The organism is Blautia sp. HCN-1074 (assembly GCF_037890165.1).
Classification (GTDB): Bacteria; Bacillota; Clostridia; order Lachnospirales; family Lachnospiraceae; genus Blautia_A.
In genome coordinates this window covers 1-57,671 of the sequence record NZ_JBBKBP010000024.1, presented here as the reverse complement: position 1 = coordinate 57,671, position 57,671 = coordinate 1, and the positions used below count along the sequence as shown (strand labels likewise).

At 42.0% G+C, this 57,671-nt stretch carries 54 protein-coding genes (1 of these 54 running past the window's edge); 43 read left to right on the top strand and 11 right to left on the bottom strand.

Annotated features, from left to right (window positions below; all coding sequences use genetic code 11):
- From pstA to WKT11_RS16350, 18 genes are all read left to right on the top strand, one after another.
- A protein-coding gene (gene pstA / locus WKT11_RS16435; protein WP_117674898.1) for a phosphate ABC transporter permease PstA crosses the window boundary here: on the top strand, nucleotides 1–121 show its end. The gene continues 785 nt to the left of window position 1, outside the view; the window shows 121 of its 906 coding nt (coding positions 786–906); its start codon lies beyond the left edge, outside the window; the stop codon is at nucleotides 119–121.
- A gap of 5 nt (nucleotides 122–126) precedes the next feature.
- The gene (gene pstB / locus WKT11_RS16430; RefSeq protein ID WP_118247916.1) at nucleotides 127–885 is read left to right on the top strand and encodes a phosphate ABC transporter ATP-binding protein PstB; all 759 of its coding nucleotides are present in this window, start codon (nucleotides 127–129) and stop codon (nucleotides 883–885) included.
- 2 nt (nucleotides 886–887) lie between these two features.
- Nucleotides 888–1,559 carry a phosphate signaling complex protein PhoU gene (phoU, locus tag WKT11_RS16425; RefSeq protein WP_118247915.1) on the top strand — a complete coding sequence of 224 codons (672 nt, stop codon included), beginning with the start codon at nucleotides 888–890 and terminating at the stop codon, nucleotides 1,557–1,559.
- A 342-nt stretch (nucleotides 1,560–1,901) separates the two neighbouring features.
- Nucleotides 1,902–3,581 (top strand): sensor histidine kinase, encoded by a 1,680-nt coding sequence (locus WKT11_RS16420; RefSeq protein WP_340285212.1) that lies wholly within the window; start codon nucleotides 1,902–1,904, stop codon nucleotides 3,579–3,581.
- 244 nt (nucleotides 3,582–3,825) lie between these two features.
- The gene (locus WKT11_RS16415) at nucleotides 3,826–6,591 is read left to right on the top strand and encodes a glycoside hydrolase family 3 protein (protein WP_118247914.1); all 2,766 of its coding nucleotides are present in this window, start codon (nucleotides 3,826–3,828) and stop codon (nucleotides 6,589–6,591) included.
- Between the two features lie 197 nt (nucleotides 6,592–6,788).
- Complete coding sequence (locus WKT11_RS16410) at nucleotides 6,789–7,346, top strand: TetR/AcrR family transcriptional regulator C-terminal domain-containing protein (RefSeq protein ID WP_118247913.1); 558 nt, start codon at nucleotides 6,789–6,791, stop codon at nucleotides 7,344–7,346.
- A gap of 255 nt (nucleotides 7,347–7,601) precedes the next feature.
- The gene (locus WKT11_RS16405; protein ID WP_008705039.1) at nucleotides 7,602–8,183 is read left to right on the top strand and encodes an HdeD family acid-resistance protein; all 582 of its coding nucleotides are present in this window, start codon (nucleotides 7,602–7,604) and stop codon (nucleotides 8,181–8,183) included.
- Between the two features lie 71 nt (nucleotides 8,184–8,254).
- Nucleotides 8,255–9,598 carry a radical SAM protein gene (locus tag WKT11_RS16400; protein WP_118247912.1) on the top strand — a complete coding sequence of 448 codons (1,344 nt, stop codon included), beginning with the start codon at nucleotides 8,255–8,257 and terminating at the stop codon, nucleotides 9,596–9,598.
- A gap of 285 nt (nucleotides 9,599–9,883) precedes the next feature.
- Nucleotides 9,884–11,530, top strand: coding sequence for a response regulator (locus WKT11_RS16395; RefSeq protein WP_118247911.1), 1,647 nt, complete (start codon nucleotides 9,884–9,886; stop codon nucleotides 11,528–11,530).
- A 3-nt stretch (nucleotides 11,531–11,533) separates the two neighbouring features.
- Entirely contained in the window at nucleotides 11,534–12,979 is a 1,446-nt protein-coding gene (locus WKT11_RS16390; RefSeq protein ID WP_118247910.1) for a sensor histidine kinase, read from the top strand.
- A gap of 227 nt (nucleotides 12,980–13,206) precedes the next feature.
- Nucleotides 13,207–14,250, top strand: a complete 1,044-nt coding sequence (locus WKT11_RS16385) for an ABC transporter substrate-binding protein (protein ID WP_118247909.1) — start codon at nucleotides 13,207–13,209, stop codon at nucleotides 14,248–14,250.
- Nucleotides 14,251–14,399: 149 nt separating this feature from the next.
- Nucleotides 14,400–15,920 (top strand): sugar ABC transporter ATP-binding protein, encoded by a 1,521-nt coding sequence (locus WKT11_RS16380; RefSeq protein ID WP_118247908.1) that lies wholly within the window; start codon nucleotides 14,400–14,402, stop codon nucleotides 15,918–15,920.
- A complete protein-coding gene (locus tag WKT11_RS16375; protein WP_118247907.1) occupies nucleotides 15,920–16,975 on the top strand; it encodes an ABC transporter permease in 1,056 nt (351 codons plus the stop codon). The genes WKT11_RS16380 and WKT11_RS16375 overlap by 1 nt, the downstream gene beginning before the upstream one ends.
- Nucleotides 16,975–18,000: an ABC transporter permease subunit gene (locus WKT11_RS16370; protein WP_117674885.1), complete on the top strand. Its 1,026-nt coding sequence runs from the start codon at nucleotides 16,975–16,977 to the stop codon at nucleotides 17,998–18,000. Before WKT11_RS16375 ends, WKT11_RS16370 begins: the two co-directional genes overlap by 1 nt.
- A 546-nt stretch (nucleotides 18,001–18,546) precedes the next feature.
- Nucleotides 18,547–19,407, top strand: a complete 861-nt coding sequence (locus WKT11_RS16365) for a class I SAM-dependent methyltransferase (protein WP_117674884.1) — start codon at nucleotides 18,547–18,549, stop codon at nucleotides 19,405–19,407.
- A 30-nt stretch (nucleotides 19,408–19,437) separates the two neighbouring features.
- The gene (locus WKT11_RS16360; protein ID WP_117674883.1) at nucleotides 19,438–20,301 is read left to right on the top strand and encodes a YitT family protein; all 864 of its coding nucleotides are present in this window, start codon (nucleotides 19,438–19,440) and stop codon (nucleotides 20,299–20,301) included.
- 180 nt (nucleotides 20,302–20,481) lie between these two features.
- Nucleotides 20,482–20,667, top strand: coding sequence for a hypothetical protein (locus tag WKT11_RS16355; protein WP_118247906.1), 186 nt, complete (start codon nucleotides 20,482–20,484; stop codon nucleotides 20,665–20,667).
- Between the two features lie 222 nt (nucleotides 20,668–20,889).
- Nucleotides 20,890–22,203: a phosphodiester glycosidase family protein gene (locus tag WKT11_RS16350; RefSeq protein WP_340285211.1), complete on the top strand. Its 1,314-nt coding sequence runs from the start codon at nucleotides 20,890–20,892 to the stop codon at nucleotides 22,201–22,203.
- On the opposite strand, the gene WKT11_RS16345 is transcribed toward WKT11_RS16350, so the two are convergent.
- Complete coding sequence (locus tag WKT11_RS16345) at nucleotides 22,188–22,349, bottom strand: hypothetical protein (RefSeq protein WP_178761628.1); 162 nt, start codon at nucleotides 22,347–22,349, stop codon at nucleotides 22,188–22,190. The genes WKT11_RS16350 and WKT11_RS16345 overlap by 16 nt on opposite strands.
- Before the next feature lie 934 nt (nucleotides 22,350–23,283).
- On the opposite strand from WKT11_RS16345, the gene WKT11_RS16340 reads away from it, so the two are divergent.
- The 5 genes from WKT11_RS16340 (at nucleotide 23,284) to WKT11_RS16320 (ending at nucleotide 29,520) form a co-directional block, all read left to right on the top strand.
- The gene (locus tag WKT11_RS16340) at nucleotides 23,284–24,570 is read left to right on the top strand and encodes an aminotransferase (protein ID WP_117844368.1); all 1,287 of its coding nucleotides are present in this window, start codon (nucleotides 23,284–23,286) and stop codon (nucleotides 24,568–24,570) included.
- Nucleotides 24,571–24,682: 112 nt separating this feature from the next.
- Complete coding sequence (locus WKT11_RS16335) at nucleotides 24,683–26,062, top strand: L,D-transpeptidase family protein (RefSeq protein WP_118137932.1); 1,380 nt, start codon at nucleotides 24,683–24,685, stop codon at nucleotides 26,060–26,062.
- Between the two features lie 12 nt (nucleotides 26,063–26,074).
- On the top strand, nucleotides 26,075–27,109 hold the full coding sequence (locus tag WKT11_RS16330) for a D-alanine--D-alanine ligase family protein (RefSeq protein WP_340285210.1): 1,035 nt from the start codon (nucleotides 26,075–26,077) through the stop codon (nucleotides 27,107–27,109).
- A gap of 136 nt (nucleotides 27,110–27,245) precedes the next feature.
- Nucleotides 27,246–28,616 (top strand): UDP-N-acetylmuramoyl-tripeptide--D-alanyl-D-alanine ligase, encoded by a 1,371-nt coding sequence (locus tag WKT11_RS16325; RefSeq protein WP_340285213.1) that lies wholly within the window; start codon nucleotides 27,246–27,248, stop codon nucleotides 28,614–28,616.
- A 307-nt stretch (nucleotides 28,617–28,923) separates the two neighbouring features.
- Nucleotides 28,924–29,520: a hypothetical protein gene (locus tag WKT11_RS16320; RefSeq protein WP_117844371.1), complete on the top strand. Its 597-nt coding sequence runs from the start codon at nucleotides 28,924–28,926 to the stop codon at nucleotides 29,518–29,520.
- 134 nt (nucleotides 29,521–29,654) lie between these two features.
- Here the strand turns inward: WKT11_RS16320 and WKT11_RS16315 are convergent, their stop codons facing one another.
- Nucleotides 29,655–29,930, bottom strand: a complete 276-nt coding sequence (locus WKT11_RS16315; RefSeq protein ID WP_117674877.1) for a hypothetical protein — start codon at nucleotides 29,928–29,930, stop codon at nucleotides 29,655–29,657.
- A 624-nt stretch (nucleotides 29,931–30,554) separates the two neighbouring features.
- Here WKT11_RS16315 and WKT11_RS16310 point away from each other — a divergent pair.
- The 20 genes from WKT11_RS16310 (at nucleotide 30,555) to WKT11_RS16215 (ending at nucleotide 50,996) form a co-directional block, all read left to right on the top strand.
- On the top strand, nucleotides 30,555–31,910 hold the full coding sequence (locus WKT11_RS16310) for an ABC transporter substrate-binding protein (RefSeq protein WP_117674876.1): 1,356 nt from the start codon (nucleotides 30,555–30,557) through the stop codon (nucleotides 31,908–31,910).
- Nucleotides 31,911–32,109: 199 nt separating this feature from the next.
- Entirely contained in the window at nucleotides 32,110–33,003 is an 894-nt protein-coding gene (locus tag WKT11_RS16305; protein ID WP_178414014.1) for an ABC transporter permease subunit, read from the top strand.
- A gap of 4 nt (nucleotides 33,004–33,007) precedes the next feature.
- The gene (locus tag WKT11_RS16300; RefSeq protein ID WP_118516921.1) at nucleotides 33,008–33,868 is read left to right on the top strand and encodes a carbohydrate ABC transporter permease; all 861 of its coding nucleotides are present in this window, start codon (nucleotides 33,008–33,010) and stop codon (nucleotides 33,866–33,868) included.
- A gap of 310 nt (nucleotides 33,869–34,178) precedes the next feature.
- The gene (locus tag WKT11_RS16295) at nucleotides 34,179–36,437 is read left to right on the top strand and encodes a hydratase (RefSeq protein ID WP_118516922.1); all 2,259 of its coding nucleotides are present in this window, start codon (nucleotides 34,179–34,181) and stop codon (nucleotides 36,435–36,437) included.
- 273 nt (nucleotides 36,438–36,710) lie between these two features.
- Nucleotides 36,711–36,938 carry a hypothetical protein gene (locus WKT11_RS16290; protein ID WP_117674872.1) on the top strand — a complete coding sequence of 76 codons (228 nt, stop codon included), beginning with the start codon at nucleotides 36,711–36,713 and terminating at the stop codon, nucleotides 36,936–36,938.
- Nucleotides 36,939–38,158: 1,220 nt separating this feature from the next.
- Nucleotides 38,159–38,893: an RluA family pseudouridine synthase gene (locus WKT11_RS16285; protein WP_340285209.1), complete on the top strand. Its 735-nt coding sequence runs from the start codon at nucleotides 38,159–38,161 to the stop codon at nucleotides 38,891–38,893.
- Between the two features lie 187 nt (nucleotides 38,894–39,080).
- On the top strand, nucleotides 39,081–40,190 hold the full coding sequence (locus WKT11_RS16280) for a substrate-binding domain-containing protein (protein ID WP_118137926.1): 1,110 nt from the start codon (nucleotides 39,081–39,083) through the stop codon (nucleotides 40,188–40,190).
- A gap of 527 nt (nucleotides 40,191–40,717) precedes the next feature.
- Nucleotides 40,718–40,987 carry an AtpZ/AtpI family protein gene (locus WKT11_RS16275; protein ID WP_118137922.1) on the top strand — a complete coding sequence of 90 codons (270 nt, stop codon included), beginning with the start codon at nucleotides 40,718–40,720 and terminating at the stop codon, nucleotides 40,985–40,987.
- Between the two features lie 20 nt (nucleotides 40,988–41,007).
- Nucleotides 41,008–41,427 carry a hypothetical protein gene (locus WKT11_RS16270; protein ID WP_118137920.1) on the top strand — a complete coding sequence of 140 codons (420 nt, stop codon included), beginning with the start codon at nucleotides 41,008–41,010 and terminating at the stop codon, nucleotides 41,425–41,427.
- 198 nt (nucleotides 41,428–41,625) lie between these two features.
- Nucleotides 41,626–42,384, top strand: coding sequence for a F0F1 ATP synthase subunit A (locus WKT11_RS16265; protein ID WP_117674866.1), 759 nt, complete (start codon nucleotides 41,626–41,628; stop codon nucleotides 42,382–42,384).
- 148 nt (nucleotides 42,385–42,532) lie between these two features.
- Nucleotides 42,533–42,811 (top strand): ATP synthase F0 subunit C, encoded by a 279-nt coding sequence (gene atpE / locus WKT11_RS16260; protein ID WP_117674865.1) that lies wholly within the window; start codon nucleotides 42,533–42,535, stop codon nucleotides 42,809–42,811.
- 113 nt (nucleotides 42,812–42,924) lie between these two features.
- Nucleotides 42,925–43,428 carry a F0F1 ATP synthase subunit B gene (gene atpF / locus WKT11_RS16255; protein WP_117675022.1) on the top strand — a complete coding sequence of 168 codons (504 nt, stop codon included), beginning with the start codon at nucleotides 42,925–42,927 and terminating at the stop codon, nucleotides 43,426–43,428.
- Complete coding sequence (gene atpH / locus WKT11_RS16250; RefSeq protein ID WP_117844375.1) at nucleotides 43,425–43,964, top strand: ATP synthase F1 subunit delta; 540 nt, start codon at nucleotides 43,425–43,427, stop codon at nucleotides 43,962–43,964. The genes atpF and atpH overlap by 4 nt, the downstream gene beginning before the upstream one ends.
- A gap of 110 nt (nucleotides 43,965–44,074) precedes the next feature.
- Nucleotides 44,075–45,604, top strand: coding sequence for a F0F1 ATP synthase subunit alpha (gene atpA / locus WKT11_RS16245; protein WP_117674863.1), 1,530 nt, complete (start codon nucleotides 44,075–44,077; stop codon nucleotides 45,602–45,604).
- Nucleotides 45,605–45,624: 20 nt separating this feature from the next.
- The gene (gene atpG, locus WKT11_RS16240; protein WP_118137918.1) at nucleotides 45,625–46,482 is read left to right on the top strand and encodes an ATP synthase F1 subunit gamma; all 858 of its coding nucleotides are present in this window, start codon (nucleotides 45,625–45,627) and stop codon (nucleotides 46,480–46,482) included.
- An 86-nt stretch (nucleotides 46,483–46,568) separates the two neighbouring features.
- Nucleotides 46,569–47,963, top strand: coding sequence for a F0F1 ATP synthase subunit beta (gene atpD / locus WKT11_RS16235; protein WP_008704959.1), 1,395 nt, complete (start codon nucleotides 46,569–46,571; stop codon nucleotides 47,961–47,963).
- 15 nt (nucleotides 47,964–47,978) lie between these two features.
- Complete coding sequence (gene atpC, locus WKT11_RS16230) at nucleotides 47,979–48,380, top strand: ATP synthase F1 subunit epsilon (RefSeq protein ID WP_117674861.1); 402 nt, start codon at nucleotides 47,979–47,981, stop codon at nucleotides 48,378–48,380.
- Between the two features lie 602 nt (nucleotides 48,381–48,982).
- Entirely contained in the window at nucleotides 48,983–49,798 is an 816-nt protein-coding gene (locus tag WKT11_RS16225) for an alpha/beta fold hydrolase (protein ID WP_118137917.1), read from the top strand.
- Between the two features lie 56 nt (nucleotides 49,799–49,854).
- Nucleotides 49,855–50,457 (top strand): Type 1 glutamine amidotransferase-like domain-containing protein, encoded by a 603-nt coding sequence (locus WKT11_RS16220; protein ID WP_055271744.1) that lies wholly within the window; start codon nucleotides 49,855–49,857, stop codon nucleotides 50,455–50,457.
- Between the two features lie 302 nt (nucleotides 50,458–50,759).
- Complete coding sequence (locus tag WKT11_RS16215; protein ID WP_012744332.1) at nucleotides 50,760–50,996, top strand: DUF6061 family protein; 237 nt, start codon at nucleotides 50,760–50,762, stop codon at nucleotides 50,994–50,996.
- Between the two features lie 118 nt (nucleotides 50,997–51,114).
- Here WKT11_RS16215 and WKT11_RS16210 read toward each other — a convergent pair whose 3' ends face one another.
- From WKT11_RS16210 to WKT11_RS16170, 9 genes are all read right to left on the bottom strand, one after another.
- Nucleotides 51,115–51,750, bottom strand: a complete 636-nt coding sequence (locus WKT11_RS16210) for an HAD family hydrolase (RefSeq protein WP_016304801.1) — start codon at nucleotides 51,748–51,750, stop codon at nucleotides 51,115–51,117.
- Nucleotides 51,740–52,342, bottom strand: coding sequence for a sugar O-acetyltransferase (locus WKT11_RS16205; protein ID WP_118591864.1), 603 nt, complete (start codon nucleotides 52,340–52,342; stop codon nucleotides 51,740–51,742). The genes WKT11_RS16210 and WKT11_RS16205 overlap by 11 nt, the downstream gene beginning before the upstream one ends.
- An 11-nt stretch (nucleotides 52,343–52,353) precedes the next feature.
- Entirely contained in the window at nucleotides 52,354–52,953 is a 600-nt protein-coding gene (locus WKT11_RS16200; RefSeq protein ID WP_019162948.1) for an HDOD domain-containing protein, read from the bottom strand.
- A gap of 76 nt (nucleotides 52,954–53,029) precedes the next feature.
- Nucleotides 53,030–53,269 (bottom strand): hypothetical protein, encoded by a 240-nt coding sequence (locus tag WKT11_RS16195; RefSeq protein ID WP_242986725.1) that lies wholly within the window; start codon nucleotides 53,267–53,269, stop codon nucleotides 53,030–53,032.
- Between the two features lie 88 nt (nucleotides 53,270–53,357).
- The gene (locus WKT11_RS16190) at nucleotides 53,358–54,269 is read right to left on the bottom strand and encodes an AraC family transcriptional regulator (protein ID WP_016304806.1); all 912 of its coding nucleotides are present in this window, start codon (nucleotides 54,267–54,269) and stop codon (nucleotides 53,358–53,360) included.
- Between the two features lie 223 nt (nucleotides 54,270–54,492).
- Nucleotides 54,493–55,197 (bottom strand): DUF6040 family protein, encoded by a 705-nt coding sequence (locus WKT11_RS16185; RefSeq protein WP_118138153.1) that lies wholly within the window; start codon nucleotides 55,195–55,197, stop codon nucleotides 54,493–54,495.
- Complete coding sequence (locus tag WKT11_RS16180; RefSeq protein WP_279217403.1) at nucleotides 55,181–56,902, bottom strand: MobA/MobL family protein; 1,722 nt, start codon at nucleotides 56,900–56,902, stop codon at nucleotides 55,181–55,183. Before WKT11_RS16180 ends, WKT11_RS16185 begins: the two co-directional genes overlap by 17 nt.
- The gene (locus WKT11_RS16175; protein WP_117674855.1) at nucleotides 56,859–57,230 is read right to left on the bottom strand and encodes a hypothetical protein; all 372 of its coding nucleotides are present in this window, start codon (nucleotides 57,228–57,230) and stop codon (nucleotides 56,859–56,861) included. The genes WKT11_RS16180 and WKT11_RS16175 overlap by 44 nt, the downstream gene beginning before the upstream one ends.
- Nucleotides 57,230–57,544: a hypothetical protein gene (locus tag WKT11_RS16170; protein ID WP_008394181.1), complete on the bottom strand. Its 315-nt coding sequence runs from the start codon at nucleotides 57,542–57,544 to the stop codon at nucleotides 57,230–57,232. The genes WKT11_RS16175 and WKT11_RS16170 overlap by 1 nt, the downstream gene beginning before the upstream one ends.
- Nucleotides 57,545–57,671: the final 127 nt, after the last annotated feature.

Below are 57,671 nucleotides of genomic sequence, written 5' to 3'. Positions count from 1 at the left end.
GCTGTCCGGTGAGGGCCTTCATATGAATCAGGCATCTGCGACAGCAGTTGTTATTCTGGCATTTGTTCTTGTGATTAATTTCCTGTCCGGAGCGGTTGCCAAACGAATTGCGAAAGGATAAAAGGCATGAGTGAGAATGCAAAAATAACAGTTGAGAATATGAATTTATATTACGGGAAGTTCCATGCATTAAAGAACATTAATATGGAGATTCCTGAGAAAGAAATCACAGCTTTTATCGGTCCGAGCGGTTGTGGTAAATCCACTCTTCTGAAGTCTTTAAACCGAATGAATGATCTGGTAGAGGGCTGTGTGATCACCGGTAAAGTACAGCTTGACGGTGAGGATATTTACGGAGATATGGATGTCAATCTGTTACGAAAAAGAGTGGGAATGGTATTCCAGAAGCCGAATCCATTTCCGATGAGTATCTATGATAACATTGCATATGGACCAAGAACACATGGAATCCGTTCTAAAGCAAAACTGGATGATATCGTAGAGAAATCCCTTCGCGATGCGGCTATCTGGGAAGAGGTGAAAGACCGTCTGAAAAAAAGTGCACTGGGAATGTCCGGTGGACAGCAGCAGAGGCTTTGCATTGCCAGAGCACTTGCGGTTCAGCCGGAAGTGCTCCTGATGGATGAGCCAACATCCGCACTTGACCCTATTTCAACTTCCAAGATCGAGGAGCTGGCAATGGAGTTAAAGAAGGATTATACGATTGTTATGGTAACTCATAATATGCAGCAGGCAACCCGAATTTCTGACAAAACAGCGTTCTTTTTGCTGGGAGAAGTCATTGAATTTGCAGATACGGATAAGCTGTTTTCCATGCCTGCGGATAAACGTACAGAGGACTATATTACAGGAAGGTTTGGTTGATTATGTCAAAGTATTTTGAGAGACAGCTGGAGGAACTGCATGTCCAGCTTATTACTCTGGGAAGCTACTGCGAGAAGGCTATTTCTTTTTCTGCAAAAGCGATCCAGAAGGTGCAGAATGAGGAAATTGCCCGTCGGGTTTTTGAGACGGACAGAGACATTGATGCGAAGGAAAGAGAGATTGAGAACCTCTGTCTGAGTCTTCTGCTTCATCAGCATCCGGTGGCAAGAGATTTAAGAGAAATCTCCGCCGCATTGAAGATGGTTTCTGATATGGAACGTATCGGGGATCAGGCCGCAGACATTGCAGATCTTTCCTTATATATTGCAAAGGATACCAGTGCGATACCGGATACGATCACAAAGATGGCAGAGGACACAGTGAGTATGGTGACAGAGAGTGTGGATGCATTTGTAAAGAGTGATCTGGAGCTGTGCCGAAATGTCATTGACAGAGATGATGTGGTGGATGATGCGTTTAATGAGATCAAAGAGAAACTTGCAGATATGATCTATGGCGGAAAACTGGATGCTAAGACAGGGATTGATCTTCTGATGACTGCCAAGTATTTCGAGCGTATCGGAGATCACGCTGTGAATATTGCAGAGTGGGTGGAATATTCTATCACAGGCCAGCACAGGAATAATGAACATCAGGATTATCTGAATAATTAACTGAATGATGGAGGTCTCGTGTTATAAGCGGCGAAAGTTTGCAGACAGAGACGATATATATCCGCAGGCGGGAACCGTTTGCGGATATTTGAGTATATTTAAGGCTGTAAATACACTGTTGACTTATAGCAATTTTCAAAAATAATGCAATTAATCCAGACCATCAGAGCGTGAAGTCCCGCGTCAGATATCTTTGTCGTGCGCCAGCACGCCGGCAGATATCTTTCTTGCCCTTCGCACTCTTCTGAACTGTTTTATTTGCATTATTTTGTAGAATTGCTATAGGTTATTATATAGAAAGAATGATATATGGTAATATAACTGAAATCATATAATGAAGGGATGGGAAGAGAAGTGACAAAGAAAATTTTTAAATCTATGATGCTGGTGTGCGCAGTGGTTCTGGCAGCAGGACTGGCACTGGTTCTGGGGATTCTTTACAGAAATTTTGACAGACAGATGAGAGATGAACTGGTAAAAGAAGCTGCTTATCTGGAATATGGAGTGGAACAGCAGGGCGCAGATTATCTAAAAAATATCAAGGATAAGAGTGCCAGAATTACATATATTGCTCAGGATGGAACGGTGCTTTTTGACAATGAGGCAGATGTTTCTGAGATGGAAAACCATAGGGACAGAGATGAATTTCAGAAGGCTGAGAAGTATGGTGCGGGAGAATCTTCGAGGTATTCAGATACTCTTTCCGAAAAAACGACCTACTACGCTCTGCGCCTGAAAGACGGTACGGTTCTCAGGGTTTCGGGAACGCAGGATTCGGTGTTTGCTCTGGTGGAGAACCTGGTGCTGCCGTTGTGCTGGATTCTGCTTATTATGCTTGTTCTTTCAGGAATTATTGCGTCTGTGATATCAAAGAAGATCGTGAAACCGGTGAATGAACTGGATCTGGAGCATCCGGAAGAGAATCAGATTTATGAGGAACTTTCACCCTTATTGAGTAAGATACACAGGCAGAACAGGGAGATTCAGAATCAGCTGGAACTGGCAAAACAGCAGCAGCAGGAATTTTCACTGATTACAGAAAATATGCAGGAAGGTCTGATCGTGATCGATAAATATACGATGATTCTTTCGGCTAATTCCAGTGCATGGAATCTGTTCCGGATGGACAAGGTGCGTCAGGGAGAAAGTGTTTACTGTCTGGATCGCGCGGAGGATTTCCGCCATGCAATTGAACATGTTCTGGAAGGGGAACATGAGGAGCTTGTCCTGAAATTAAATGGAAGTGATATTCAGCTGATCGCCAATCCTGTGATACGGGGACAGAAGACGGAGGGTGCGGTGATCCTGCTTGTGGATGTGACAGAGAAGCTTGAGAGGGAGAATCTGCGCAGGGAGTTTTCTGCAAATGTTTCCCATGAATTAAAGACGCCTCTGACTTCTATTTCCGGATTTGCGGAGATTATTCAGGGTGGTTTTGTGAAGGAGGAGGATATTCCTAAGTTTGCAGGACGTATCTATAAGGAGTCACAGAGGCTGCTTCAGCTTGTGGAGGATGTGATCCAGATTTCACAGCTTGATGAGGAGAAGATGCCTTATGTATGGGAGCCGGTGGATGTTTATCAGGTTTGTAAGAGTGCGTTTGACAGTCTGAAGGAGAAAGCATATAAGATGAATGTGCATCTTTATATCTGTGGAGAGTCGATGAAGATGGAGGTGATCAGGACTCTTCTGGAGGAGGCTGTTTATAATGTTTGTGATAATGCGATTAAGTATAACAGGAATGATGGTAGTGTGAGTATCTTTCTGGAGCAGACGGCACAGGAGGTGCAGATTGTGGTTAAGGATACGGGGATTGGAATTCCGAGGGAAGATCAGGATCGGGTGTTTGAGAGATTCTACAGAGTGGATAAAAGTCATTCTAAGGAGATTGGGGGCACTGGATTGGGGCTTTCGATTGTGAAGCATGCGGTTAGTACTTTGGATGGTAGTGTTGGACTTAGAAGTGAGGTGGGAAGTGGAACTGAAATCTGTATGAAGTTTCCGAAGGTGCATAAAGAATAATTGGGAACTGGTTGTGGTAGTTTTTTTGAATAGAGGATGTTACTTGCTTTAAGGGTGGTAGGTAACATTCTTTTTTGGTTGGTGGGTTATTTTTCTGTAAATATTTGGTGTTTCCAATGGGAGGGTTTTCTGATAAGATGGGAAATGGTAAATATTTTGAAAGGTCATTGGGAATGCCATTGCAGTGGTTGAGGTTGTACAAGGGTGTGTGTGATGGCTTTTGTGGAGAAAGGAAATAGATATTATGAATAGTTATAAGCTGGATTTGGAGAAGTATGCTGCATTGGCGAGACAGGCTGTGGCTGAGGGGTGTGTGTTGCTGGAGAATGAGGGGCAGGCGCTTCCGTTGAGAGATGGGGAGAGGGTTGCTGTTTTTGGGCGTATGGCGTTTCATTATTATAAGAGTGGGCTTGGCTCTGGTGGTTTGGTGAATACGAGGTATGTCGTGGGGATTCTGGATGCTTTGAAGGAGTGTGAAGGGGTTCATCTGGATGAGAAGCTGATGGAGATTTATGAGGATTGGATTATGGAGAATCCTTATGATGAAGGTCAGGGCTGGGGACATGTGCCTTGGTGTCAGAAGGAGATGGATGTGACAGAGGAGATGCTTGACTGTGCGCGCAGGAATGATGTTTCTCTGGTTGTTATTGGCAGAACTGCGGGTGAGGATCAGGATAACAATGCGAAGGCTGGCAGTTATTGTCTGACGGAGACGGAGGAGGATATGATCCGCCGTGTCTGTGAGGTGAGTGAGCGTACAGTTGTTGTGCTTAATGTTGGTAATATTATTGATATGAGCTGGGTGGAGAAGTATCGTCCGCAGGCTGTTCTGTATGTATGGCAGGGTGGCCAGGAAGGTGGAAATGGTGTGGCTGATGTGCTGACTGGTAAGGTTTGTGCGTGTGGTAAGCTGACGGATACGATTGCTGCTGATATTAAGGATTATCCGTCTACTGAGAATTTCGGGGATCCGTTTAAGAATTATTATAAGGAAGATATTTATGTCGGATATCGTTATTTTGAGACGTTTGCGAGGGATAAGGTGCTTTATCCGTTTGGATATGGGTTGTCTTATACAACTTTTGAGATGAAGGCGGAGGTTCTTAAGAATACCGGGGATGAGATTACGGTGTCTGCAATGGTTGCCAATACCGGTGAGTTAAAGGGGAAAGAGGTTGTTCAGGTTTATGTGAGGGTTCCGCAGGGGAAACTTGGAAATCCGGCGAGAAAGCTGATTGGTTTTGCAAAGACGAAGGAGCTGGAGCCTGGAGAGCAGGAAGAGGTTTGTATTGTTATTCCGAAGTATGATATGGCTTCTTATGATGACAGTGGTGTGACCGGGCATAAGTCTTGTTATGTTCTGGAAGAGGGAACTTATGAGATTTTTGTCGGCAGTGATGTGAGAAGTGCGGTATCTGTTGGATGTTATGAGGAAGAGTTCCGGGTGATTGAGGAGCTTGAGGAGGCTTATGCGCCGGTTGAGAAGTTTCAGAGAATGAAGGCTGTTTTGTTGCCGGATGGGACTTATCAGGCAGTGACTGAGGATGTGCCGGTCCGTACGATTGATCCTCAGGAGCGTAGGGCGAATGAGATGCCGGAAACTTATGTCTATACAGGCGATAAGGGATATAAGCTGGTGGATGTGCTGGATAAGAAGGTTTCCATGGAGGAGTTTGTTGCACAGATTAGTGAGGAGGGTCTGATTGCGATGTTCCGGGGTGAGGGTATGTGTAGCCCGAAGGTTACTGCGGGAACGGCGGCTGCTTTTGGCGGAGTGACAGATGGCCTGACTGCGCTTGGAATTCCGGTTGGATGTTGTTCGGATGGTCCGTCCGGTATTCGTATGGATTGTGGTACGAAGGCGTTTTCACTGCCGAATGGAACTTCTCTTGGCTGTACTTTTAATGTGGAGCTTGTGGGTGCATTGTATGAGATGACTGGTAAGGAGCTTCGTCTGAATAAGATTGATTCTCTTCTTGGACCGGGTATGAATATTCACAGAAATCCATTGAACGGACGTAATTTTGAGTATATTTCTGAGGATCCGATTCTTACAGGCAGGATTTGTGCAGCTCAGGTGAAGGCTATGGCGAAGTCTGGAATCGGAAGTACGATCAAGCATTTCTGTGGTAATAATCAGGAGGTTGGAAGAAGTACTTCGGACTCTGTGATCTCTGAGAGAGCTTTGCGTGAGATTTATCTGAAAGGTTTTGAGATTGCGGTAAAAGAGGGCGGTGCGCGTTCTGTGATGACGACTTATGGAAGCGTGAACGGGCTCTGGACGGCTGGAAGTTATGATTTGTGTACGACTATTCTTCGTAAGGAATGGGGCTTTGATGGTATTGTGATGACTGACTGGTGGGCGAAGTCCAACTACGAAGGACATCAGGCTGAAGTGCCGGTGAAAGCACCGATGGTAGCGGCTCAGAATGATATTTATATGGTAGTAAGTGATGCGAAGGCAAATCCTGAGAATGATGATGTAGAGGAGATGCTTCATGCAGGAAAGATTACTCTGGGTGAATTGCAGAGAAATGCGGCAAATATTCTGGGATTTTTGTTAAAGAGTCCGTCTATTCTGCTTCTGGCAGACAGAATCTGTGAAGAGGAGCTGGAGGCTATGAATACGAAAGAAGAGGATGACGTGGATGCCGGAAGTCTGGTGAATATTGAGAGTGATCCACAGACACAGGAGATTGTAATTGATGGTGCGTTATTGCATCCTGCGAAGGGGAATGCAGATGTACTGGCAGTTACCAATGATTTTATGGGTGATTTCACAATGAAGTTTACGTTGAAGTCTGATCTTGGTGAGCTGGCTCAGCTTCCAGTTTCTGTATTTTTGGATAATATTCATAAGATGACTGTTTCAGTACAGGGGACCAATGGAAAATGGGTAGAAGAAAGCCGCATCCTGAATATGGGATTTGGTCATAATCACTATATCAAATTTTATTATGGTGCGGATAATCTTGAAATTAAAGAAATTGTGCTGATTCCGAATAGGTAAGACCAATTTTAGGAACGCTTGCAAAACTATATCCTTTATGGCATAATTATGAAAATACTCAGAACCTGCGAAAGATGAGTGATAATTGCTTTATAAAAGTGGTTATCTGTGGACTTTTTTAATGCGGAGCGGGCTGTTCAGAGGAAAAGTGTTACTGATGATTAGAACAGTGTTAAGAGTGATGAGGAAAAGATAATATGTCAGGTTTTACAAAGGAAATTATTGCAAAGACTTTTACAGAATTGCTGGATGAAAAGCCCATGTCTAAGATTACGGTGAAGGATATCGTGGAACGATGTGGTGTAAACAGAAATACTTTTTATTATCATTTTAAGGATATTCCGGATGTAGTGGAGTTTATTTTGAAAAAGAAGTGGGATGAGATTCTGGAACACCCACAGGACAGAGCCTCTATTCTGGAATGTATGGAAGAAATGGCAGATCTGGTGAGAAATAACAGAAAGGTTATGCTTAATGTTTACAGATCAGTGAAAAAAGATACGTTTCTTTTTTATATGAATGAGATTTCCAACTATATTATTATGGAATATTTTCGGAAAAATGTAGATCAGTTTGATCTTGATGAGGGAGAAATCCGGATTCTGATTCAATATTATAAGTGTCTGTTTATGGGATTTCTGATGGAGTGGCTGGATAATAATCTGAAATCTGATTTTGGAGAAGAAATGCGTCAGGCTTCCCGGCTTTTTGAAAAGCACCCGGAGCTACATGCGGTATTGAACAGATCAGAATAGTATGAAAATACCTGTTGTTCCTGATATTTATTATAGCAATTCTCTTAAATGTATTATCTGAGAGAAGCGTTATAGGTAATTCCTTTAATTTTCATATTATACAAAATTAAGCTTATGTCTGTTTTTTGGACATGGGCTTTTTTTTGTCTATTTATTGTTAAAAAAATCACAGCTATAATAGCAGCCATAAAGAGATGAAAACAAGAGCCTGACAGTCACAGGTTCGGGTATATTTCAGAAGGGAGGAGCAATAGGATGGATGCACTGAAGCAGTTAAAATTAGCCAAGAATGGTTATATTATTATGTCTGTATTATTTATGGTTCTGGGTGCCTGTCTGATTATCTGGCCGGATTGTTCGATGGCAGTTTTCTGTACAGCAGTAGGGATTATGCTTATTGTATACGGATTGATAAAGATTCTGGGATATTTTTCCAGAGATATCTATTGTCTGGCGTTTCAGTTTGATCTTGCCTTTGGAGTGCTGCTGGCAGCAGTAGGAATTATTATTATAGTACGCAGGAACGTAGTGGTGAATCTGATTTTTGGAATCTTTGGACTTCTGATCCTTGCGGATGCATTATTTAAAATTCAGATGTCGATAGATGCAAAGAAATTTGGGCTGAATCTCTGGTGGAGGATTCTCCTGGTAGCGATTCTGACCGGTGTTCTGGGATTTTTACTTTTGATAAGGCCGTTTGAGGCAGCAGAGATCATGATGATCCTGGTTGGTGTTTCGGTTCTGTTTGAGGGAATTCTGAATCTTTGTGTGGCGATTTACACTGTAAAAATTATTAAAAACCAGAAACAGGATATCATAGATATGGATGAATATTGATAAAATAATAAAAATATACCTGATACACAGGTGTTTATATATATCACACTACAACAAGGAGGAGCAATCACATGAAATTAATGGACAAAGCAAAACAGGCTGCACTTGCAGCAGCAGTTAAGACAGGTCTGGGTTATCTGGAGAAGGACCCGGAAGTAAATATACCGAAACTGATGGAACTTGTAGACAAATTTGTACCGGATGGCTGGTATGAGGCACAGAGAAATGCGATCCGTAATGCAATCCATGACAAAAACAGCAACTGGTATAAACTGATTCTCAGAATTTATGATCTGGATCCGGGTGTACGTGAGGCGTTCTTTACAAACTTTATTATCAATGCCAGCTTAAAGGGAAGTGCATTACAGGAGGAAACGGCGGAGGCAAACAACTGTAATGTTCCGTGGGCTATTTTGCTTGACCCTACAAGTGCCTGTAATCTGCACTGCACAGGATGCTGGGCAGCTGAATATGGTCACAAGCTGAATCTTGATTTTGATACCATCTGTTCTATCGTAGAGCAGGGAAGAAAACTCGGAACTTATATGTACATATATACAGGTGGAGAACCTCTGGTTCGTAAGAAAGACCTAATCCGTATCTGTGAGAAATATCCGGATTGTGAGTTCCTTTCCTTTACAAATGGTACTCTGATCGATGAAGAGTTCTGTCAGGAAATGCTTCGTGTGAAGAACTTCGTACCGGCAATCAGTCTGGAAGGTTCTGAGGAAGCAAATGATGGTCGTCGTGGAGATGGTGTATATCAGAAGGTTATGCATGCGATGGAACTTCTGAAATCACATAAACTTCCGTTTGGTGTATCTACTTGCTATACTTCTGCAAACGTAGACAGTGTAAGCAGTGAGGAATATTTTGACCATATAATTGACTGTGGCGCTCTGTTTGTATGGTTCTTCCATTACATGCCGACAGGTAATGATGCAGTGGTAGAGTTAATGCCGAATCCGCAGCAGCGTGAAAAGATGTATCACAAGATCAGAGAGTATCGTTCTACAAAGGCAATCTTCAGCATGGATTTCCAGAATGATGCGCAGTATGTTGGCGGATGTATTGCAGGAGGAAGACGTTACCTTCATATCAATGCGAATGGTGATGTAGACCCATGTGTGTTTATCCATTATTCTAATGCAAATATTTATGAAAATACTCTGCTGGAAGCATTGAAGAGCCCGATTTTCATGGCATATCATGATGGTCAGCCATTTAATGAAAATATGCTTCGTCCATGCCCGATGCTTGAGAATCCGCAGAAGCTTCGTAAGATGGTTGAAGAATCCGGTGCGAAGTCTACAGATTTGCAGTCTCCGGAGTCTGTGGAGCATCTTTGTGCGAAGTGTGATGCTTATGCAGAGCATTGGAAACCGAAGGCGGAGGAATTATTTCATACCAAATAGAAGGGTATGATGTAAACTTATTTATTAAAAAACGTTAACCTGAAATATAACTATATAGCTGTAGAAAAGCCTCTTGTCTGGTCACCCCCTGTCTGGACAAGAGGCTTTTTGTGCCTTTTTTCGGAAGGGGACGCGCGAAGCAGCATCTCTCTGTGGGAAAAGTGGCGGTGGGGCGTATTGGTGAAAAATAACTTGCCTGATGGGGCAACATGTATTAAAGTTATATCATTATCATATTTTAGTGAATTAGATGGGCGCGTGAGTTTTGAGGAGGAGTTTGATTAGATGTTAAAGACGTTTTTGGTAGAGGATGAGGTTGTGATCAGGGAGATGATTAAGAAGATGATTCCCTGGGAGCAGTATGGGTTTGAACTTGCGGGGGAGGCTTCGGATGGGGAGATGGCGTTGCCTTTGATTTTGAAGAGTAAGCCGGATCTTTTGATTACGGATATTAAGATGCCGTTTATGGACGGGCTGACGCTTTGTAAGTTGGTGAAGAAGGAGCTGCCGAATATTAAGATTGTGATTCTTAGCGGGTATGATGATTTTAATTATGCGAAGCAGGCGATTAGTATCGGGGTTGAGGATTATCTTTTGAAGCCGATTACGAAGAATGCGTTTATTGAGCGTCTGCAGGAGATTCATAACCGTTATGAGCATGAGAAGACGCAGATGGAGTATTATGAGAAGTTTCGTCTGGAGATGCAGGAGTATGAAAGGAATGCGAGCAGGGATTTTTTTGAATCGCTGGTGAGGGCGGATTCGGATCTGGAGGAGGTTTATCAGAGGGCGGATCGTCTGAATCTGGATATTGTGGCGGAGGCTTATAATATTTTGATTTTCAGCCCGGATATTTCTGACAGCAGCAGTAATTTGTCGGAGGGGTATTCGGATTGGGAGGCAGAGGTTCATAAGAAGATTGAGAATTATTTTCTGAGTCATCCGGTGGCTATGCTTTTCAGGCATCAGGTGTTTAGTTATGCGATTCTTGTTAAGGGGCAGAGAGAGAGTATTGAGGCGAACACCAGAGAGTGTGTGGAAGCGGTTCAAAAGATTATGGAGGAAACCAGTAAGGATGTGGACTGGTTTGTTGCTGTAGGGGAAGAGGCGGATCGTCTGAGTAAGATTAAGCAGAGTTATCATACTGCGACGAGAGCTTATGCGTTTCGTTATCTTTATGATGGACATATTCTTTATTATAATATGCTTGAACAGGCAAGGGAAAATTCAGCAGATTCGTCGAAGGCAGAGGCGGTTCAGTTAAAGAGTGTGAATGTCAATGCGCTTAATCCTGAAATTCTGCAGAAATTTCTGAGTAGTGGTCTGGAAGAGGAAGTTAGCAGTTTTGTGCATGACTATTTCCATGCGATCGGGCAGGAGCCAATGGAGTCTTTGGTGTTCCGTAATTATGTGGCTTTGAATATTCGTTTTTCGGCGCTGTCGTTTTTGAAAAAGATGGGGTATGACGATACGGAGTTATCCAGGGAAGAGACGGATGATATTGTGGAGAAGACCAGTCAGTCTACGGAGGCGTCTATTGCTTATGCGGAGGATATTCTTAAGAGGGCAATTGCGATTCGGGATGAGAATGCCGGTAATCAGAATCGGAATGTTTTGAAGCAGGCGGTGGATTTTATTGACGGACATTATATGGATGAGGAGATTTCTCTGAATAAGGTTGCGCATGTGGCGAATGTCAGTGCGAATCATTTCAGTGCGTTGTTCAGCCAGAATATGGGGCAGACTTTTATTGAGTATCTGACTTCTCTGCGTATGAGTAAGGCGAAGGAATTGCTTCGTTGCACGGCGAAACGTTCGAGCGAGATTGCGGGAGAAGTAGGATATAAGGATGCGCATTATTTCAGTTATCTTTTTAAGAAGACGCAGAAGATGACTCCGAGTGAATATCGTAAAACGAGAGGGGAAGTCTGATTCATGAGGCAAAAGCAGGAAAAGCTGGAAACTAAGATGAAGTGGATGCTTCTGAGCACTATGATCCCTATGGCAATCCTGATCATAGTGCTTCTTCTTTTTTTCTGGCATTATACAAATGAATATAATCAATTATCCAATAATCTGGCAGTCAGTGCGGAATATAATGCGAATTATAAGAATTCCAATAATGATATGAGTTTTAAAGATGAGGTAGATATGGATATCTACTATGTGACGATTGGACGAAAGGGAAAAGACGGGCTTCCGACAGAGCAGGTTAAGAGAGCAATCGATACCGTAGAAAAGCTGAAAAAAACTACAAAGAAAGAAGAGAGTTTACGTTCTCTTAAATATCTGACGAATTATCTGAAAAATCTTCAGAAGCGGATGAATCAGCTTCTTGATATCAAGGATTATCAGCAACGACAGGAATTTATGGCGAATAATACGGAAATTCTGACGACGCTTTTTGAGAAAGAGATGCAGAATTATATTTATCAGGAAGCAACTCAGCTGGTGCAGGTGGAGTTACAGCTTGCGGGAAATGTCTGGCTGACGCTTTTGACGATGTGTGCAGTAATTTTTGTTACGACTTGTATTCTGCTGCGGCGTTCTTTCCGGCTGACTTATAGTATTACCAAGCCGATTTCTGAGATTCTTTATAATATTAAGAAGGTAGGAAAGGGGGAATATAAGACAATTAATACCGTACCAGCCGATTATGTCGAGATTCAGGAACTGGATGCAGGTACCAGAAAGATGGCGGGAAGAATCGAGGGGCTTCTGGAAAATGTGCGCAAGGAGCAGGATGCGCAGCATCTGACAGAACTGCAGCTGCTTCAGGCGCAGGTGAATCCGCATTTCTTATATAATACGCTGGATACGATTGTGTGGCTGGTAGAGGGGGGAATGCAGCAGGATGCGGTGGATATGATCACAAGTCTGTCTGTTTTTTTTCGGACTTCTCTTTCTAAGGGAAATGATATTATTCCGTTGTCTGAGGAAGAGCGTCATACATTGAGTTATCTGGAGATTCAACAATCCAGATATAGGGATATTATGGAGTTTGAGATTAATATTCCGCCGGAACTGGATGGTGTTATGATACCGAAGCTTACTTTGCAGCCTCTTGCGGAGAATGCGCTTTATCATGGAATTAAGAATAAGCGTGGAAAAGGTAAGATTCTTATCGAGGGATTTGACCTGGATGAGGATAATATGATGCTCAGGGTTACAGATAATGGACAGGGAATGACGCCGGAGCGTCTTCATGAAGTACAGGAGGCAATCCGCACTGGTGAGAGAGCGGGATTTGGACTTGCTGCGGTTTCGGAGAGAATCAAGCTTTATTATGGACCTGGTTATGGACTGAAGATTTCCTCGACAGAAGGCGAGGGGACAGTGATGGAAGTGTATATGGCGAAGCAGATTAACCTTAATAAGTGAGATAATGTTGAGTTATGCAATATGAATATAAAATCGGGTAAAACAATCAATTCTGTATTTAGAATGCCAATAAAAAAATCAACTTCTGGAATAAAAAAACAAACTTTGTACAAATTATGAACAAAATATGATAGAAGAATAAACTTTTTGCGGAAAATATTCTATGGAATTTTCCTGGATTTTTACTATAATAAAGACATCTTAAATGAATCGGGAGGATTTACAAAATGAAGAAAAAAATCGTGTCAGCTTTATTAACAGCAACTATGGTATGCGGTATGTGTGTAGTTCCTACAGTGGGTGTAGCAGCAGCGGACGACACAATCACAGTTGGTTTTTCACAGGTAGGTGCAGAATCTGACTGGCGTACAGCAAATACAGAATCCATGAAATCCACATTCAGCGAAGAGAACGGATACAACTTAATCTTCGACGATGCACAGCAGAAACAGGAAAACCAGTTAACAGCAATTCGTAACTTCATCCAGCAGGAAGTTGACTATATTGTACTTGCTCCTGTAACAGAGACAGGTTGGGATACAGTTCTCCAGGAAGCAAAAGATGCAGGAATCCCAGTAATCATCGTAGACCGTATGGTTGATGTATCTGATGACAGCCTTTACACAGCATGGGTTGGCTCAAACTTCAAACTTGAAGGTCAGAAAGCTATGGCATGGCTGGATGCATATCTGGAAGCAAAGGGACGTGGAGATGAAGAAATAAATCTTGTTGATATCCAGGGAACCATCGGTGCATCTGCTCAGATCGGACGTACACAGGGATTTGACGATGCGGTAGAGGCTCATGACAACTGGACAACACTTGCACAGCAGTCAGGTGAATTTACACAGGCCAAAGGTCAGGAAGTTATGGAATCTATCCTGAAACAGAGCGGTGATGACATTGATGTTGTTTACTGTGAGAATGATAACGAAGCATTTGGTGCAATTGATGCCATCGAAGCAGCTGGTTATGAGGTTGGTGGAGAAGAAGGCCAGATCCTTGTAATGTCCTTCGATACAACAAACGCTGGTCTTACAGATACATTAAGCGGAAAGATCACACTGGATACAGAGTGTAACCCATTACACGGACCACGTGTACAGGAAATCATCGAGAAGCTTGAAGCTGGCGAAGAGGTTGACAAACAGGCTTATGTAGATGAAGAAATGTTTGCAGCTGATGATACAGTTACATCTATCAAAGTTGACGACGCTGACTATGAAGTAACAACTATTACACAGGACATCATTGATGGACGTGCATACTAATTATTAGTGTAAATCCGGAGCGTGGTTCATAATTCGGAGAAACCCGGGTTGCGGACCACGCTACCTTTATGCCATGAATTAACCCGCTTTGCTGAAAAAAATTCAGCGATGAGGGGTAAAAACCAGTATAGAAAGCAGGTGGAAAGATTATGGAACAAAATGTAGTATTGGAGATGCGCGATATTTCCAAAAATTTCACTGGCGTTCGTGCCCTTTCCCATGTGGACTTTACCCTTCGTAAAGGTGAGATCCACGCACTGATGGGTGAGAACGGTGCAGGTAAATCAACACTGATCAAGGTGCTGACCGGTGTTCACGAATTTGAAAGCGGTTCTATTCATATGGCCGGAAACAGCAATGCAATTTTAAATCATTCTCCGCAGGAGGCACAGGCAAACGGTATCAGTACAGTGTACCAGGAAGTAAATCTCTGCCCGAATCTGACTGTAGCCGAGAATTTATTTATCGGCAGAGAGCCGAGAAAGATGGGAATGATTGATTGGAAGCAGATGAATGAGCGCTCAGGAAAACTTCTTGAGAGCCTGGACATTCATGTGCCGCCAACACAGATGCTGGAAGAATGTTCCATCGCTATCCAGCAGATGATCGCAATTGCACGTGCAGTTGATATGAAATGCCGTGTGCTGATCCTGGATGAGCCAACCTCATCACTGGATGACGATGAAGTTGAGAAGCTGTTTGTACTTATGAGAAGACTTCGTGACGAAGGAGTAGGTATTATCTTTGTCACCCATTTCCTTGAACAGGTATATGCAGTCTGCGACAGAATTACAGTTCTTCGTAACGGCGAACTGGTAGGAGAATATGAGACAAAGGATCTTCCGAGAGTTATGCTGGTTGCCAAGATGATGGGTAAAGATTTTGATGATCTTGCTGATATTAAAGGCGAGCACAAAGATAAGAAACAGGGAAAACCTGAACCTGTTATTGAAGCAAAAGGAATTTCCCATAAAGGAACCATTAAACCCTTCGACATTACTATTAACAAGGGAGAAGTTATTGGTCTTACAGGACTTCTTGGTTCCGGACGTTCTGAACTGGTTCGTGCAATCTATGGTGCAGATAAGGCTGAGACAGGAACCCTTAAGGTAAAGGGAAAAGAAGCAAAGATCAACAGTCCTCTGGATGCCATGAAACTTGGTATGGCATATCTTCCGGAAGACAGAAAAGCAGAAGGTATCATTGCAGATCTTTCTGTAAGAGAAAATATTATTATAGCGCTCCAGGCTAAACGGGGTATGTTCCATCCATTAAGCAGAAAAGAAATGGATGAAGCAGCCGATAAGTATATTAAATTACTGCAGATCAAGACTGCAAGCCGTGAAACACCGATCAAGAGTCTGTCAGGCGGTAACCAGCAGAAGGTTATCCTTGGAAGATGGCTTCTGACAAATCCGGATTATCTGATTCTGGATGAGCCCACCAGAGGTATTGATATCGGTACAAAGACTGAAATCCAGAAACTGGTTCTTGATCTTGCAGATCAGGGAATGGCAGTTACATTTATCTCCTCAGAGGTTGAGGAAATGCTCCGTACCTGTTCCCGTATGGCAGTTCTTCGTGACGGTCAGAAGGTAGGCGAGCTGGAAGAGAATGAACTTTCCCAGAGCGGAGTTATGAAAGCTATTGCCGGAGGTGACGATAAATAATGAATAAGAGTAAATTAAAGAAAATAACAAGTGCGCGTCTGTTTCTTCCTATCGTGTGTCTCATCGCCGTACTTTTGCTCAATGTGATTAAGACACCGGACTTCTTTAATGTATCTATTCGAAACGGTGTACTTTACGGTTATATCATTGACGTTATCAATCGTGCTTCAGAGCTGGTTATCCTTGCAATCGGTATGACACTGGTAACAGCGGCATCCGGTGGGCAGGATATCAGTGTTGGTGCAATCATGGCTGTAGCAGCTGCAGTTTGCTGCCAGGTTCTTTCCGGCGGACAGGTTTCTGTAAATGAGTATCAGAACTCGATTATTATTGCAGTGATTGCAGCACTTCTTGCATCTGCATTATGTGGTGCATTCAATGGATTTCTGGTAGCTAAGCTGAATATTCAGCCGATGGTTGCAACTCTGATCCTTTATACAGCCGGACGTGGTATTGCACAGCTTGTAACAAATGGACAGATTACTTATATTCGTGTGGATTCTTTCAAGATGGCAGGTGGTTACATTGGAAAGTGTCCAGTCCCAACTCCTATTTTCTTTGCGATCATCACAGTTTTAATTGTTTACCTGATCCTGAAGAAAACAGCACTTGGTCTTTACATTGAAAGTGTTGGTATTAATGGAAAGGCAGCCCGCCTTGTTGGATTAAATTCCACAATGATCAAATTCCTTACTTATGTCATTTGCGGTGTGCTGGCTGGTATTGCCGGAATCGTGGCATCCAGCCGTATCTATTCCGCAGATGCAAACAACATTGGTCTTAACCTGGAAATGGATGCCATCCTTGCAGTAGCACTTGGCGGAAACTTCCTTGGCGGTGGTAAATTCAGTCTGATCGGCTCTGTAATCGGTGCCTATACAATTCAGGCTCTGACCACAACACTCTATGCAATGAACGTAAAGGCTGACCAGCTTCCTGTATATAAGGCAATCGTAGTTGTCATCATCGTTACTCTGCAGAGTGATGTATTTAAGAAATATATTGCTGGCTTAAAAGCAAAGAAAAGCGTGGCAGCAGAAGGAGGTCAGAAGTAATGAAAGCAAATGGAATGCAGAAAAAGAAAATGACAGGAAACGGCTTCCTGCTTCTGATAACTATCGCATTATTCGCAGTAATGTATATCGCAGGCATGATTATCTTTGCTGATAAAGGTTTTGCAAAACCTCAGATGTTTCTGAACCTGTTTGTATCCAATGCAGGCCTTCTGGTTATTGCGTGTGGACTTACGATTGTAATGATCACAGGTGGTATTGATATTTCCGTAGGTTCTGTAACCGCACTTGTTTGTATGGTTCTTGCAGATCTGATGGAGAATAAAGGTGTTAATACATATGTGGCAGTTTTAGTTGCACTGCTGATTGGTGTTGCTTTTGGTATTGTACAGGGATTTCTGGTAGCTTATCTTGATATCCAGCCATTTATCGTAACCTTAGCAGGTATGTTCTTTGGACGTGGTATGACAGCTATCATCAGTACAGATATGATTTCTATTAAGAATGAATTGTTCCTGAAATGGGCTAACTATCGTTTCTATATGCCTTTTGGTTCTACTAATAAAAAAGGTAAATTCATTCCAGCGTACATTCCACCGACAGTTGTGATTGCATTGATCGTTGTAATTATTATTGCAGTTCTTCTGAAATATCGTAAATTTGGACGTAAACTTTATGCAATCGGTGGTAACCGTCAGAGTGCATTGATGATGGGGCTGAATGTTAAGAAGACTATGTTCCAGGCTTATATTCTGGATGGTTTCCTTGCAGGTCTTGGTGGATTCCTGTTCTGTTTAAACAGCTGTGCAGGTTTCGTAGAGCAGGCGAAAGGTCTTGAGATGGATGCAATTTCATCAGCGGTTATTGGTGGTACACTTCTTTCTGGTGGTGTTGGTACTCCAATCGGTACTCTGTTTGGTGTTCTGATTAAGGGTACAATTTCCAGTTTGATTACTACTCAGGGTACTTTGTCAAGCTGGTGGGTAAGAATTATTCTTTCTGTACTGCTTTGCTTCTTTATTGTTATTCAGTCTGTGATTGCTTCTATGAAGAAGAAAAGTAAATAAGGTGTGATTATGCAAGCTGGGACTCGTGGAGAGTTCTGGCTTGTTTTTTTGTATTAATAGGGACGCGCGAAGCAGCATCTCTCTGTGGGCTCAGTTCCGGGGGCTAAGTAACTCTAAGATTTGGAAAATCCGCTAAAAGCATGAAGAAAAATGCAAAACTCGCTCCGCCTCCGACTTCGCTCAGACACGTTGCTATTTTTCTTCATAACGCGGATTCCCCAAACCTAAGAGTTACTAAGCCCCCTCCAAATTCACCCACAGAGAGATACTGCTTCGCGCTGGGGACTGGCTGTGGGAAATGAGAATTGTATGTTCCACGTAATTTATAAATAGTGCTTTAGCTGTTTATAACTGCGAATTATGATGGTTTGCTTGATATTGGGGGGATTTTACTCTATACTTTAGGCAGTAGAAATATATGGATAGAGAAATGTTGCGGAATGTATGACTGGCAATGTCAGGAGTGGTTTTATTACTTTACTAATTGTTGATTATGTAGTACAATCGTAATTTATTATGCGTTTATTTAGGAGGATAAAATAGAAGATGTGGATTGCAGATGGATGGAAAGAATATGAGGTAATTGATACTTCCTGTGGGGAGAAGCTGGAGCGTTGGGGGGATTATCTTCTGGTGAGACCGGACCCGCAGGTTATCTGGGATACACCTAAGGTGAATAAGGGCTGGAAACATATGAATGGTCATTATCACAGAAGTAAGAAAGGCGGCGGTGAATGGGAGTTTTTTGATCTGCCGGAGCAGTGGGATATTCATTATAAGGATCTTACCTTTCATTTAAAGCCATTTAGTTTTAAACATACAGGTCTTTTCCCGGAGCAGGCTACAAACTGGGATTGGTTTGGAGATAAGATTCGTAATGCGGGACGTCCGGTGAAGGTGCTGAATCTTTTTGCTTACACTGGCGGTGCGACTTTGGCAGCGGCAGCTGCGGGAGCTTCTGTTACTCATGTAGATGCTTCTAAGGGTATGGTTACCTGGGCAAAGGAGAATGCGGTGGCTTCCGGTTTAGGGGATGCGCCGATCCGCTGGCTGGTGGATGACTGCGTGAAGTTTGTGGAGCGTGAGATCCGCAGAGGAAATCATTATGATGCGATTATTATGGATCCGCCTTCTTATGGCCGTGGACCGAAAGGGGAGATCTGGAAGATTGAGGATTGTATTCATGATCTGATTAAGCTTTGTACGAAGATTCTCAGTGATGATCCATTATTTTTCCTGATCAATTCTTATACAACCGGGCTGGCACCGGCGGTTCTGACTTATATGCTTTCTACGGAGCTTAAGAAGTTTGATGGTCGTGTGGATTCTCAGGAAATCGGGCTTCCGGTAAGTTCTAACGGACTGGTTCTGCCATGTGGTGCTTCCGGTAGATGGGAAGCAAAATAAACAAAATAAGAATAGTGTGAGATGTAAAAGATGAAAGAACTTAATTTAAAACACGAAGCTAAGCGTTACGGCTGTGCGGTTCTGGCAGCTACGATCATGGCTTTGAATATTAAAACGTTTGTGCGTGCAGGCGGTCTTTTTCCGGGAGGGTTTACAGGGCTTACACTGTTGATCCAGAATATTTTTCAGACATTTATGGGGATTGCGATTCCATATACACTTATTAATGTGTTACTGAATTCGATTCCGGTATTTATTGGTCTGAAGTTTATTGGAAAGAAGTTTACGATCAGTTCCTGCTGTGTGATCGTGCTGTCAGGTCTGCTTACGGATATTATTCCGAGTCAGCCAATCACTTATGATACGTTGCTTATCAGTATTTTTGGTGGTCTGATCAATGGTCTTTGTATCAGCCTTTGTCTGATCGGTAATACAAGTACCGGCGGAACGGATTTTATTGCGATTTATTTCTCTGAGAAGAGTGGCAGGGATATCTGGAATTATATTTTATGTGGAAATGCGGTGATCCTGACGGTTGCAGGTCTGTTGTTTGGATGGGACAGGGCACTGTATTCTATTATTTTCCAGTTTACTTCTACACAGGTGATTCAGATGCTGCACCAGAGATATAAGAAGCATACGTTGTTTATTATTACAAAGGAACCTTACCAGATTTATGAGGAAATCTTTAAACTGACGAATCATACGGCGACGCGCTTTGAAGGAACTGGATGTTATACGGATGAGAAGACCAGCATGATTTATTCTGTTGTGTCTACGGAAGAAGCGAAGTTTTTGGTAAAGAAGGTACATGAGATCGATCCGAAAGCCTTTGTAAATATTATCAAAACCGACTACATAAACGGAAGATTTTACCAGAAAACAGATTATTAATTACTTGTATTCTCCTTTTGTTAAAGTATAATGAAAGTACAAGAATTGTTGTTCATACGCCTGATACATGACAGGGATATTTGATATAGGATTTTTTGCTTTGAAGGGTGAATTGCCTGTGTTATTTTCTGAAGCTGTTATAGGTGGAGTGGGCAGCAATGTATAAGGAGGGTGATATTTATGAGCAATGCAACCGAAAGCACGCTTCCTTTCAACAGTAAAACAGGTTATGACCGTAAAGCCTGTAAGACGTGCGCCTGTTCCACCTGTTATGAACAGGAATTCTGCGACCGATGCAGTTCCTGCCAGAATCTGTCCCGGAAACTGGACCGGTGCAATGCCTATGAGGGAGCATATAACTATTAACCCTGAACCAAAAGCCGCTGTGTGATGCAGCGGTTTTTATGCTATTGTTTTGCATAAGATATTTGTGTGTAGTCAAAATCCTGAGGCACATAAACTTCCAACTATATGGATTCCTGAAAATTACAGATTTACCATATGATTCTGATATTATTATATCGTTGTTCCGATAATTTTTAATTATTGAGGAAAAGAACTCTAAATATAAATATTACAGGAGGCAGGATGAAAAGAAAATTAAACCTCAGAAAATTTATTATATTCCTGGTATTAGTATTATTTGTGGCAGCAGGTAGCACGGTACGTACAGTTTCTGTACAGGCGGCAACATATGTCAAACAGCAGAATACATCAGTCAGCATCACATCGAAGAAAACCGGCTGGCAGAAGATCAATGGAGCCTATTATTTTTATAATTCAAAAGGCAGAATGATATGTGGATCCTTTAAGTACAAAGGATATTATTACTACTGCACAGCCAATGGCAAACGTTTCACCGGCTGGATGAAACGCTCCGGAAATAAATACTATTATAACCGCAAAAACGGCGCAATGTTCCGCAATCGCTGGGCGACAGGAGATAAATATACTTACTATTTCGATAATTCCGGTATTGCCATAGCCGGTAAGTGGCTTACCCAAAATGGAAAGAAATACTATTTCCTCAGCAATTCAACCATGGCAAAAGGCTGGCAGAAAATAGGCGGATATTATTACTATTTCAGCAAAAAAACAGGAGTACTTGCGACAAATACCTGGATTGGCAACTATTATGTCAACAGCAAAGGCCGGCGAGTGAAAGCTTCAGACTCAAAACCAACAGTCAGCCAGAGTGGAAACACCTATACATACAAAAGCAGCACCTTAAATATTAAACTCTCCCGCAAATCAGTCCATGGAATATCCTACTGGGTAGCGCACATAAAAACAGCCAACGCCAAACAGCTGAAATCCGCCCTTTCCAATGGAACCTACGGTGGCCAGCGCCAGACCACTTCCAACGCAGTATCCTCCAACGGAGGAGTAATAGGCGTAAATGGCAGCGCCTTTGACTACGGCACAGGAAAACCATCTCCATTAGGTATGTGCATCAAAAACGGAATCATTTACGGCGACTACATGACCAGTTACTCCGTCATGGCAGTCAAAAACGATGGAACCATTTATACTCCCGCACAAGGCTTGATGGGCAAAGACCTCCTCGCCGCCGGAGTAAAAGACACCTACAACTTCGGCCCTATCCTGATCCAGAACGGGGAAGCCCAGCTCCCATGGGCAGAAACAGAGAAATACTATCCCCGCACAGCAGTAGGAATGGTAAAACCAAACGACTACGTTCTCCTTGTAACAGACACCGGAACCTACAACGGCTTAAACCACTGGGATATGGTAAACATATTCAAATCCTACGGCTGCACTTATGCCTACAACCTGGACGGCGGCGGCTCCGCAACCTTATACTTCAATGGCAAAGTAATGAACAAACTGATCGGAAACACCCAGCGCCCATGCGCTGACTTCCTCTACTTCACCCGATAACTTTTATCCTGGTAATCTTTTTCCAGATAATAATCACGCCTGCTCGCACACGCCGCCAGCGCCCAACACACCAAAACCAGCAGGGCAGCCCCAATAGCCAGCAACGCAAGCAGGACAACAATAAACACACGAATCAACAAAGACATAAAGAACCTCCTTTCAGATAAGAGTATCAAAAACGAAAAACAGCTCTTGTTTATAAGATATGATTTTTGAAGGTATTTATACACTTGGATAAGCCAGGCATATATTCATAGTTAAAACGGGGAACTTACTTGATTCGTAAAAAGATATCAGACTATTCCTGACAGGAATAATTCAGAAAATGAAAAGATCTGCCAGAGAGTGTTTGAAAAATGTTTTTTGCAAGATGCATGTCACAATTTTGGAGAATGATTTTTCGAACACGCTCTAACTATAGTATTTCCAGAAATGCTATAAATTTAATATACGCTGTTATACCCAAAAAGGCAAGCCGAAACTCTCGATGAATTTCGACCTTGCCTTTAAAATTAAATTACTGTTCACTCCGTTCTCAGTAACACGCATTGCAATGCATAGAATTTATGCGATTAGCATAAATTAAGTGATACTCCATGGGCTATGCACAAGGAGGTTTATATTTCCTGCGTAACAACATCCCAGCCGCTTTATCACTTCCACATCCAGTTCCCAGCGTGAAGCATATTCTCTTGCCAGGTGAATTTGGAGGGAGCTTAGTAACTCTTAGGCGGGAAAATTCTGCGTTATGAAGAAAAATAGCAACGTGTCTGAGCGAAGTTTGCAACGGAGCGAGTTTTGCATTTTTCTTCATGCTTTTAGCAGAATTTTCCCACCTTAGAGTTACTTAGCTCCCGGAACTGAACCTGGCAAGAGAATATGCTTCACGCGTCCCTCGTCAAGAAAGCATTCTCCCCGTGTTTTTGGTAAAATATTAACAATTCCCCAAAAACACTTGACAACCACAACTTTACCATACTAAAATGTAAAAAGCATAAAAAATGTTGCCACAGGAAAAACAAATGATTGCAGTATACGGAATCACCCCTTTCCACCCATGGCAGAACAAGGAGGAATATTATGAAAAAATACAGCGACATGAGCAGAGAAGAACTGCTTGCACTCAAAGCACAGCTGGATAAAGAATACGCAGACATCAAAGCACAGGGACTTGCCCTCGACATGTCACGTGGTAAGCCGGCAGCCGATCAGCTTGATCTTTCCATGGGATTAATGGACGTATTAAGCAGCGACTCAGACCTCAAATGTGAAACAGGTGTAGACTGCCGTAACTACGGTGTGATCGACGGTATTCCGGAAGCAAAACGTCTCCTTGGCGAAATGTCCGAAGTAGATCCTGACCACATCATCATCTACGGAAACTCCAGCCTTAACGTAATGTTCGACAGCATCGCACGTTCCATGACTCACGGCGTAATGGGAAATACACCATGGTGTAAACTTGACAAAGTAAAATTCCTCTGTCCTGTACCAGGATACGACCGTCATTTCAAAATCACAGAATTCTTCGGAATCGAAATGATCAACGTACCAATGACACCACAGGGTCCGGACATGGATATGGTAGAGAAACTTGTCAGCGAAGATGCAGCAATCAAAGGTATCTGGTGTGTACCGAAATACTCTAATCCACAGGGCTACACATACTCCAAAGAAACAGTAGAACGTTTCGCAAGACTGAAACCGGCAGCACCTGACTTCCGTATTTACTGGGATAACGCATACAGCATCCATCATCTCTATGATGAGAACCAGGACTTCCTCGTAGAGATCCTTGAGGAATGTACAAAAGCCGGAAATCCTGATATTGTATACAAATTTACATCAACATCAAAGGTAAGCTTCCCAGGATCCGGTATCGCAGCAGTAGCCGCTTCCAAAGCAAACCTGGAAGATTTCCGCAGCTACATGCAGATCCAGACAATCGGTCATGATAAATTAAACCAGTTACGTCACGTAAAATTTTTCAAAGACCTTGACGGACTTCATGCACATATGAGAAAACATGCAGCAATCATCCGTCCGAAATTCGAACTGGTTCTTGATACATTAGAGAAAGAACTCGGCGGCCTTGGAATCGGTGAGTGGACAAAACCACATGGCGGATACTTCATCTCCTTTGACTCCATGGAAGGATGCGCAAAAGCAATCGTTGCCAAAGCAAAAGAAGCAGGCGTTGTGCTTACAGGTGCCGGAGCAACATATCCATACGGAAAAGACCCGAAAGATTCCAATATCCGTATCGCGCCAAGCTTCCCGACACTGGAAGACCTTGGAAAAGCAGCAGAAGTATTTGTACTCTGTGTAAAACTCACAAGTGTAGAGAAATTACTGGAGAACGCTTAAAACAGAATAAACTGTATTTTACTTTCAGGATAAATAATGTATACTAAAACTGCCCGGCATAATCATTTGCCGGGCGGTTGCTGTTTATAAATAAGTTTGAAAGGGGAATGTTATGAGCGCCAGAAAGAAGATCATGATCACTCTGATCGTAATTTTACTCCTGCTGACCGCCGGAGTATATGGTTACGGTGTTTACTATTTTACAGAACATTTTTTACCGGGCTCAATGGTGAATGGATTCAACTGCTCTTACATGACAGTAAAAGAATCCGAAGAACTGCTTACAAAGAAAACAGAAGCTTACGTCCTTACGATTAATACCAGAAACAACGGCCAGGAGAGTATTACAGCAGAAGCAGCAGGACTTTCCTATGAGTCAGATGGAAGCGTGGATAACCTGATTAAGAAACAGGCTCGTTTTACCTGGTTTCTTGCCTTTAATCAGCACAAAAATTATGAAATCGCATCATCTGTTAAATATGATGAGCAGAAAGTAAACACAGCTATATCGAACCTCAAATGTATGCAGCCGGAGAACACAACAGAACCGTTAGATGCTCATATCGAAGAGAAAAACGATAAATTTGAGATTGTTCCTGAAGAACAGGGAAATGCCCTGAAGACAGAAGAAACCAGCCAGGATATCATAAATGCCCTTGTCACAGGAAGAACCCCGATCGATCTGGAAGCAGATGGCTGTTACAAAGAACCTGCAGTCTACCAAAATGATGAGACTCTGGTCAGGAACTGTGAGCTGATAAATAAACTTACAGACGTAGTTGTTACCTATGATTTTGATGACCGAACAGAGACAGTAGATAAAGAAGTAATTAAAAACTGGCTGACAACAGACGAAAATGGTCTTTACACACTTGACAAAAATCAGATAGAAGCGTATATCAGTGAACTGGCGGCAAAATATGATACCGTTGGAACCGAACGGACATTTAATACATATGATGGTCGTGAGATTTCTGTCGGCGGAGGTGACTATGGCTGGAAGATCGACCAGAAAGCAGAAACAAAAGAACTGCTTAGCCTGATTCAGAATGGAGAAACCCAGGTCAGAGAGCCGATATATTCTCATGAAGGTCTGGTACGAAAGACAAATGATATCGGATATACTTATATAGAGATTGACCTGACTGCCCAGAGAATGGTATTCTATAAAGATGGAATACCTACTGCGGATGCGCAGATCGTATCCGGAAATCCGTTTGTGCCAAACTGTGCAACACCGACAGGCTGCTATACAGTAGGTGAGATAAAGAGCGGATGTACCGTAAACGGAGAAGATTATCCTTCAGCAGTAAATTACTGGATTCCATTTAACGGAAATCTTGGAATCAATGATGCTCCATGGAGAACGGCTTTCGGAGAACAGCTTTATGAATTCGAGGGAACACATGGAAGTATCTGTGCACCGTCAGATCAGGTACAGATCATATACAGCAATGTTGAGAAGAATACACCAGTTGTGATTTATGAATAAAGGAGAAGAGAAATGAAAATCGTAGTATTAGCGGGAGGAACAAGTACAGAACGTACTGTCTCCATTACATCAGGAACAGGAATTTGTAAGGCATTACGCCAGAAAGGGCATCAGGCTATCCTTGTAGATATTTTCTGTGGTGTTGAGAATGTAAACTGGGAAGATCCATTCCCGGCAGAATATGATGTTGATGCGGCATCTGAATATATGTCAACATTTAATGATAAAATCGAGCAGATGAAGAAGGAAAGAAGAAGCTTTTTCGGACCGAATATTCTGAAACTCTGTGAAGAAGCAGATATCGTTTTCCTTGGACTTCACGGAGCAAACGGAGAAGATGGAAAAGTACAGGCAACTTTTGACCTGATGGGAATCAAATATACAGGAACCGGATATTTAAGCAGCGCCATGGCAATGGATAAGGGAATTACAAAGCAGATGTTCCTTGTGAACAATGTGCCGACACCACGCGGAGTATCTATGACGAAAGAGGAAATGACTACAGACCTGAGTGCATTTGAAATGGAATTCCCTGTAGTTGTAAAAACCTGCTGTGGTGGTTCAAGTGTAGGTGTTTATATTGCAAATGACCAGACAGAATATGAGCAGGCTCTGAAAGACGCATATTCCTACGAGGATGAAGTCGTAATAGAAGAATACATCAAAGGCCGTGAGTTCTCAGTAGCAGTTGTAGACGGCAAGGCATATCCAATCATTGAGATTGCTCCGATACAGGGCTTCTATGATTATAAGAATAAATATCAGGCAGGATCAACGATTGAAACCTGTCCGGCTGAGATTTCAACGGAACTCACAGAGAAAATGCAGCACTACGCAGAAGCAGGGGCAAAGGCATTATTTATGGAAGGCTACTGCCGTCTTGACTTCATGATGAAGGAAAATGGAGATATGTATTGCCTTGAGGCAAACACACTTCCGGGAATGACCCCGACCAGCCTGATTCCTCAGGAAGCGAAAGTCCTGGGAATCGACTATCCGACGTTATGTGAGAAACTGATTGAAGTATCCATGAAGAAATACAAATAATTAATACGGGCTGCGGCATGAAAAGGCAAAAACTCCATTGCCGCAGGCAATCTGAAATTTTGACTGCGTTACTGAGAACGGAATGAACAGTAATTCAGTATATTATGATAACAGGAAAGAAGAAATAAAAAAGATTATGAAGAATTTAACTCTGGAAAATATCGCACAGGTTTGCGGCGGTACTTACTATGGTTCTGCAGATAAACTGCAGGAAGAGGTAACATCAATCATTACAGACAGTAGAAAAGCAGAGAACGGATGTCTGTTTGTGCCTATCGTGGGAGAGCGTGTGGATGCACATAAATTTATTCCACAGGTAATGGCAGCAGGAGCACTGGCAACTTTGTCAGAGCGAGTACTTGAGGACGCAGATTTTCCATACATTGTAGTGGAATCCTCATTACAGGCAGTAAAAGATATTGCGGAATTTTATCTGAAACAGCTTCAGATTCCTGTTGTGGGAATCACAGGAAGTGTAGGAAAGACGAGTACAAAAGAGGTGATTGCTTCTGTGCTGAGTCAGAAATACCGCACACTGAAAACACAGGGAAACTTTAATAATGAACTTGGTCTGCCGCTCACTGTTTTCCGGCTTCGCGACGAAGATGAGATGGCAGTTCTTGAGATGGGAATCAGTGATTTCGGAGAAATGACCAGACTTGCAAAGATCGCAAGACCGGATACCTGCGTAATCACCAATATCGGAACATGTCATCTGGAAAACCTGGGAGACAGAGACGGCGTTCTCAAGGCGAAGACAGAGATTTTCAAGTTCCTGAGATCAGACGGACATATCGTATTAAATGGCGATGATGATAAACTTGCCACAGTCAAAGGCCATGAAGAAATTAAACCTGTATTCTTTGGGATGGACAAAGACTGTCAGGTTTATGGGGATGAAATCGTAAGCAGAGGCTTAAAAGGAATGACCTGTATGATCCACATGGGAGACACTGCATTTAAAGTAGATATCCCAATGCCGGGACGTCATATGGTATATAATGCGCTGGCGGCAGCAGCAGTCGGAAATATTTATGGGCTGACAACTGAGCAGATTAAAACCGGAATCGAGAGTCTTGAGCCAATCAGCGGCCGTTTCAGAATGATTGAGACGGACAAATTCCTGATTGTGGATGACTGCTATAATGCAAATCCAATGTCCATGAAAGCATCCCTGGATGTTCTTCAGGATGGAGCAGGACGAAGAGTTGCGGTTCTTGGCGATATGGGTGAACTTGGTGAGAATGAAGTACAGCTTCACGAAGAAGTGGGCGAGCATGCCGGCAAATGCGATATTGATGTGCTTATCTGTACCGGAAATCTTTGTAAAAAGATGGCAGAGAAAGCACAGCAGACCAATCCGGAACTGAAAGTAATTTATGAACCGGACAGAGAAAGCCTGCTTGCAGATCTGAAAAAAATTGTACAGAATGGAGATACCATTCTTGTAAAAGCTTCTCACTTTATGAAATTTGAAGAAGTAGTCGGGAAATTGCAGAATATGTAAATCAGCGGGTTCCGAATATTTAACAGATCTTTTGATCCTGACATCATAATAAAGGAACAGTAAAGAAACAGAATCTTCTTTTTTATGTGCCAGAGCATGTTTGCAAAAAGTTTTTAAACATACTCTGATACACAAAGAGGGGATTCTGTTTTTTTATGGAAGAATTTGATGAACGATTTTTGTTTCCTGACATGGTTGTCCGCAGTATAATAATTCTATCAGTTTAATCGATCTAGGTAAGTTTCTCTTATTCTTATTGCAGGAAATAATAAGCAATACCGGGAACTGCCGGAATCAGGAGGATGTTATGCTGGAGAAAATCATGGATCTGCATCTCCTGCTTTACGCCATGGTGGTATTGGGCGGACTGGGCGCACTGGGGATGCTGGCAACACATCTTACATACCGAAGACTGATAAGAAAAAATACAGAGACAAGAACAAATCTCAAAGAGAAATGGATGAACCTGTGGAAAACAAGAGACAAGCTGTTAAACCGCATGAACCGGCTTGTATGGTATCCGTCACTTTTTTGTACTGCGCTTTTGGGAGCGGTTTTTTTTCTCTATTCGGGAAATGGAGAATGGGATGGTATGCCGCTGGCATATCTGTATGTGGGTGCGATCATCCCTGCAGCGCTGCTTTTGCTAAGACAGGCACTGGATTTTACGTACAAGGAAGAACTTCTTATGAATACGCTTTCTGATTATGTGGAACATGTCAGAACCTGGGTTGAAGAAGTTCCGGCGGAAAAGAAACCAAACGAAGCTGCAAAGGAAGAAATCATAGATCATATTGCGGAGAGTATCCGTCAGACAGCCGCAGCCGGAAGTCATTTCAGCCGGATGCTTACGCCGGAAGAGGAAGAGATAATGAGAGAAATCATAAGAGAATTTATGGAATAGAAAAAACACATGTGAAAAAATATAGAAACTGTTAAGGTATTGAGCAGTTACGAAAAATTTATCTGCAGAACTGCCATGAGATGTCTATAGTAATTCCATGAATATTTCATGGCAGAACAGGCAGATAAAATAAATTAATAATCGTCGTCTTCTTCAATTACCTGAATCTCCAGGTAGTCAAAATCAATCTGTTCTATAAAATTATCCTGATAAAATCTTGCCTTTCCATGTTTCTTAAAATGTTTGATGGTAGACTCCAGCCAGATCGGATTGCCCAGATCCATTTCATAGCAGATACTTTCCAGTCCCCGGAAAATCTTATGAGTCCTGGTATCTTCTGAATCATCACAAATTACAGTGTCTTTTAACAAATGGTTATCTTTCCAGATTTTTCCCCATAAACGAAACATTATATATCCTCCTGATAAACTGCGAAGCAGTTACTTAATATTCGCTGTACTAGTGTACCAACAAGTTGATTTCTTGAACAATCTTACGTCTAAATTTCTTATTTCCGCGTTGTCGTCGGTCGCCGTAGCCACCGCTACGCCTCTCTCCTCCGCCTTGAAATAAGAAAATTTATCCTGCAAGATTGTTTCAAAAATCAACTTGTCGGTACACTAGTATAGCGGATTTGGAATCGGAAGTAAAGGAAAACAAAATATGGAAGAAATCTGGGAGCCGGTGTCGGAATATTAACGAAAACGTTTACGTTTAAAAATTGAAAATTAGTCAGAAATATTGAAAATGTCGAAAAATAGAGGTATATGGTAATGTGCGACGAAAACGATTTGAGTAAAAATACACAATACAAAAGCTTAAATATAATACAATCTATACGAAAAGCATAATTTAAGTAAAAATCCCATTGACAAATTGGATGATATGCTGTTTAATAAAGGAAAGAAAACGATTAAGTAGAGCGAAATCAAACAAAGCTTAATCGAAAAATGTGTTTCGAAAGTATAAGCGTAAGAAACACCACACACCAAAGGGTACGAAGTCATTTATTTATTATTAAAGGAGGACACACAATGAAGAAAAAAGTAATGGCAATTGCACTGGCAGCAGCAACAGTATCATCTATGATGGGAGCATCTGTGGCAAGCGCAGCAACAGACGTTGCCCAGTCTGATCTTGCTTACAAGGGAGATCTGGAAATCATGCATTACTCCACATCCGAAGAATCTGAAGGAAATGGTGGTTCCGATGGATTCCGTACAGTATTAGCAGCATGGAATGATGCTCATCCGGACATCAACTTAAACGAGAACGTTCTTGCAAACGCAGAATACAAAACACAGATTGCTACTCTTGCAGCAGCTGACAACCTTCCGGATGTATTCCTTCTTCAGGGTATGAATACAAAGGCATGGGCTGAGCAGGGACTGGTCATGGACTTGACAGATACCATTAAAGCTTCTCCATATTATGATCAGTATGATCAGGATTACTTTACACCATTCAAAGATGGCGACAAGATTTACGGCTTCCCTGTACTGACAGGTGGTACCTGTACAGTAGTTATCTATGACAAAGCAATGTGGAAAGAGGCTGGATACGATCAGTTCCCATCAACATGGGAAGATGTTGAGAAAGCTTCCGAATACTTCAAAGAGCAGGGAATCGACACTGTAGCATTTGGTAATGGTGGAAAATGGCAGGCAAACAGTGACTTCCTTTCTACACTTGGTGACAGATACACAGGTAAAGACTGGTTCCAGAGCCTGATTGACAAGAGCGGCGCAGCATTTACAGATGAAGCGTTTGTAAAAGCTCTGGCAGAAACACAGCACCTGTTTACAGAAACAGATATCTTCAACGAAGATTACAACTCAGTGACAAACGAAGATGCACGTGAATACTATATCTCTGGTGATGCAGCAGCATTCATCGGTGGTAACTGGGATGAATCCTACATTGCAGCAACTCTGAAAGACAGCGATGAAGAGAAATTCAACAACATCGGATTTGCAGTTCTTCCACAGCCTGCAGATGCAACAGAAGATCCGGATTCCCAGAATATCGGTCTTGGATACGCTGTAGCAATCAATTCTAAGGTTGCAGATGATCCTGATAAATTAGCAGCAGCTATCGACCTTGCACAGGAAGTTACAGGACCTGCATTCTCTACATATGTAGCAGAGAACTATGCACTCGGCGGATTAACAAAGACAGACGATGTTGACCTGGGCAAATTTGACCAGATCACACAGGATTTCTACAACTACTCATATGTTGATACAACAAAATGCGAGATTTATGACTCCTACATCAACAGTGCAGTATGGGATGTTCTTAACACAGATCTTCAGACTATGATGAATGGTGAAATGACACCTGAAGAAGTAGCTGAAAACGCTCAGAAAGCATACGAAGAGAACTATTAATATCTGATTCGAATCGAAGAGGAATCATGCTTCGGTTGCGGATGCAATGAAAAAGTAACCGTTCTGCCCACTGTGGTGGGCGGAACGGTTTTGTATTACTGTTCATTAGGTGATCGGTAATGACAGAATACTATTATATGAATGGGCTGACTTTTCTGTAATAGTATATAGGGATTTTCAGGAAAGAGAGGTACAGCATATGTTGACAACAATTAAGCCCAAAAAGAAAACGCTTATTTTATATTTGCTTGTTCCCGTTTTAATGTTTGTATTTACAGTATTTGTTCCATTGGTAACTGCGCTGGTTTACAGCTTTTTTGAGTGGAAAGGCGGCCCTCAGAAAACATTTAACGGACTTGCTAACTACGTCCAATTGGTTCATGATTCTACATTCTGGCAGTCTTTTGGACATAACCTTTATCTGGTAATTGCATGTATCATCGGACAGATTGGTATCGCATTTATCCTTGTTCTTATGGTAAATGCCAAATCCACTAAATTAAAAGGAATGCATCGTACATTCGGTTTCTTCCCAAGTACGATCGCAGCAGTATGTATTGGTTTGATCTGGAACATGATCTACCACAATAAATATGGTCTGATCAACTGGTTCTTAAGAGCAATCGGAAGACCGGATCTCTGTCAGGTATGGCTGAATAATTCTGATATTGTTATGCTTTGTGTAACGATTCCTCTGATTTGGCAGTTCATTGGATATTATATGGTAATTATTCTTTCTGCTATTTCATCAATTGACTCAGAAATTTTTGAAAGTGCACAGATTGACGGAGCAAATGGAATCCAGACAGCATGGTACATTACTCTGCCATTGATCAAGAACACAATGCTTGTATGTATTACCCTCTGCGTGGCCGGTAATATGAAAGCTTTCGATAACATTTATGTTATGACAAAAGGTGGTCCTGGTACAGCATCCATGGTTATGGCAATGTATGGATATCAGGTATCCTTTAATCAGAGTAACATGGGATATGGTAGCTGTATTTCTGTAGCGATCTTCGTATTGTCTCTCGTGGTAATCGGAGGTTCACAGGAACTTATCAAATATCTGACAAGGGGAAAGGAGGCATAAGATTATGAATAAGAACGTACCTAAAACTCATAAAGTGAGAAACGGGATTGCGGCAGTGATCATGAATGTGATCCTTATCATTTTCTCCCTGTCCTGTATTTTCCCGATCGTATGGATGGTATATTCTTCTCTGAAAGAGAAACGAGTATTTAATGCGGATATCATGGGCCTGCCGAAAAATCCATCATTGATCAACTACATAAAGATTCTCAGCAATAAGGATTATCATCTGGGACAGTCCATGATGAACAGTGTCAGAACAACAGGACTTTCCATTATCCTGATCATTCTGTTCAGCTTTATCGTTGGATATATCCTTGCACGTGTTCATTTCAAACTGAACCGTGTGTTATATGTAATGTTCCTGATGGGTATGCTGATTCCGATTCATTCCCTTCTGGTTCCGATTTATGTTGTATTCCAGAGATGTGGAATCAACAACAGATGGTTTACACTGCTTCTGCCATATGTTTCCTTCGGTCTTCCAATGGGAATCTTTCTGGTAGAAGGTTATGTAAAAACAATTCCGGTTTCACTGGAAGAAGCAGCGGCAATCGATGGAAGTAACTTCACCCATACATTATGGACGATTATTCTTCCTATCTGCCGTCCAATCCTTACAACAGTAGCAATCATTCAGGTGTTCAGCTGCTGGAATGAATTCTCTTTCGCATTGGTATTGCTGAAAGACGTAAGTCTGCAGACCGTACCGCTTGCACTGACACAGTTCAAAGGACAGTTTGCATCTGACTATCCGAAGCAGATGGCAGCCATGCTGATCACGATGGCGCCGGTTGTTGTTCTCTACTTCGCATTCAGTAAAGAAATTATCAAAGGTATGGTATCCGGAGCTGTTAAAGGCTGATTACCATTGGACACTGTACAGTTGGTAATGCCAATACCTCTTATGATTTAGCCAAGAATCCCCTGGAAGGTGTGTGACTCCTTACTTTCCGGGGGATTTCTTTGTCTTGAAATATTTTTATCTCAGATTATTTTACATTTTACAGGTCAGGAAACAGATTAAAAAATGCCTACAGAGTTTGTTTTTAAGAAAATACTTATCGTCACAGGCTTGATTATTCAATAGGAATACACTATAATTAACTTTAAATTTCCATAAATTAGCGTGTCAAAGTGTACATGGCACAAAAAAACAGAATGGAGGATACATTATGAAATTATACGATACCGGTGTATATTTATTGAATGGTCAGAAGATTGTTCCGGAGAATCAGGCAGATGTTCCTGTTTCCAAAGAGGACGCAGCGAAGAATACCATTGCCTATTCAATTCTGGAAGCACACAATACTTCCGGAAATATGGAGAAGCTTCAGATCAAATTCGATAAACTGACTTCCCATGATATCACTTTTGTTGGTATTATTCAGACAGCCCGCGCTTCAGGACTTGAGAAGTTCCCGGTGCCATATGTCCTGACCAACTGTCATAACTCTCTCTGTGCAGTAGGTGGAACCATTAATGAAGATGACCATATGTTTGGACTTACCTGTGCCAAGAAATATGGCGGCGTATATGTACCGCCTCATCAGGCAGTTATCCATCAGTTTGCAAGAGAAATGCTTGCAGCAGGCGGTAAAATGATCCTCGGTTCCGACAGTCATACCCGTTACGGTGCTCTGGGAACTATGGCAATGGGAGAAGGCGGACCGGAGCTTGTTAAGCAGCTTCTTTCCCAGACTTATGATATCAATATGCCGGGAGTAGTGGCAATCTATCTTACAGGTTCTCCTCGTCCGGGCGTAGGTCCTCAGGACGTTGCCCTTGCAATTATCGGAAAAGTATTTGCGAATGGCTATGTGAAGAATAAAGTTATGGAATTTGTCGGACCTGGTGTTGCTAATTTAAGTGCTGATTTCCGTATCGGTGTGGATGTAATGACAACAGAGACTACCTGTCTTTCCTCTATCTGGCAGACAGATGAGAAGATTCAGGAATTCTATGAGATTCATGGAAGAAGCGAAGATTACAAAGAACTGAAACCAGGCGAAACTGCTTACTATGATGGCTGCGTGGAAATCGACCTTAGCGAGATCAAACCAATGATCGCAATGCCGTTCCATCCAAGCAATACTTATACAATTGATGAACTGAAAGCAAATCTGGATGATATTCTTGCAGATGTTGAGAAGAAAGCACAGATCAGTCTGGACGGAAAAGTTCCTTATACATTAAGAGATAAAGTAGTAGATGGCAAGCTTTATGTAGAGCAGGGAATTATTGCCGGATGTGCCGGTGGCGGTTTTGAGAATATCTGTGCAGCAGCTGATATCCTTAAAGGCAAGAGCATTGGTGCAGATGCATTTACATTAAGTGTTTATCCGGCAAGTACTCCGATTTATATGGAGCTGGCTAAGAATGGCGTTCTGGCTGAACTTCTTGCAACAGGTGCTGTTGTAAAAACTGCTTTCTGTGGTCCGTGTTTCGGTGCCGGTGATACTCCTGCAAATAATGCATTTAGTATCCGCCATACAACCAGAAACTTCCCGAATCGTGAAGGTTCCAAGATTCAGAATGGTCAGATTTCTTCTGTTGCACTTATGGATGCGCGTTCTATTGCGGCAACAGCAGCAAATAAAGGTTTCCTGACTTCTGCAGAAGATTATACCGGTGGTTATACAGGTCAGAAATATTTCTTTGATAAGACAATTTATGAGAATCGTGTATTCGACAGCAAGGGCGTGGCTGATCCAAGTGTAGAAATCCAGTTTGGTCCGAATATTAAGGACTGGCCAAAGATGTCAGCGCTTCCGGAGAATCTGATCGTGAAAGTTGTTTCTGAGATTCATGATCCGGTTACTACAACTGACGAGCTGATTCCGTCCGGTGAGACTTCTTCTTATCGTTCCAATCCGCTTGGACTGGCAGAGTTTACACTTTCCAGAAAGGATCCGGCTTATGTGGGACGTGCTAAAGAAGTGCAGAAAGCACAGAAAGCTATCGAAGAGGGCAAATGTCCGGTTGAGGCAGTGCCGGAGATGAAGCCTGTTATGGATGTGATTAAGAAGGATTATCCGAATGTAAGTAAAGAGAACCTTGGTGTTGGAAGTACGATCTTTGCGGTGAAACCGGGAGATGGTTCTGCACGTGAGCAGGCGGCTTCTTGTCAGAAGGTGCTTGGCGGATGGGCAAATATCGCTAATGAGTATGCTACTAAGAGATATCGTTCCAATCTTATCAACTGGGGTATGCTTCCATTTCTGATTAAGGAGGGTGAGCTGCCATTTGCGAATGGAGATTATCTGTTCTTCCCGGAGATTCGTAAAGCTGTGGAAGAGAAGAATGATGTGATTAGAGGATTTGTTGTGGGTGAGAATGGTCTGAAGGAGTTTGAGGTGGCTCTTGGGGAGCTTACGGATGATGAACGTGAGATTATTCTTAAAGGTTGTCTGATTAATTATAATAGAAAGTAATGGAAAGCGGGAATGCAGCTGGCCTCCTGGGGAGGCAGCTGCATTCTTTTGTATTGGAGGGACGCGCGAAAATAAAATGGTTTCAAACGCGGTTTCGGGATCTAGTAACTCTAAGTGTCCATAGATCTGCTAAAAGCATCAAAAAATATGGCAAACTCGCTTCGCTCAGACACGTGCCATATTTTTTGATAACGCAGATCTCTGGGCACTAAGAGTTACTACGATTCCTGCAAATGCGTTTGAAACCATTTTATTTTCGCGCTGGTGTTTTCAATGTGTAATAATGAAAAGACTGCTGCGCGGCTTTTTGGAGGTGAGTTAGGTAAGGCGTTGCCAATAGTTATGGTTTATATTGAATGTATTGGAAGGTTGTTTTTGGGAGGGACTTTGGGAAATTATAAGGAAGGGATATGCGAAATTATAATTTTGGATGTAGCTGAATTAAGTGAGCCTATTGCTTTGATTGAGGATGTCTGTTTGAGTGGTATGGGTATAATGTAGTAAGAAGAAAAGTCTGAAAATTATATAATGAATATAAATATTATGAAATTTATACAAATAATATAATAATAGAACAAAAATAATGAAATTAAATATAAAAATGTATTGACAAATAGGAACCAGGGTGGTATTATAATGACATCAAAAGAGAACAGCAAACAGAATAAATAATTAAAGAAATTCATTCAATTCATAGTATATATAAATGTTACAATGGAAAGGATGAAAAATAAGAGAAAGGTTCAGGTGATTCCATTGGGAAAGAAGTTATAAACTTATCAATATAAGAGTGGCGGGTATCGCATTTCCTGCAAGAAAGACCTGGTACATAGAATTGTAAATGAGAGTGTTTTCCTTATATTAAATATACGCACAGTTTAGTAAGGGAAAAAGAGTTTGTATCTAGGGTATTATAGAAGCGATAACTTATATTGAATATCTGTCACAGACCTGATACAAGGATTTTGATAAATGTGTAAAGAAATATTTATCGAGAGAGTATAACCCTTATCTCAATAGTTAGCCGGGAAGAGGAGTTCCAGGGAACAGAGAAATTGAAGGTAAGAACGATATTTTGAAATGCATATCAGAAGTTTAGGGATATGGATTGAAGCTTTGCATCAGAAGGATATCGAATACATAGTAAGTATACAAAGATATCAGAAGAGAAATATTAAGGTACTTTTTCAAGTGATATTTTACATAAAGCTTAGAACATCTGCCATTAATGTTCAAAGAAAGTATGAAACGCACATAAGGGAATTAAACAGTTGTGAATTTAAGAAGTTAAGTTTATGATTGCTTAACACGAATCGTTGATGAAAAAGTGTATCCGATATTTCAGAAATAGTAAATTATAATACGTGAAATTATAATTTAAAATCTATAGAACTTTCTAAGTAGTTTCAGATGAGTGAAGTAACTGATATCGAAGAAAGCAGAGGCGAATCAGATTATAAGTAGCCATATGAATTATGAGCAGGAAAGAGGATAAGAATTCAGATATAGAAAAACTAAATAGTGAAACCCATAAAGTAATCTGTAAATAAATATTGTTATAGAAAGAATACTAAGAGGAAAATAAATTGAATAACGAAGAACATTGAAACGGTCATCATTTTTGAAATTGAGAAAAGTAAAAAGTGATGACCGTTTTTGACGTGCAGATTGCGTAAATTATGAAATTAAGTTATACTCTCCATGAAAAGGAGAGTTTTTTTATGTGGATAAAAGATATCAGAGATTATATATTATATGAAGACAGAGATATTCTGGTGTGTCATAAGCCGGCGGGGATTGCGGTTCAGAGTGCACGGGTTGGAAGTATGGATATGGAGAGTATGCTGAAGAATTATATTGCACAGAAAGCTCCGGGAAGGATGCCATATCTTGGAATCGTTCATCGTTTGGATCAGCCGGTGGAGGGTGTTCTGGTGTTTGCACTGAATGCTAAGTCGGCGGCAGAGTTGAACAGGCAGATGACGTCGGGAAAGATAAAGAAGATTTATCTGGCAGTGACAGAGGGTGAGATAAAGGCAGAGAAGGCAATTCTGGAGGATTGGCTGAAGAAAGATAACAGAACCAACAGTTCGGCGGTTGTTGCAGCGGGGACTGTTGGGGCGAAGAAGGCAGTGCTGTCTTATGAAGTACTGGAGACGAAGAGAATTGAAGAAGAGGGAACTGAGCAGGATGGAAAAGTGAGAAGTCTGGTACAGATATGTCTGGATACTGGCAGACACCATCAGATTCGTGTGCAGATGTCACATGCCGGGATGCCGCTTGTTGGTGATAGAAAGTATAATCCACGGCAGAGTGGTCAGGAACCGCTGGCGCTTTGCGCTGCAAGGCTGGGATTTCAGCATCCTGTTACGAAAAAGAAGTTGGAATTTTGGGTAAAGCCTGCCGGAAGTGCGTTTGAGGGATGGAATGAAATAAGATTCCTGGATGATGTGTGAAACAAAGGTGAAAAATGTGTAAAATCTCTGGACGAATTCTGTAAAATGTGTATAATGTAGGAAGAAATATGCCCATGAGTTTGGGGCAGAGTTGTTTTATGAATAACCTGATATTTATGGATTGTTGTGCTGCATTGCGGTTTCAGCAATCTTCATTAGTTTACCATTGAAGGAAGAGGAGATCAAAATGAAAAGAGCAGTGGTAGCAGCGATAAGTTTGATGACAGGGCTGACTATGCTGACAGGATGCAGCAAGGCAGAAGTGGAGGAGACAATTCAGCCATTAGTGGCAGACGCTATCGAGGAATCTGATTCAGAAGCAGAAGCGGTGGATGAACAGGATGAGAGTCCGCTTATTCCGGAGATTGATACTGATGTAAAGATTGAAGCCGGATCCAGAATAGCGGTGGTGAGTAAATCTGTCAAGGGCGAATACTGGAAGATGGTTAAGAAGGGCATGGAAGATGCTGTTAAGGCAATCAACGATGCATATGGATTTAAGAAAGATGATCAGATCACAATGACTTTCGAGGGCCCGGATAATGAAGAAGATGTTGAGAGCCAGATTAATACAATAGATGCTGTTATTGCGGAGAATCCGGATGTTCTTTGTATTTCAGCAAGTGATATGGATTCCTGCCAGGCACAGCTTGAAGCTGCGAAAGAGAATGAAATTCCGGTTGTTGCATTTGACTCCAATGTATCTGAGAAGAAACTGGTAAAGGCATACAGAGGAACCGATAACGTGCAGGTGGGAAAGATGGCTGCTTATCAGCTTGGAAGCGCACTTGGAAAGATGGGAAAGGTTGCTGTATTTTCCGCACAGCAGAAGACAAAGAGTGTTCAGGACCGTGTGGATGGATTTATGAATAATATCCAGAAGTATGGGGATATTGAAGTGGTAGAAGTAATTTACTCTGATCAGGTAGATGATATGGAAACTGCCATGAAAGAGGTTCTTGATAAATATCCGGCATTGGATGGTGTATTCTGTACAAATGCAGATGTTACAGAGCTTTACCTTGGTCTGGAAAAGAGTGATGCGGGTGATGCTCCGGCATTAGTTGGAGTAGATGCTACGACGAAACAGCAGGAAGCAATCCGCAATGGTGAAGAAATCGGATGCGTTTCCCAGCAGCCTTATGCAATGGGATATCAGACGATCTGGACAGCGGCAGAGACAACAGCGCCTAAGAAATCCGTGACGATTGAGAAGAATCTGCTTCTGAATCCGGCATGGATAGACAGTGAAAGCGTGGACGATTCGGATAGCAGTGCATATCTTTATACGGAATAATGATGTATAGGGACGAGATATACGGAATAATAGTGTAGAAGCAGGAAAACACTGAGATAGAATAAAAAGAATAGAAAAAAACGAAACACGAAAGCAAAAGGATATCAGAAATTATTCTGATGATATTTGTTTTCGTGTTTTTTTGTGACCTGAAAATTTATTCAGTCTGGATTGCGTTTTGGGGGAGTGAGATAATACAAAATAGTAGACAAACGTTGCTCCTGTGTCTGATTATCAGATATCCGGCTTTATTTGTCTATTGTTCTGGCGAAATCTCTGTCGTAATATATCCGCATATCAAAAAGCATAAAGAGATGGCTTTGAAGCAAATAATTATGAGATATGGCGGTAATATTGGAATTGTATATAATATATCAGTCGTGATAAAAATATAACAAAAAAATATTGGATATAAAAAAATATTTGAATAATTCGCACAATTACATTGAATTTATTTGATAAATATGCTACAATTTCACTATAAATTTGGTTGAAAAAAGAGAAAAAATTGACGAAAGGAGAAGACGATGAAACAATGGTCAGAGATTATCAGAAATGTCACCATGTTGTCGCAACTTGGACTGTCTCTCATAACACCGATTCTGATATGCCTGGCAGTTTGCTGGCTCATTGTTTCGAAGACGGGAGTCGGGAGCTGGGTGTATATCCCCGGTTTTTTCTTTGGTCTTGGAGGTTCCGGGACAGTGGCGTATAAATTTTATCTTTCTATTAACAGACAGCAGAGGAAAGAAGATAAGAAGAAAAGAAATAAAATATCATTTAACAGACATTTATAAGAAATGAGAAGGAGATTTATATGAGCAGTGTAATGGATAATGTCCAGCCGGCTGTGAAGAAAGAAACACAAAGGGTTGCAGCTATCACAGGAATCGGATTGATACTGATGTGGATCATATTTGGAGTAATGCATGGATTTATGCCTCAGAAAGTACCACTTGATTATACGGTATTTCTTGGAGGTGCAGTCGGAGGATGTGTGGCAGTCCTGAATTTCTTTTTCATGGGACTGGCAGTACAGAAGGCTGCGGCAGCGACAGATGAAGACACAGCGAGGATGAGAATTAAAGCAAGTTATTCTCAGAGAATGCTGCTACAGATGCTGTGGGTGGTCGTTGCGATCGTTGCACCATGTTTCCATTTTGTGGCAGGAATCGTTCCGCTTTTATTTCCTGGAACAGGAATTAAAATAGCAGGAATTTTTCATAATAAGAAATAGTTGCTGTATGTGACCGGAATCAGGCGGATATCTGTGATTATAACAATTGTAGTATTCTATAAAATTGCTATAAATCAGAAAAATTTTTTATGAATCTGCAGAGAAAAGATTCGGGTAACGGACAGCAAGACGGATTACAAATATCTGTTCTATCAAGCCGGAAAACAGACCGGTAGAGACGGGAGGTGAATAAAGAGTATGGAGTTGGATATTACCGGGGCAAGGATATTCTTTACATTGCCCATCAATGTGCCTTTTCTCGGACCGTTAAGGATCAGTGAGACAATGGTAGTAAGCTGGATCGTAATGATTTTGATTACAGGACTGTGCATCTGGCTGACACATGATCTGAAAGAAGAGAATATTTCCAAGAGACAGGCGTTGGCTGAGCTTATAGTAGAGAAAGCCAATAGCTTTGTAGTTGGAAACATGGGTGAGAAATTCAGATACATGATACCTTTTGTTGCAGCACTTTTTGCGACAAGTGTAGTTTCCAATCTGATCAGTCTTATCGGACTTCGAAGCCCTACAGCCGATCTTTCTACAGAAGCGGCATGGGCGGTTGTGGTTTTTATCATGATCACAGCACAGAAGATCAAGACCGGCGGAGTTGGTGGTTATCTGAAAGGATTTACGACCCCGATTGCAGTTATGACACCGTTTAATATTCTTTCCGAGCTGGCTACACCTGTCAGTATGGCGTGTCGTCATTTCGGAAATATCCTTTCCGGTGTAGTAATCAATGGTCTGATTTATGGGGCACTGGCAGTTGCAAGTTCCGCACTTCTGGGACTGATCCCGGGTGTAGTCGGAGATGTACTGTCAAAGATACCGATTCTTGATGTCGGTGTACCTGCGATTCTGTCAGTCTATTTCGACTGGTTTTCAGGAATCATGCAGGCGTTCATTTTCTGTATGCTGACGGTAATGTATATCGCCAATGCAGCAGAGGAGTAGCAGAGATTTCAGCAGAATAATTATAACCATATCATTGTTGGAAATGAATTGATAACAGTGGTAATCGAAAAACAGCTGAAATATAACAGATGAGATGAAAGATAGCAGGGGAAAAGCTGCAAAATATTTCTAACAGGAGGGTTTTACTATGGATTTTCAGTTACTGGCAAAAGGTATCGCATTAGCAGGTTGTGCAATTGGAGCAGGATGTTCACTGATCGCAGGTATCGGCCCTGGTATTGGTGAAGGTAATGCAGTAGCTAAGGCACTGGAAGCAATCGGACGTCAGCCTGAGTGCAAAGGCGATGTTACTTCTACTATGCTTCTTGGATGTGCAATCGCAGAGACAACCGGTATCTACGGTTTCGTAACCGGTCTGTTACTTATCTTCGTTGCACCTGGTATGTTCATGAACTTCCTGAGCTGATAAGAAAGCGCAGATGCCGGATATGACAGATGAGAGGCATCTGATTGGAACTTGTGGAGATTTCCGGCAACAGCTGGATGAATCCGCATAAGTATAGACAGGAGGTTACAAACATGCAGGTACAGGAATTAGTTGGAATTGTGCCGTGGAATTTTATAGCGACGATTTGCAACCTTTTTATTCAGGTATATCTGATCAAACGTTTCCTCTTCAAGCCGATCAACGAGATGCTGGACAAGCGTAAGGCGAAAGCAGATGCTGAGATTCAGGATGCGGTGAAGGCAAAAGAAGAAGCCCAGGCAATGAAAGAAGAATATGAGAAGAATATGCAGGAAGCTAAGAATAAAGCAAACGACATTGTGATGACAGCTCAGAAAACAGCTGCGATCCAGAGTGAAGAGATGATTAAAGAAGCTTCCAGTCAGGTAACTGCCATGAAAGAAAAGGCAGAGAAAGACATTGCCCAGGAGAAACGTAAAGCAGTCAACGAGATCAAAGAAGAGATTGGCGGTATGGCTGTTGAGATTGCCGGAAAAGTGATCGAGCGCGAAATTAATGAAGAAGATCATACAAAACTGATTGATGAGTTTATTGAGAATGTAGGTGAGGCATCATGACAAAAACTGCCAGAGTGTACGGCGGCAGCCTGTATGACCTTGCCGCTGAGGAGAAACTCGATGGACAGATCATGGAGCAGATGATCGCGGTCAGACAGATTTTTCGAGAAAATCCGGGATATCTGAAATTGCTGGGAGAACCGGCAATTCCTGAGGAAGAGAGACTTAAGATGATTGAAGAGGCTTTCGGAGGACAGGCAGAGAGGTATCTTGTGAATTTCCTGAAGCTGTTGTGCGAACGTAAGATTCTGAGAGAATTTGCCGGATGCTGCGAAGAGTTCATCAGACGCTATAACAATGCACATGGAATCGCAGAAGCAGTGGTGACAAGTGCAGTGAAGCTCAGTGAAACTCAGATGGAGGCTCTGAAAGCGAAGCTTGAGAAGATAAGCGGAAAACAGGTGTATCTGGTACAGAAAACAGATACATCCGTAATCGCCGGACTTCGCGTGGAACTGGAAGGCGTGCAGCTTGACGGTACAGTGCAGAGTCGTATTTCCGGTATTTCAAAGAAACTGAATGAAATGGTAATGTGAGAAGATATCAGGATTGCAGGTTAAGAAGTCTTTTCGTGCGGACACGAATGATTTTAGTATGCTGGTCCTGGAATCGAAAATAAAAGAATATAAAAGGATGGAATGGAAACATGCAATTAAAACCTGAGGAAATCTCCAAGGTCATCCGAAGCCAGATAAAATATTACGAAAATGCCATTCAACAGAACGAGACAGGTACGATCCTTATGGTCGGTGATGGAATCGCCAGAGCCAGCGGACTGGTAAATTGTATGTCAGGAGAGCTTCTGGAATTTGAGGACGGAAGTTTCGGTATGGCACAGAACCTGGAGGAGAACAGTGTCTCCATCGTAATCTTTGGTTCAGATGAGAACATTGGTGAGGGTCAGACCGTAAAGCGTACAGGCAAGGTCGTGTCTGTACCGGTAGGCGACGCCATGGTTGGACGTGTTGTAAATGCACTGGGACAGCCAATTGACGGAGCAGGCCCTATTGATACAAAAGAATTCCGGCCGATTGAGAGTAAGGCACCTGGAATCTGTGAGAGAAGGTCTGTATATCAGCCTCTCCAGACAGGTATCAAAGCCATCGACTCCATGATCCCTATAGGACGTGGACAGCGAGAACTGATCATCGGTGACCGTCAGACCGGTAAAACTACAATTGCCACAGATACCATTATTAACCAGAAGGGGAAAGATGTGATCTGTATCTATGTAGCCATCGGACAGAAACGTTCCACAGTAGCTACATTAGTAGAGAACCTGACAAGAAATGGCGCGATGGATTACACCATCGTCGTAGCTGCTACAGCATCTGAGTCAAGCCCGCTGCAGTATATCGCACCGTATTCCGGCTGTGCAATGGGCGAGTACTTTATGAATAAGGGAAAAGACGTGCTGATCATTTATGATGATCTGAGTAAGCATGCGGTTGCATATCGTGCACTTTCCCTGCTGATTCGTCGTCCACCTGGACGTGAAGCTTACCCGGGTGATGTTTTCTATCTGCATTCCAGACTTCTGGAACGTGCAGCGAAGCTGGATGATGAACATGGCGGCGGCTCCATGACAGCACTGCCGATCATTGAGACACAGGCAGGTGATGTATCTGCCTATATTCCTACTAACGTTATTTCTATTACAGACGGACAGATCTTCCTGGAGACAGAGTTATTCCATTCAGGAATCATGCCTGCTGTAAACCCGGGTATCTCCGTATCACGAGTTGGTGGTGATGCGCAGATCAAGGCAATGAAGAAGGTAGCAGGAACACTGAAACTGATTTATTCCCAGTACCGTGAGCTGCAGAGCTTCGCACAGTTTGGTTCTGATCTGGATGCTGATACGAAGGCGCGTCTGGAACAGGGTGCACGTATCGTGGAAGTTCTGAAACAGAACCAGAATGCACCGGTTCCTGTAGAGAAACAGGTTGCGATTCTTTATGCGGTTACCAAGGGTGTTCTGGAAGCAGTTAAAGTTGAAGATGTAAGTGTATATGAATCAGGATTATATACGTATCTGGATACAGATGCAGCAGGCGTGGAAGTGATGCAGGAAATCCGCACAACAGGTAAACTGGAGCAGGAAACAGAACAGAAACTTCGCAGTGTGCTGGATGCGTACACAGAGAATTTCCTGAATACAAGACCTGAGAAATAAAGTGATTAGGAGGGTATCGTATGGCTTCGAATATGAAAGCGGTAAAGCTGCGTATCAAGAGTGTACAGAGTACCATGCAGATTACCAAGGCCATGGAGCTTGTAGCATCCTCCAAACTGCGTAAGGCAAAGGAACGTGCAGAGGTATGCCGTCCGTACTTTATAGAACTTCATGAGACATTGAAAGAGATTGCAAGAGAGAATACAGATTTCTCATCTGTTTATGCGAAAGAGTCCTCCAATAATAAAACCTGCTATGTAGTGATCGCGGGTGACAGAGGACTGGCAGGCGGATACAATGCAAATCTTTTCAAGTGTCTGGAGGCTTCGGCAGAAGGTAAGGACTACATGGTTCTGCCGGTTGGAAAGAAAGCAGTGGAATATTTCCGTCAGAGAGGGGTTGAAGCTCTGACAGAACAGTTTGCAGAGGCAGGAAGTATTTCTGTAGCGGACTGTTTTGAGATGGCAAATATGCTCTGCACGGAATTTCGCAAAGGAACCTTTGGCCATATTGAATTATGCTATACTGTCTTTAATTCCATGCTTTCCCAGCAGCCGGAGGTATTTTCCATGCTTCCTATGACTGATATCAGAGAGGAAAGCGGTGGTAAGATAGAGACGAAGAATCTGATTCTCTATGAACCGGATGGAGAGACAGTATTTGATGCCATTGTTCCGGAATATCTGGCAGGACTGGTTTATGGTGGTATCTGCGAAAGTACCGCAAGTGAACTGGCAGCCAGACGTATGGCTATGGACGCAGCCACAAGTAATGCGGAAGAGATGATTGATCAGCTCAACCTTTATTACAACAGAGCGCGTCAGGCAAGCATCACGCAGGAAATCACGGAGATTGTTGCAGGTGCGGAAGGTCTTTAAAATCTAAATATAATGAGCTGTCCGATAACTGCCAAGAGGTACCGGACAGCTAAGATATAATTTCCAATAGATAGGAGATTACAAACATGAGTGAAAAACACATTGGCGAGGTAGTGCAGGTTATTGGTCCGGTACTGGATATCCGCTTTGCGCACGATGAGCTGCCACCTCTTCTCAATGCCATAGAGATTGATAATGATGGCGCAAAGCTGGTTGCCGAGGTTGCACAGCAGGTTGGTGATGATGTGGTAAGATGTATTGCCATGAATTCTACTGACGGTCTGGTGCGCGGTGCCAAAGCTCTGGATACAGGCGGTCCAATTTCCGTTCCTGTAGGTGAGGAATGCCTGGGACGAGTATTTAACCTTCTGGGTGACCCGGTAGATAATCTTCCGGCACCGGAGGCAAAGGAACGCTGGTCTATCCATCGTCAGGCTCCTTCTTATGAAGAACAGATGCCTGCAACAGAGATCTTGGAGACAGGAATCAAGGTCGTTGACCTGATCTGCCCTTATGCAAAGGGTGGTAAGATTGGTCTTTTCGGTGGTGCTGGTGTAGGAAAAACAGTTCTGATCATGGAGCTGATCCACAACGTAGCAACTGCTCACGGCGGACTTTCCGTATTTACAGGTGTAGGAGAGCGTACGCGTGAAGGAAATGACCTTTATAATGAAATGAAAGAAAGTGGAGTTATCGATAAAACTGCTCTGGTTTATGGTCAGATGAATGAGCCGCCTGGAGCACGTATGAGAGTCGGACTTTCCGGACTTACAATGGCGGAATACTTCCGTGATGAGAAGAACCAGGATGTGCTCCTCTTTATTGACAATATTTTCCGTTTTACACAGGCAGGTTCCGAGGTGTCTGCGCTTCTGGGACGTATGCCTTCAGCCGTAGGTTATCAGCCTACACTGGCAACTGAAATGGGTAATCTGCAGGAACGAATTACTTCCACAAGAAAGGGTTCCATCACATCTGTACAGGCTGTATATGTGCCTGCCGATGACCTGACTGACCCGGCTCCTGCAACTACATTCTCACATCTGGATGCAACAACTGTACTTTCCCGTGAGATCTCCAGCCAGGGTATTTATCCGGCCGTTGATCCTCTGGATTCCACAAGTCGTATCCTTTCTCCTGAAATCGTAGGAACAGAGCATTATGAGATTGCCAGATCAGTGCAGAGGGTTCTTCAGCGTTACAAAGAGCTTCAGGACATCATTGCCATCATGGGTATGGATGAGTTGTCAGAGGAAGATAAACGTACTGTAAGCCGTGCACGTAAGGTTCAGAGATTTCTGTCACAGAGTTTCTCTGTAGCAGAACAGTTTACAGGTATGCCTGGCAAATATGTTCCGCTGAAGGAGACACTGAGAGGATTCAGGATGATCCTGAACGGTGAGTGTGATGACATTCCTGAGAGTTATTTCCTGTTTGTGGGAACCATCGATGAAGTGTTTGAAAAAGCCAAGAATCAGTAAAGGGGGAAATGTCCTATGAGTACTTTCCCGTTGAGAATCGGAACACCGGACGGACTGCTCTTTGAAGGTAATGTGGAGCGTGTGATCTGCAGAACTGTCAGCGGTGATCTGGCTATCCTTGCCAGACACTGTAATTACTGTACTGCCCTTGGAATGGGCGAAGCAAGTGTGGTAATGGAAGACGGCAGCAGACGGACCGCAGCCTGTATTGGCGGAATGCTTTCTGTTATGAACGGAAAGTGCCGTGTCCTTGCAACTACCTGGGAGTGGAAAGAGGATATTGATGAGCAGCGTGCACAGGAAGCTAAGAAAAGAGCGGAGGAGATGATCGCAAAAGGTGGTTTGACTGATCATGATTATAAGATTGTGGAGGCTAAGCTGCAGAGGGCGTTGGTGCGTTTGAGTGTGAAGAGTTGAGAAAATAGGAGTTATTGAAAGACTGACAGGAAATCCGGGAGGGGAGACTGTCGGTCTTTTTTTGCTTGTAATATGGTTTTTTGGGGGGGATATAGTGGGAAGAATCTGAGGGAGGGATTTGAAGGAGGGACGCATAGAAAAATAATTTATTTCATGTGCGGTTTCGGACATTAAGATATTCTAAGCTGCTAAAAATCTGCTAAAGGCATGAGAAAAATGCCACAAACTCGCTTCGCTCAGACAGTGTGTCATTTTTCTCATAACGCAGATTTTGACCAGCTAAGAATATCTAAATATCCTGCAAATGCACATGAAATAAATTATTTTTCTATGCTGGTGGTTGGCTCTTTCAAATACACTTTAAGCGAAGCAGGTAAGTCCCCTGCGGAGGTCGCGAAAAACAATAAGCAGTGAGTGGGGACTTGCTTGTATCAGGTGTAGTAAGTTTGAAGTGACTTGACTAAGTAAATTAAAATGGAAATAGGGCTGATAGTGTGATATGATTTGAATGGCAAAAGATATTTTAATATAAAAAATCAATATGAAAATAGTTAAAGTTTTTCAGTTTGTGTAGCTGAGAAAAATGAGCGGAGGTGTATTTGTTGAAGGAAAGTACATATCAAACACCTTGTGGAAAGATTCATTATTGGTCAAGTATTCTGAGTTTGGATACAACGACGCTTATATTTCTTCCAGGGCTGACTGCTGATCATAGATTGTTTGATAAGCAGGTTGAGTACTTCGAAGGAAAATATAATATTATTGTATGGGATGCACCGGCTCATGCATCCTCCTGGCCGTTCCGGTTTGATTTTGACCTGTTTGATAAGGCAAAATGGCTGAATGGGATTCTTGAAAAAGAAGAAATCATAAAACCAATTATAATAGGTCAATCAATGGGAGGATATGTAGGACAGGCTTATGCACAATTGTATCCCGCTCAGCTGGCAGGTTTTATTTCCATTGATTCTGCACCATTGCAGAGAAACTATGTGACTGCAGTGGAAATCTGGCTTCTAAAAAGAATGGAACCAATATATGCACATTATCCATGGAAGTTGCTTTTGAAATCCGGAACTGAGGGAGTTGCAACTTCCAGTTATGGCAGAAACCTGATGCGGGAAATGATGCTGGTCTATGATGGTAATCAGCATCGTTATGCACAAATTGCCGGGAATGGATTTCGTATTCTGGCAGAGGCAATGGAAAAGGATCTGCCATATGAAATCAAATGTCCTTCCTTGTTAATATGTGGCACAAAGGATCATGCTGGCTCATGTATAAGGTATAATAGAGCATGGCATCAAAAAACGAAAATTCCTTTAAAATGGATTGAAGGAGCCGGCCATAATTCTAATACAGATAAACCGGAGATGATAAATAGTTTGATAGAAGAATTCCTTTCAAATATTTTATGACAGGCAACTCAAAGTCATTTGAATTGAAAAATCGAAATTTATAAAGGAGAATATTGATGAAATTATTTTTATGTTCGCACTTTTCAAGTGTAGGAAGTCTGATAAAGGAAGAAATTGAAAATAAGAAAGTCGCATTTATTCCAACAGCTTCACTGCGTGAAGGCTACACCGGTTATGTCGGCTCGGCTCGAAAATTATTCAAAAAGTTGGGAGCAATCGTAACTGAAATTGATATTTCAACGGAGGCTTATTCAACGATACAGTCTGTTTTTGAAGAAGCAGATGTGATATATTTTACTGGCGGAAATTCTTTCTTTCTTATGGACCAGCTCCGTAAAACGGGAACTGATGGGCTACTGAAAAAGGAATTGGCAAATGGAAAATTGATGATCGGCGAGTCGGCAGGCGCAATTATATGCGCTCCAAGCATCCAATATATCGAGCAAATGGATGAAAAGCCAGAGGACTACTCACAAGAAGATGATGCAGGGCTTGATTTGATTGATTTCTATGTTCTTCCGCATTATCTTACAGCACCATTTAAGAAAGTTACCGAGAAAATAATGACTGAGTTTTCGGATTTGAATCTATGCCCGATTAACAACCGTCAGGGAATTGTAATTGATGGTGAAGGTTCAAAGGTTATTTGCAAAGACTAATTTGAAAATTCCAGTTGATATTCCACTTATTTTAGGAAATTTAATAACTATTATATTTGATTATCAAATTCTTCGCAAACCCTTGAAAACACTAAGTTTGTAGCAAGTGTACTTTCCCTTACTCTTTCCCTTGTGTTACATTCTCCCATTAGCTTTCATGAACCTTAATATGGGAAAAATTAAGGGAAAGAAAATTTCATAACACAGTATAACATATAACAATAACAACATGGTGAACTGATTGAAATGTTTTCGATATTTAACTCTATAACTGATTATTAAAAAAATGGAGATAAGATACGATGAGAACAATATTTGCAGAATACAATCCACACAGAAACAGCATTGATGTTTATACCAATGCCGGTTATATGCTCCGCATTGACTGTTGGGAAGCTGAGAAGAACTTAAAAACCACTCCTGGATCAGACTGCGCATTAAATACACTTGCTATTGATGAGCCACTTGAATATGCACGATTATATCTTGATGGTAATATGCAAATGTGGGTAGATGCAGAAGATTCTTTGGAATTGTAAACCACAAGTAGCCTGTATGCTTTATTTTACATACAGGCTACTTAATCAAAATCACCATAATTGATCAAGCAAGTTTTTTTAATATACCTCGGAGTCATTTTCGTTCGATCTTTCATCGCTAATAAAATTTCTCTGAAGTGATAGCAGATAACAGATTGGCAGGTTTTTCTAAAAAATAATCTGCTTTTATGTGCTTATTATGACTGCCCCATACTGCTAAAGCAAAATCAATTCCCGCATTTTCCGCACATTTACTGTCATATTTGCTATCTCCGATATAAAGTACTTTCCTATGGTCTGTTTTTGATAATTCCACATATTTCAAAATCGGTGCGGCATTGGGTTTATGTTCCTGTGTATCGTCTGCACATATGATTGTTTTGAAATAATGACTGATACCAAACGGACAAAAATCATGTGTAAATTCTTCCCTTGTCTTTGATGTGACAATCCCCATTTCATAATCCAGACTTAGAAGATTTTTCAATAATTCAACGATTCCGTCAAATACTTTAATGTTATTTGTATAGTTACGCATATTTTTATCCCATAATTCTATCGCATAGGAAGTGTCTTTTATCGCAAGTTTTTTCAAAGCGTCTGTTCCTGTAATCCCTAACGCAAATCTTAGTTCAGAACATGGTATCTCTCTCCCGGACAATCCCTTTATAGTTTCCTGTAAAGAATGTAATACAGCATATTCCGTATCAATCAGAGTGCCGTCAATGTCAAAAACGATATGCTTATACTTCATGATGCCACCTTTCCCTGTCTGTATCAAAATAACGTATCACCCTGCATGGATTTCCTACTGCAACACAATTAGGCGGGATAGGGCGGGTAACTACACTTCCAGCCCCTATCACGCTGTTTTTTCCTATAGTGACTCCGGGCAGAAGAATACAGCCGCCGCCAATCCAGACATTACTTTCTATTTCTATCGGACGTGCATAGGTTCTAAAAAATGTTGTCTGACGTTCCCTCCAATCCGGCACAAACCTTTCCTGTGGTAAGACAGGGTGTGAAGATGTATAAATCTGCACATTTGACGCAATCAATACCCTGTCGCCAATTCGGATAGTTTTGTTATCCACAAAGGTACAATTCATATTGACGATCACATCATTTCCCAAAAAAATATTTTTTCCATAGTCGCAATGAAAAGGCGTGTCGATTGCCACATTTTCCCCTATTCCGCCCAACAGCTCCCGAAGAATGGAAGTGCGTTTTTCTGTATCTCTATAATCAGAAAAATAATATTTCCGTGTTAATTCCCTTGTGCGGGCAATCTGCTTTAACGTATCGCTGTCCGCTGTTTCCAAAAAATCACTGGATTCGTAATACACAATATCCCCCCTTAACGAAAACTGTTTTCCATAACGCCCGGAAGCAGGGCATAGATAGAACAGCCAATCTGATCCTCAAACCGTTCTTTAATCTCTAAAATCTTTTTCCATCTGTCTATTGTCGCTGGGTGAACGCCGTATCGCATTGTCACGTCTACAAATCTCTTTTCCAAAAGACAGAACCCCGAAGGCATAGCCAATGCGTCACATAACTGTACAAGACGGTCATAATCATCATATACCGCATTTGCAACAAATTCTTTCATAAACAGGTAATCCTCATCACTGACATCAAACTCTCCGATAGATGTGGCAATATCCTGTATCATAAATGCGTGGGATATACATATTTGTGCGGCTTTTCCCCACCCACGCTCCATACAGTAACGATAGCCGTCTATCAGATGCCTTTCCGAACTCACTCCGGCATAACGTCCAATATCGTGTAACAGCCCGAAAATATACGCCTGTTCAGAAGATAAATCTTTACAGTGTGACGCAATGTTTTTACAGGCTTCGGCTACATACCGGGAATGTTCTGCCCATGCTCCCGGATTGGATTCTGCCGCTTCCCTTAATGCCAGTTCTGCGGTCTGAATGTTCAACTCCATTTTTAACTCCTTTCAAAAGGGCGGGGCTGGAAGATAAACTGTCCAGCCCCTTTATGATGAAATATTTACAGATAAATCAGCAATCCCCGGCATAGTACGAAACAATGTTCATATAGTCCGTTGGATTCGGAACTTCTAAAACAAGCCGCAAACAGTTTTTGTTTTGGGAGTATTGCCGCCACAAACTGCCCTGTATCTTTTCTTCCCCATCGATGTTTTGTTTTTTACCATCCGGGCAGAGCATATTTACTTTGCCGGAACAGCTATTGACCGTATCTAAAAAATTTTTCATGTTCAGAATGTTCAGTTTTACCACTTTGCACTCACCTCCTGTAAATGACGGATTTACTTTACAGGTATCATTATAATGCAAAAGGAATAGAAAAAATATTTCTTTTCTGCCCTTATCTATCACTATTCTGCCATTTTCTCCGATATTCTGTGGGTGAACAATGTGTGTATTCTCGAAAAACCTTTCCAAAATAACTGCTACTCCCCAAACCGCACTCATGGCTGATAACGGTAACTGCTTCCTGCCCCTTTGCTAGCATCTGACAGGCTGCTTGCAGACGGTAAGCCTTTATATACTCTACGGGTGTCATGTGCAGACAGTCATGGAACACTCTATAACACTCCCTTTCGCTTAGGTATGCTGCTGCCGCAAGTTCCGGGATAGAGATTTTCTCTCTGTAATGTTCGTGAATATATATCATCATCAGCTTTATTTTATCGTTGCTTTTATTATGTTCCCCCTTTTTTTCACGCATAGGACGGGATAGTTCAAAAAGCATGAGCCATATTTCTGTTAGGGTTTCCCGCAGTTTTATTTCATATCCAAATTCATCACTGGATAAACGAAATGAAGCGGCAAGCAGTTTCAAAATCCTTTCTTCTTCTGCATTGCCTGGAAAAAGCGGAATTACCTCAATCTGTGGGGCTGTTATGATAGGCGCAATATATTTTTGTTCAATCCTGCTTCCCTGTTCCCCGGCAAGTAGGGAAACATCGAAAATATGAAGTAGCTGTATATTCTTTTCTTTCTGCGATATTGCTTTTGTCATATGGAGTACATTGGAATTTACTATGCCGCCGCTTCCAGCCGGAAACAACAGTTTTCCTCCCGGCGTATCATATTCAATGCTACCACTTTCCATATAAAAAAGTTCCACTGTCTTGTGCCAGTGCCACGGTACATAATGTCCGATATACTTGTCAAGTTCTGCCCTTGAAGCGATATAGGGAAAATCTTTTTCAAAACCGGGAAGCAGTTCTTCCTTGCTTCCAGTATAAAATTCAATGCTATGGATATTTTTCATGTCTGTTCACCTGCACATCTGCGATTTTGTATCTGCTTTATGGATTAAATATACTAGAATAGCTCGGTAATTGTCAATCAATCAAAACAGATTCATTTGGAAGATTATAAAAAATAGTGTTAAAAATCAAAGAACAGTTTTCACAGACTCTAAAAATCTGGATAACTAAAAATAAGTATATTTGTTTTGTGAAAAACAGGCAGTTTTACCTGCCCATTTTACTTTAAAAATATCCTCGTTTTTCTCGCCAGTTTTTCACATAACATCGGATTCCGATATAAACCGCATGTACCAGAAGTAGCAACATAATGAGGTTTATCGGAATAATTGATTTTATCCATTTTCTGAAATAGATTATGATAGCTGTACTCATTATCACCACCATGATGCTGATAATATCCCAGCAATATTTCCGGTAGATTTTCCCCACCTGATAGCCAGTCCCGATTATCAGCAATCCCGTTATGATAAATAAAATTCCCATAACAATACTTACAATCAGCCAGTACACAATCCCTGAAATGATACTATTTGAGATTCCACTGCTTAACTGTCCGAAAGAATCTGCACCTGCAACAAATTTTTGAAACAGGCTTAAGATTCCTTTAGCAAACATACTGAAAAAGCTAATACAGTCACTAAAGAAAACTGGAGAAAGGATAGCAGTGAATAGTGTAATGGCTATACTGTACCATGCCAGCAGAAACAGGATACTTTCATAACCAGCCGTCATATTTTTATATTTTTTCTCTAACTGAATTTTACGGTTATCGCATTTTTCTTTTGCTTTTTGGTAAGCAGTGCGGTCACAGTTATCGCATTTCTCATAGGGCACTTTTTTCTCAACAGCTACCTCTGTTGTCTTTTGGTGTGTCTGTGCATAGCGTTTTGCCTGTTCCGCTTTTTCATACCTAAATTTCCATGCCACGACTTCTGCGTCGGCTCTTTTCCTGCTGTCTGTCTCGTTGGCTAATTGTTCTTCTATTTTCCTTAATCTTGTCCGCAATGCTTCGATATTCTCGACTCTGTTTTCGCTGTTCAATTTCTCGTTCAAGGTCAGCAATCTGTTTAGCTGCCTGTTCAGTTCCATAATCATCTGGTCTTTCTGATCCAGTTCGTCCTGCATCTGTTCTGTCATCTGTAGAAGTTCTTCCACTTGACCGACGTTCTCTAAGTTTACGCATTCTCGCATCTATATCCCTCACTTTCTCTATCTGCTGTTTAAGGTCAGTAATTCTCTGCTCTGTTTCAGCAATAAGCTGTTCTCGTTGTTCAGCTTCTGCGTTAATTCCTGCCATTGCTGATTCTCGGTTTCCAACTGTTCGATTCTGTTTTTCTGCTGTTCGATCTGGGAAAGCAGTTCTTCTGTATCTGGCAAAAGATTCAGCAGTCCGGATAACTCGCTGTTTAATATCTGCAAACTCTGGTTCTGCTCCTGAAAGGACAGAAGCTGTCTGTCTTTTTCCTGTAATTCCTGTACCATCTCTGCCATAAGGTTCTGCTGTTCCTCGATCTGGTTTATCATTGATTCCATCATGGGAATGACTTCCCGGCTTTCTTCTAATGTCATTTAATCGCTCCTTCCATAATGATAATGCACCTGATACTTTTCCAAAGGTGTCCAGTATCTTTTGCAATAACGTGTTTTGCTGTTTTATGATTTGATTTTCCGCTACTTTCCACGAACCTTTTATTTCCTGCCCGGCAAGAAATTTTTGTTCAATCTTTCTTGCGTCAGCACCTTCATGGATGGTAGGAATCTGGAGTTTTCCCTGTTTTTCATAAGAACGGTGATCAACCTGATTATGCAAAGGAAGATGTTCATTACACACCTTTGCCCACTCACTCCGCCACAGCTCACAATTTTTGGGATTGTTCCATCCAGTAGCATCGGTCAGCACCCGTTTCCATTGCAGGCGGTTTCTTGCACCAATCTTCTGGATTCCGTTTTCGTCTAATACAGGGATACGGATTCCATGACGGTCAGGGTTTTTCTTATCCTGCCACCAGTCCGGGTGGGATTCGTCAATCACGATATTTCCGCTTTTATCTCTGACAAAATCCCAATCCTTGACTTCTTTCTTTCCCCAAGAATGGTCCGGGTTAAAAGGTCGCATCGTCAGAAGCAGGTGGACATGGGGGGTGCCATCCCCTTTGTCGTGGATACTCCAATCAGCACACATTCCCTTATCCACAAATGTTTTTTGGATATAGTCGGATGTATATTGAATCTGTTCCTGTCTGCTCCATTCTTTTGGGAGGGCAAATTCAAATGACCTGCCAAGTTGGGCATCCGCACTTTTTTCAATCTTCAATACCTCATTCCATAATCTTTGTTTCTGAAATGTGATTTTGAATTTTTCTAAAGCAGCTTCTTTATCTTCTGACCTTTTGTAGCGGACAGATTTTTGAAAGCGTTTTATATTTTCTTCTGGTACTATCTGCCATTCAGGAGGTGCGTTTTCACACATCATCAGACTGGTGTAGACCACTTCTTTTTTAGAAGTGTAATAACTGATTCTCCCGGTTTCCTCGTTTTTCATCACATCCCCATTGAGATATGCGGAAGCGGAGATAACAGATTTCCCTTTACTTCGTCCGACTATTTTGATTGTGTAATGAAAAATCGCCATATCTGGATTCCTCCTTTCTGCACATCCGGTATAGATTTCCGGCAACATTGCTTTCGATTTTAGAAAAAGCAGCATTGCCAGAACGCCCTCTGCGTAAGAGTGCCCTGCGCATAGCAGCCTGCATGGAATGCGCCTCTCTGGCGAAGAGTGCCTCCTGTGGCATGAGCAGGTCTGGCTGAAAGCCCCGCCGACGGAACGAGCCCGGCAAGCGTGAGCGCAGACCGGTTGCCACTTGTGGCAAACTTATTGGGACGACCTCTGGTTGTCCATAAGTGCGCCTTTCATGAAAAAGCAATGAAGGGAATGAAAAACTCATCCCATCCGCCATTACACTTCCTCCATATCGGTATTTGTTTCTTTCTGCATTGCCTTTGAGAAAAATTTCCCATTGGCTTCCTGCTTTTTCAGAAAACCAATCAGCTTTGGGATGTCTTCCTCCTCAATAGTCGCACCAAGAACGGATTCCACCGCACCGCCAACCTGACAGAGCCTATGGGTTCGTTTTTTACTTTCTTCGGCTTTCTTTCGTTTTAGAAGTTCTTTCTTCTGTGCTGCATATCGTTTTGCTTTTTCAAGGCTTTCCTGTTCCTTCTTTTCCATTTCAAGCATTCGTTCTTCATAACTTTTTGTTGATTTTGCCATTCTTACATTCTCCTTTCCTTCACAAACATAAGTTCTCGGTTGCGTATCAGAAGAAGCACATGGTATAATCTTCTTGCGTGTAGGTATATCATGGCTTCGGTCTGATAGAACCTTTGGCGGTTTCTTC

What these genes read in the sequence shown, in the direction of transcription:
- pstB (WP_118247916.1), top strand. Translation starts at nt 127, where the DNA reads ATGAGTGAGAATGCAAAAATAACAGTTGAGAATATGAATTTATATTAC.
- WKT11_RS16340 (WP_117844368.1), top strand. Translation starts at nt 23,284, where the DNA reads ATGAAAAAATACAGCGACATGAGCAGAGAAGAACTGCTTGCACTCAAA.
- WKT11_RS16395 (WP_118247911.1), top strand. Translation starts at nt 9,884, where the DNA reads ATGTTAAAGACGTTTTTGGTAGAGGATGAGGTTGTGATCAGGGAGATG.
- WKT11_RS16350 (WP_340285211.1), top strand. Translation starts at nt 20,890, where the DNA reads ATGAAAAGAAAATTAAACCTCAGAAAATTTATTATATTCCTGGTATTA.
- WKT11_RS16375 (WP_118247907.1), top strand. Translation starts at nt 15,920, where the DNA reads ATGAATAAGAGTAAATTAAAGAAAATAACAAGTGCGCGTCTGTTTCTT.
- WKT11_RS16370 (WP_117674885.1), top strand. Translation starts at nt 16,975, where the DNA reads ATGAAAGCAAATGGAATGCAGAAAAAGAAAATGACAGGAAACGGCTTC.
- WKT11_RS16420 (WP_340285212.1), top strand. Translation starts at nt 1,902, where the DNA reads ATGGGAAGAGAAGTGACAAAGAAAATTTTTAAATCTATGATGCTGGTG.
- atpE (WP_117674865.1), top strand. Translation starts at nt 42,533, where the DNA reads ATGGATTTTCAGTTACTGGCAAAAGGTATCGCATTAGCAGGTTGTGCA.
- atpF (WP_117675022.1), top strand. Translation starts at nt 42,925, where the DNA reads ATGCAGGTACAGGAATTAGTTGGAATTGTGCCGTGGAATTTTATAGCG.
- WKT11_RS16345 (WP_178761628.1), bottom strand. Translation starts at nt 22,349, where the DNA reads ATGTCTTTGTTGATTCGTGTGTTTATTGTTGTCCTGCTTGCGTTGCTG.
- WKT11_RS16280 (WP_118137926.1), top strand. Translation starts at nt 39,081, where the DNA reads ATGAAAAGAGCAGTGGTAGCAGCGATAAGTTTGATGACAGGGCTGACT.
- WKT11_RS16275 (WP_118137922.1), top strand. Translation starts at nt 40,718, where the DNA reads ATGAAACAATGGTCAGAGATTATCAGAAATGTCACCATGTTGTCGCAA.
- WKT11_RS16210 (WP_016304801.1), bottom strand. Translation starts at nt 51,750, where the DNA reads ATGAAGTATAAGCATATCGTTTTTGACATTGACGGCACTCTGATTGAT.
- WKT11_RS16310 (WP_117674876.1), top strand. Translation starts at nt 30,555, where the DNA reads ATGAAGAAAAAAGTAATGGCAATTGCACTGGCAGCAGCAACAGTATCA.
- WKT11_RS16175 (WP_117674855.1), bottom strand. Translation starts at nt 57,230, where the DNA reads ATGGCGGATGGGATGAGTTTTTCATTCCCTTCATTGCTTTTTCATGAA.
- WKT11_RS16360 (WP_117674883.1), top strand. Translation starts at nt 19,438, where the DNA reads ATGAAAGAACTTAATTTAAAACACGAAGCTAAGCGTTACGGCTGTGCG.
- WKT11_RS16180 (WP_279217403.1), bottom strand. Translation starts at nt 56,902, where the DNA reads ATGGCGATTTTTCATTACACAATCAAAATAGTCGGACGAAGTAAAGGG.
- WKT11_RS16170 (WP_008394181.1), bottom strand. Translation starts at nt 57,544, where the DNA reads ATGGCAAAATCAACAAAAAGTTATGAAGAACGAATGCTTGAAATGGAA.
- WKT11_RS16405 (WP_008705039.1), top strand. Translation starts at nt 7,602, where the DNA reads ATGGATGCACTGAAGCAGTTAAAATTAGCCAAGAATGGTTATATTATT.
- WKT11_RS16290 (WP_117674872.1), top strand. Translation starts at nt 36,711, where the DNA reads ATGTGTAATAATGAAAAGACTGCTGCGCGGCTTTTTGGAGGTGAGTTA.
- WKT11_RS16305 (WP_178414014.1), top strand. Translation starts at nt 32,110, where the DNA reads ATGTTGACAACAATTAAGCCCAAAAAGAAAACGCTTATTTTATATTTG.
- WKT11_RS16190 (WP_016304806.1), bottom strand. Translation starts at nt 54,269, where the DNA reads ATGAAAAATATCCATAGCATTGAATTTTATACTGGAAGCAAGGAAGAA.
- WKT11_RS16385 (WP_118247909.1), top strand. Translation starts at nt 13,207, where the DNA reads ATGAAGAAAAAAATCGTGTCAGCTTTATTAACAGCAACTATGGTATGC.
- atpC (WP_117674861.1), top strand. Translation starts at nt 47,979, where the DNA reads ATGAGTACTTTCCCGTTGAGAATCGGAACACCGGACGGACTGCTCTTT.
- WKT11_RS16325 (WP_340285213.1), top strand. Translation starts at nt 27,246, where the DNA reads ATGAAGAATTTAACTCTGGAAAATATCGCACAGGTTTGCGGCGGTACT.
- WKT11_RS16400 (WP_118247912.1), top strand. Translation starts at nt 8,255, where the DNA reads ATGAAATTAATGGACAAAGCAAAACAGGCTGCACTTGCAGCAGCAGTT.
- WKT11_RS16365 (WP_117674884.1), top strand. Translation starts at nt 18,547, where the DNA reads ATGTGGATTGCAGATGGATGGAAAGAATATGAGGTAATTGATACTTCC.
- WKT11_RS16295 (WP_118516922.1), top strand. Translation starts at nt 34,179, where the DNA reads ATGAAATTATACGATACCGGTGTATATTTATTGAATGGTCAGAAGATT.
- atpH (WP_117844375.1), top strand. Translation starts at nt 43,425, where the DNA reads ATGACAAAAACTGCCAGAGTGTACGGCGGCAGCCTGTATGACCTTGCC.
- WKT11_RS16335 (WP_118137932.1), top strand. Translation starts at nt 24,683, where the DNA reads ATGAGCGCCAGAAAGAAGATCATGATCACTCTGATCGTAATTTTACTC.
- WKT11_RS16265 (WP_117674866.1), top strand. Translation starts at nt 41,626, where the DNA reads ATGGAGTTGGATATTACCGGGGCAAGGATATTCTTTACATTGCCCATC.
- WKT11_RS16415 (WP_118247914.1), top strand. Translation starts at nt 3,826, where the DNA reads ATGAATAGTTATAAGCTGGATTTGGAGAAGTATGCTGCATTGGCGAGA.
- phoU (WP_118247915.1), top strand. Translation starts at nt 888, where the DNA reads ATGTCAAAGTATTTTGAGAGACAGCTGGAGGAACTGCATGTCCAGCTT.
- WKT11_RS16300 (WP_118516921.1), top strand. Translation starts at nt 33,008, where the DNA reads ATGAATAAGAACGTACCTAAAACTCATAAAGTGAGAAACGGGATTGCG.
- WKT11_RS16380 (WP_118247908.1), top strand. Translation starts at nt 14,400, where the DNA reads ATGGAACAAAATGTAGTATTGGAGATGCGCGATATTTCCAAAAATTTC.
- WKT11_RS16220 (WP_055271744.1), top strand. Translation starts at nt 49,855, where the DNA reads ATGAAATTATTTTTATGTTCGCACTTTTCAAGTGTAGGAAGTCTGATA.
- WKT11_RS16270 (WP_118137920.1), top strand. Translation starts at nt 41,008, where the DNA reads ATGAGCAGTGTAATGGATAATGTCCAGCCGGCTGTGAAGAAAGAAACA.
- WKT11_RS16320 (WP_117844371.1), top strand. Translation starts at nt 28,924, where the DNA reads ATGCTGGAGAAAATCATGGATCTGCATCTCCTGCTTTACGCCATGGTG.
- WKT11_RS16355 (WP_118247906.1), top strand. Translation starts at nt 20,482, where the DNA reads ATGAGCAATGCAACCGAAAGCACGCTTCCTTTCAACAGTAAAACAGGT.
- atpG (WP_118137918.1), top strand. Translation starts at nt 45,625, where the DNA reads ATGGCTTCGAATATGAAAGCGGTAAAGCTGCGTATCAAGAGTGTACAG.
- WKT11_RS16330 (WP_340285210.1), top strand. Translation starts at nt 26,075, where the DNA reads ATGAAAATCGTAGTATTAGCGGGAGGAACAAGTACAGAACGTACTGTC.
- WKT11_RS16315 (WP_117674877.1), bottom strand. Translation starts at nt 29,930, where the DNA reads ATGTTTCGTTTATGGGGAAAAATCTGGAAAGATAACCATTTGTTAAAA.
- WKT11_RS16200 (WP_019162948.1), bottom strand. Translation starts at nt 52,953, where the DNA reads ATGGAGTTGAACATTCAGACCGCAGAACTGGCATTAAGGGAAGCGGCA.
- WKT11_RS16390 (WP_118247910.1), top strand. Translation starts at nt 11,534, where the DNA reads ATGAGGCAAAAGCAGGAAAAGCTGGAAACTAAGATGAAGTGGATGCTT.
- atpD (WP_008704959.1), top strand. Translation starts at nt 46,569, where the DNA reads ATGAGTGAAAAACACATTGGCGAGGTAGTGCAGGTTATTGGTCCGGTA.
- WKT11_RS16410 (WP_118247913.1), top strand. Translation starts at nt 6,789, where the DNA reads ATGTCAGGTTTTACAAAGGAAATTATTGCAAAGACTTTTACAGAATTG.
- WKT11_RS16285 (WP_340285209.1), top strand. Translation starts at nt 38,159, where the DNA reads ATGTGGATAAAAGATATCAGAGATTATATATTATATGAAGACAGAGAT.
- WKT11_RS16215 (WP_012744332.1), top strand. Translation starts at nt 50,760, where the DNA reads ATGAGAACAATATTTGCAGAATACAATCCACACAGAAACAGCATTGAT.
- atpA (WP_117674863.1), top strand. Translation starts at nt 44,075, where the DNA reads ATGCAATTAAAACCTGAGGAAATCTCCAAGGTCATCCGAAGCCAGATA.